The organism is Sulfitobacter sp. W074, assembly GCF_025142275.1.
GTDB lineage: Bacteria > Pseudomonadota > Alphaproteobacteria > Rhodobacterales > Rhodobacteraceae > Sulfitobacter > Sulfitobacter profundi.
The window spans coordinates 1,626,276-1,681,885 of the sequence record NZ_CP081130.1 but is presented as its reverse complement, the minus strand read 5'-3'; the positions used below and the strand labels follow the sequence as shown (position 1 = coordinate 1,681,885).

58 protein-coding genes (2 of these 58 cut by a window edge) are annotated in these 55,610 nt (G+C 62.1%); 20 read left to right on the top strand and 38 right to left on the bottom strand.

Going from position 1 to position 55,610, the window contains the following annotated elements; all coding sequences use genetic code 11:
* The 3 genes from K3762_RS08310 to K3762_RS08300 form a co-directional block, all read right to left on the bottom strand.
* Positions 1-1,168, bottom strand: the 5' portion of a protein-coding gene (locus K3762_RS08310) for an MFS transporter (protein WP_067938394.1). Its footprint begins 167 nt before the window's first position; the window shows 1,168 of its 1,335 coding nt (coding positions 1-1,168); the start codon lies at positions 1,166-1,168; its stop codon lies off the left edge, out of view.
* A gap of 72 nt (positions 1,169-1,240) precedes the next feature.
* Positions 1,241-2,305 carry a tRNA preQ1(34) S-adenosylmethionine ribosyltransferase-isomerase QueA gene (queA, locus tag K3762_RS08305; RefSeq protein WP_132443541.1) on the bottom strand — a complete coding sequence of 355 codons (1,065 nt, stop codon included), beginning with the start codon at positions 2,303-2,305 and terminating at the stop codon, positions 1,241-1,243.
* Between the two features lie 44 nt (positions 2,306-2,349).
* Complete coding sequence (locus tag K3762_RS08300) at positions 2,350-5,691, bottom strand: DUF3971 domain-containing protein (protein ID WP_260012738.1); 3,342 nt, start codon at positions 5,689-5,691, stop codon at positions 2,350-2,352.
* Positions 5,692-5,799: 108 nt separating this feature from the next.
* On the opposite strand from K3762_RS08300, the gene K3762_RS08295 reads away from it, so the two are divergent.
* From K3762_RS08295 to K3762_RS08280, 4 genes are all read left to right on the top strand, one after another.
* Positions 5,800-6,273 carry a peroxiredoxin gene (locus tag K3762_RS08295; RefSeq protein ID WP_132443543.1) on the top strand — a complete coding sequence of 158 codons (474 nt, stop codon included), beginning with the start codon at positions 5,800-5,802 and terminating at the stop codon, positions 6,271-6,273.
* Positions 6,270-7,088 (top strand): ferritin-like domain-containing protein, encoded by an 819-nt coding sequence (locus tag K3762_RS08290; RefSeq protein WP_120350891.1) that lies wholly within the window; start codon positions 6,270-6,272, stop codon positions 7,086-7,088. The genes K3762_RS08295 and K3762_RS08290 overlap by 4 nt, the downstream gene beginning before the upstream one ends.
* Positions 7,089-7,293: 205 nt before the next feature.
* Positions 7,294-8,622, top strand: a complete 1,329-nt coding sequence (locus K3762_RS08285) for a M23 family metallopeptidase (RefSeq protein WP_067623553.1) — start codon at positions 7,294-7,296, stop codon at positions 8,620-8,622.
* Entirely contained in the window at positions 8,612-9,112 is a 501-nt protein-coding gene (locus K3762_RS08280; protein ID WP_067623551.1) for a polymer-forming cytoskeletal protein, read from the top strand. Before K3762_RS08285 ends, K3762_RS08280 begins: the two co-directional genes overlap by 11 nt.
* A gap of 77 nt (positions 9,113-9,189) precedes the next feature.
* Here the strand turns inward: K3762_RS08280 and K3762_RS08275 are convergent, their stop codons facing one another.
* The 3 genes from K3762_RS08275 to K3762_RS08265 form a co-directional block, all read right to left on the bottom strand.
* The gene (locus K3762_RS08275) at positions 9,190-10,158 is read right to left on the bottom strand and encodes a DUF3179 domain-containing protein (protein ID WP_260012735.1); all 969 of its coding nucleotides are present in this window, start codon (positions 10,156-10,158) and stop codon (positions 9,190-9,192) included.
* A gap of 64 nt (positions 10,159-10,222) precedes the next feature.
* Complete coding sequence (locus K3762_RS08270; protein WP_067623546.1) at positions 10,223-10,777, bottom strand: peptidylprolyl isomerase; 555 nt, start codon at positions 10,775-10,777, stop codon at positions 10,223-10,225.
* Positions 10,770-11,276 carry a peptidylprolyl isomerase gene (locus tag K3762_RS08265; RefSeq protein WP_067623544.1) on the bottom strand — a complete coding sequence of 169 codons (507 nt, stop codon included), beginning with the start codon at positions 11,274-11,276 and terminating at the stop codon, positions 10,770-10,772. Before K3762_RS08265 ends, K3762_RS08270 begins: the two co-directional genes overlap by 8 nt.
* A 127-nt stretch (positions 11,277-11,403) precedes the next feature.
* Between K3762_RS08265 and K3762_RS08260 the strand changes: the two genes are divergently transcribed.
* The 5 genes from K3762_RS08260 to K3762_RS08240 all read left to right on the top strand — a co-directional run bounded on the left by K3762_RS08260 (position 11,404) and on the right by K3762_RS08240 (position 16,972).
* Positions 11,404-12,582 carry a phosphoglycerate kinase gene (locus K3762_RS08260; protein WP_260012732.1) on the top strand — a complete coding sequence of 393 codons (1,179 nt, stop codon included), beginning with the start codon at positions 11,404-11,406 and terminating at the stop codon, positions 12,580-12,582.
* A gap of 121 nt (positions 12,583-12,703) precedes the next feature.
* Positions 12,704-13,003: a septum formation initiator family protein gene (locus K3762_RS08255; protein WP_067265383.1), complete on the top strand. Its 300-nt coding sequence runs from the start codon at positions 12,704-12,706 to the stop codon at positions 13,001-13,003.
* Between the two features lie 196 nt (positions 13,004-13,199).
* Complete coding sequence (pdhA, locus tag K3762_RS08250) at positions 13,200-14,207, top strand: pyruvate dehydrogenase (acetyl-transferring) E1 component subunit alpha (protein WP_260012730.1); 1,008 nt, start codon at positions 13,200-13,202, stop codon at positions 14,205-14,207.
* A gap of 4 nt (positions 14,208-14,211) precedes the next feature.
* Positions 14,212-15,603, top strand: coding sequence for a pyruvate dehydrogenase complex E1 component subunit beta (locus K3762_RS08245; RefSeq protein WP_260012728.1), 1,392 nt, complete (start codon positions 14,212-14,214; stop codon positions 15,601-15,603).
* Between the two features lie 10 nt (positions 15,604-15,613).
* A complete protein-coding gene (locus tag K3762_RS08240; protein ID WP_260012726.1) occupies positions 15,614-16,972 on the top strand; it encodes a pyruvate dehydrogenase complex dihydrolipoamide acetyltransferase in 1,359 nt (452 codons plus the stop codon).
* A gap of 71 nt (positions 16,973-17,043) precedes the next feature.
* Here K3762_RS08240 and cysE read toward each other — a convergent pair whose 3' ends face one another.
* From cysE to fabD, 25 genes are all read right to left on the bottom strand, one after another.
* A complete protein-coding gene (gene cysE, locus K3762_RS08235; RefSeq protein ID WP_120350884.1) occupies positions 17,044-17,856 on the bottom strand; it encodes a serine O-acetyltransferase in 813 nt (270 codons plus the stop codon).
* Positions 17,857-17,954: 98 nt separating this feature from the next.
* Positions 17,955-21,884 (bottom strand): glycoside hydrolase/phage tail family protein, encoded by a 3,930-nt coding sequence (locus K3762_RS08230; protein WP_260012723.1) that lies wholly within the window; start codon positions 21,882-21,884, stop codon positions 17,955-17,957.
* Positions 21,884-22,330: an NlpC/P60 family protein gene (locus tag K3762_RS08225; RefSeq protein WP_120350882.1), complete on the bottom strand. Its 447-nt coding sequence runs from the start codon at positions 22,328-22,330 to the stop codon at positions 21,884-21,886. The genes K3762_RS08230 and K3762_RS08225 overlap by 1 nt, the downstream gene beginning before the upstream one ends.
* Positions 22,327-23,214 (bottom strand): DUF2163 domain-containing protein, encoded by an 888-nt coding sequence (locus K3762_RS08220; RefSeq protein WP_260012719.1) that lies wholly within the window; start codon positions 23,212-23,214, stop codon positions 22,327-22,329. Before K3762_RS08220 ends, K3762_RS08225 begins: the two co-directional genes overlap by 4 nt.
* Positions 23,214-23,846, bottom strand: a complete 633-nt coding sequence (locus K3762_RS08215; RefSeq protein WP_132443551.1) for a DUF2460 domain-containing protein — start codon at positions 23,844-23,846, stop codon at positions 23,214-23,216. Before K3762_RS08215 ends, K3762_RS08220 begins: the two co-directional genes overlap by 1 nt.
* A 27-nt stretch (positions 23,847-23,873) precedes the next feature.
* Positions 23,874-24,533, bottom strand: coding sequence for a phage tail tape measure protein (locus K3762_RS08210; protein WP_260012717.1), 660 nt, complete (start codon positions 24,531-24,533; stop codon positions 23,874-23,876).
* Positions 24,526-24,738 carry a rcc01693 family protein gene (locus K3762_RS08205; protein ID WP_132443553.1) on the bottom strand — a complete coding sequence of 71 codons (213 nt, stop codon included), beginning with the start codon at positions 24,736-24,738 and terminating at the stop codon, positions 24,526-24,528. Before K3762_RS08205 ends, K3762_RS08210 begins: the two co-directional genes overlap by 8 nt.
* Complete coding sequence (locus tag K3762_RS08200; protein ID WP_067938697.1) at positions 24,735-25,049, bottom strand: gene transfer agent family protein; 315 nt, start codon at positions 25,047-25,049, stop codon at positions 24,735-24,737. Before K3762_RS08200 ends, K3762_RS08205 begins: the two co-directional genes overlap by 4 nt.
* A gap of 2 nt (positions 25,050-25,051) precedes the next feature.
* Complete coding sequence (locus K3762_RS08195) at positions 25,052-25,474, bottom strand: phage major tail protein, TP901-1 family (RefSeq protein ID WP_067624345.1); 423 nt, start codon at positions 25,472-25,474, stop codon at positions 25,052-25,054.
* 35 nt (positions 25,475-25,509) lie between these two features.
* Positions 25,510-25,920: a DUF3168 domain-containing protein gene (locus K3762_RS08190; protein ID WP_132443554.1), complete on the bottom strand. Its 411-nt coding sequence runs from the start codon at positions 25,918-25,920 to the stop codon at positions 25,510-25,512.
* Entirely contained in the window at positions 25,917-26,255 is a 339-nt protein-coding gene (locus tag K3762_RS08185; RefSeq protein ID WP_132443555.1) for a phage head closure protein, read from the bottom strand. Before K3762_RS08185 ends, K3762_RS08190 begins: the two co-directional genes overlap by 4 nt.
* The gene (locus K3762_RS08180) at positions 26,252-26,851 is read right to left on the bottom strand and encodes a head-tail connector protein (protein WP_132443556.1); all 600 of its coding nucleotides are present in this window, start codon (positions 26,849-26,851) and stop codon (positions 26,252-26,254) included. Before K3762_RS08180 ends, K3762_RS08185 begins: the two co-directional genes overlap by 4 nt.
* Before the next feature lie 166 nt (positions 26,852-27,017).
* On the bottom strand, positions 27,018-28,196 hold the full coding sequence (locus K3762_RS08175) for a phage major capsid protein (RefSeq protein WP_260012710.1): 1,179 nt from the start codon (positions 28,194-28,196) through the stop codon (positions 27,018-27,020).
* 36 nt (positions 28,197-28,232) lie between these two features.
* Complete coding sequence (locus K3762_RS08170) at positions 28,233-28,826, bottom strand: HK97 family phage prohead protease (RefSeq protein WP_132443732.1); 594 nt, start codon at positions 28,824-28,826, stop codon at positions 28,233-28,235.
* 39 nt (positions 28,827-28,865) lie between these two features.
* Complete coding sequence (locus K3762_RS08165; RefSeq protein ID WP_386283658.1) at positions 28,866-29,093, bottom strand: hypothetical protein; 228 nt, start codon at positions 29,091-29,093, stop codon at positions 28,866-28,868.
* Positions 29,083-30,258: a phage portal protein gene (locus K3762_RS08160; RefSeq protein ID WP_260012707.1), complete on the bottom strand. Its 1,176-nt coding sequence runs from the start codon at positions 30,256-30,258 to the stop codon at positions 29,083-29,085. The genes K3762_RS08165 and K3762_RS08160 overlap by 11 nt, the downstream gene beginning before the upstream one ends.
* A 129-nt stretch (positions 30,259-30,387) precedes the next feature.
* Positions 30,388-31,614, bottom strand: coding sequence for a DNA-packaging protein (locus K3762_RS08155; protein WP_132443558.1), 1,227 nt, complete (start codon positions 31,612-31,614; stop codon positions 30,388-30,390).
* A 619-nt stretch (positions 31,615-32,233) separates the two neighbouring features.
* Positions 32,234-33,418, bottom strand: a complete 1,185-nt coding sequence (gene mltG, locus K3762_RS08150; RefSeq protein ID WP_132443559.1) for an endolytic transglycosylase MltG — start codon at positions 33,416-33,418, stop codon at positions 32,234-32,236.
* On the bottom strand, positions 33,419-34,678 hold the full coding sequence (gene fabF / locus K3762_RS08145) for a beta-ketoacyl-ACP synthase II (protein WP_132443560.1): 1,260 nt from the start codon (positions 34,676-34,678) through the stop codon (positions 33,419-33,421). It abuts the gene before it with no gap.
* A 155-nt stretch (positions 34,679-34,833) separates the two neighbouring features.
* Positions 34,834-35,367: a GNAT family N-acetyltransferase gene (locus K3762_RS08140; RefSeq protein ID WP_132443561.1), complete on the bottom strand. Its 534-nt coding sequence runs from the start codon at positions 35,365-35,367 to the stop codon at positions 34,834-34,836.
* Between the two features lie 159 nt (positions 35,368-35,526).
* Entirely contained in the window at positions 35,527-35,760 is a 234-nt protein-coding gene (locus K3762_RS08135) for an acyl carrier protein (RefSeq protein WP_067261852.1), read from the bottom strand.
* A gap of 202 nt (positions 35,761-35,962) precedes the next feature.
* Positions 35,963-36,700, bottom strand: a complete 738-nt coding sequence (gene fabG / locus K3762_RS08130) for a 3-oxoacyl-[acyl-carrier-protein] reductase (RefSeq protein ID WP_067626654.1) — start codon at positions 36,698-36,700, stop codon at positions 35,963-35,965.
* 22 nt (positions 36,701-36,722) lie between these two features.
* Complete coding sequence (locus K3762_RS08125) at positions 36,723-37,289, bottom strand: hypothetical protein (protein ID WP_132443562.1); 567 nt, start codon at positions 37,287-37,289, stop codon at positions 36,723-36,725.
* A complete protein-coding gene (locus K3762_RS08120) occupies positions 37,289-37,693 on the bottom strand; it encodes a hypothetical protein (RefSeq protein ID WP_132443563.1) in 405 nt (134 codons plus the stop codon). Before K3762_RS08120 ends, K3762_RS08125 begins: the two co-directional genes overlap by 1 nt.
* Before the next feature lie 17 nt (positions 37,694-37,710).
* Positions 37,711-38,643 (bottom strand): ACP S-malonyltransferase, encoded by a 933-nt coding sequence (gene fabD, locus K3762_RS08115; RefSeq protein ID WP_132443564.1) that lies wholly within the window; start codon positions 38,641-38,643, stop codon positions 37,711-37,713.
* Positions 38,644-38,857: 214 nt separating this feature from the next.
* On the opposite strand from fabD, the gene rpsF reads away from it, so the two are divergent.
* The 6 genes from rpsF to K3762_RS08085 all read left to right on the top strand — a co-directional run bounded on the left by rpsF (position 38,858) and on the right by K3762_RS08085 (position 43,197).
* On the top strand, positions 38,858-39,211 hold the full coding sequence (gene rpsF, locus K3762_RS08110) for a 30S ribosomal protein S6 (protein WP_007119975.1): 354 nt from the start codon (positions 38,858-38,860) through the stop codon (positions 39,209-39,211).
* A gap of 28 nt (positions 39,212-39,239) precedes the next feature.
* Positions 39,240-39,467 carry a 30S ribosomal protein S18 gene (gene rpsR, locus K3762_RS08105; protein WP_005852865.1) on the top strand — a complete coding sequence of 76 codons (228 nt, stop codon included), beginning with the start codon at positions 39,240-39,242 and terminating at the stop codon, positions 39,465-39,467.
* A gap of 11 nt (positions 39,468-39,478) precedes the next feature.
* A complete protein-coding gene (rplI, locus tag K3762_RS08100; RefSeq protein ID WP_120350864.1) occupies positions 39,479-40,105 on the top strand; it encodes a 50S ribosomal protein L9 in 627 nt (208 codons plus the stop codon).
* A 157-nt stretch (positions 40,106-40,262) separates the two neighbouring features.
* The gene (locus tag K3762_RS08095; RefSeq protein WP_067626666.1) at positions 40,263-40,553 is read left to right on the top strand and encodes a hypothetical protein; all 291 of its coding nucleotides are present in this window, start codon (positions 40,263-40,265) and stop codon (positions 40,551-40,553) included.
* 127 nt (positions 40,554-40,680) lie between these two features.
* Positions 40,681-41,166: a lytic transglycosylase domain-containing protein gene (locus K3762_RS08090; RefSeq protein ID WP_240791532.1), complete on the top strand. Its 486-nt coding sequence runs from the start codon at positions 40,681-40,683 to the stop codon at positions 41,164-41,166.
* Between the two features lie 72 nt (positions 41,167-41,238).
* A complete protein-coding gene (locus K3762_RS08085; RefSeq protein WP_260012699.1) occupies positions 41,239-43,197 on the top strand; it encodes a bifunctional 2',3'-cyclic-nucleotide 2'-phosphodiesterase/3'-nucleotidase in 1,959 nt (652 codons plus the stop codon).
* A gap of 464 nt (positions 43,198-43,661) precedes the next feature.
* Here the strand turns inward: K3762_RS08085 and tig are convergent, their stop codons facing one another.
* The 3 genes from tig to K3762_RS08070 form a co-directional block, all read right to left on the bottom strand.
* Positions 43,662-44,993: a trigger factor gene (tig, locus tag K3762_RS08080; protein ID WP_260012697.1), complete on the bottom strand. Its 1,332-nt coding sequence runs from the start codon at positions 44,991-44,993 to the stop codon at positions 43,662-43,664.
* 154 nt (positions 44,994-45,147) lie between these two features.
* Positions 45,148-46,068 (bottom strand): calcium/sodium antiporter, encoded by a 921-nt coding sequence (locus K3762_RS08075; RefSeq protein ID WP_132443566.1) that lies wholly within the window; start codon positions 46,066-46,068, stop codon positions 45,148-45,150.
* Positions 46,069-46,194: 126 nt separating this feature from the next.
* Positions 46,195-46,479, bottom strand: coding sequence for a DUF2312 domain-containing protein (locus tag K3762_RS08070; RefSeq protein WP_067938722.1), 285 nt, complete (start codon positions 46,477-46,479; stop codon positions 46,195-46,197).
* 108 nt (positions 46,480-46,587) lie between these two features.
* On the opposite strand from K3762_RS08070, the gene K3762_RS08065 reads away from it, so the two are divergent.
* Together K3762_RS08065 and K3762_RS08060 are read left to right on the top strand one after the other, a co-directional pair.
* Positions 46,588-46,827, top strand: a complete 240-nt coding sequence (locus K3762_RS08065) for a hypothetical protein (RefSeq protein ID WP_205570913.1) — start codon at positions 46,588-46,590, stop codon at positions 46,825-46,827.
* An 81-nt stretch (positions 46,828-46,908) separates the two neighbouring features.
* The gene (locus K3762_RS08060; RefSeq protein ID WP_132443567.1) at positions 46,909-47,331 is read left to right on the top strand and encodes a TIGR01244 family sulfur transferase; all 423 of its coding nucleotides are present in this window, start codon (positions 46,909-46,911) and stop codon (positions 47,329-47,331) included.
* Here the strand turns inward: K3762_RS08060 and K3762_RS08055 are convergent.
* The 4 genes from K3762_RS08055 to K3762_RS08040 form a co-directional block, all read right to left on the bottom strand.
* Positions 47,328-50,078 carry an ATP-binding protein gene (locus K3762_RS08055; RefSeq protein ID WP_260012695.1) on the bottom strand — a complete coding sequence of 917 codons (2,751 nt, stop codon included), beginning with the start codon at positions 50,076-50,078 and terminating at the stop codon, positions 47,328-47,330. The two genes, K3762_RS08060 and K3762_RS08055, sit on opposite strands and share 4 nt — an antisense overlap.
* Positions 50,078-50,380: a hypothetical protein gene (locus tag K3762_RS08050; RefSeq protein ID WP_260012692.1), complete on the bottom strand. Its 303-nt coding sequence runs from the start codon at positions 50,378-50,380 to the stop codon at positions 50,078-50,080. The genes K3762_RS08055 and K3762_RS08050 overlap by 1 nt, the downstream gene beginning before the upstream one ends.
* Before the next feature lie 6 nt (positions 50,381-50,386).
* Positions 50,387-50,755 carry a response regulator transcription factor gene (locus K3762_RS08045; RefSeq protein ID WP_067628389.1) on the bottom strand — a complete coding sequence of 123 codons (369 nt, stop codon included), beginning with the start codon at positions 50,753-50,755 and terminating at the stop codon, positions 50,387-50,389.
* 114 nt (positions 50,756-50,869) lie between these two features.
* On the bottom strand, positions 50,870-52,162 hold the full coding sequence (locus K3762_RS08040) for a helix-turn-helix domain-containing protein (protein WP_260012689.1): 1,293 nt from the start codon (positions 52,160-52,162) through the stop codon (positions 50,870-50,872).
* Between the two features lie 234 nt (positions 52,163-52,396).
* On the opposite strand from K3762_RS08040, the gene K3762_RS08035 reads away from it, so the two are divergent.
* The 3 genes from K3762_RS08035 to K3762_RS08025 form a co-directional block, all read left to right on the top strand.
* Positions 52,397-53,743 carry a substrate-binding protein gene (locus K3762_RS08035; protein WP_067628327.1) on the top strand — a complete coding sequence of 449 codons (1,347 nt, stop codon included), beginning with the start codon at positions 52,397-52,399 and terminating at the stop codon, positions 53,741-53,743.
* 103 nt (positions 53,744-53,846) lie between these two features.
* On the top strand, positions 53,847-54,875 hold the full coding sequence (locus K3762_RS08030; RefSeq protein ID WP_132443570.1) for a branched-chain amino acid ABC transporter permease: 1,029 nt from the start codon (positions 53,847-53,849) through the stop codon (positions 54,873-54,875).
* A gap of 3 nt (positions 54,876-54,878) precedes the next feature.
* Positions 54,879-55,610 carry the 5' portion of a branched-chain amino acid ABC transporter permease gene (locus K3762_RS08025; protein ID WP_120350855.1) on the top strand. 474 nt of this gene lie beyond the right edge of the window, so the window shows 732 of its 1,206 coding nt (coding positions 1-732); its start codon is at positions 54,879-54,881; the stop codon falls past the right edge of the window.

Here is a 55,610-nt window from a genome sequence, read left to right as displayed (position 1 = left end):
CGTAGTTGCCCGTTTCGTCCACCGGAACCGCAGCACGCTGCGTCTTACGGTAGGAAGCATAGCCGGCCAGCGCGGCAAAGAGCACGGCGGTAAAGAGGTAAAAGCCCCCCGGCCCCAGAGCCGTGCCCATCATCCAACCGGTAATCACCGGGCCAAGGACGGCACCTAAGCCGTTGATAAACAACATCCCACCCGAGGCCGCGGCCATATCCTCTTGTTCGAGGAAATCGTTGGTATGGGCCATAATCAGCGAGTAAAGCGGATTCGACATGCCGCCCACAACAAAGGCCGTAGCGAGCAGGATCGGAAAGATATGCCCCAGCATCATGCCGACCATGGAGCCCGCGCCACCGATCAGCGCGGTGATGACGATCAGGCTGCGTCGGTCCATCCGGTCAGAAATCCAGCCGATGGGATATTGCAGGATCACCGAACCGACAAAGAAGGCCGCCACGAAAAGTGAGATCTGCGCGACGCTCAGCCCTGCCTCGGCACCGTAAACCGCCGCCATGCCGAACTGCGCCGAGAAAACACCGCCCAAAAGGAACATGCCGACACAGCCGAGCGGAGAAGTCTCCATCAGGGTGCTCAAGCTCATCGGTTTGGTGGTGCCGAAGGGCGGTGTGGGGCTGATCGACAGCAGGATCGGCGTGACCGCGATGCTCACCAAAACCGAAGGAATAACAAAGAGCACAAAGCCCGACGGGTCAGCCGTCAGCAACAGCGCTTGGGCGATGACGATGCCGAGTGTTTGCACGATCATATAGGCCGAAAGCGCCTGCCCCCGGTTCTCGTTGGTGGCGGCATTGTTGAGCCAGCTTTCAGCGGTCACGTAAACAGCCGAGAAACAAAAGCCGATCAGCACCCGGCCCAGCGACCAAACGATGGTATTGGGGAATGTCGGGTAGAGGATCATCACCGCCGAGATCAGCGAGGCCAGCGCCGCAAAGACCCGCACGTGGCCCACACGCCGGATCATCCCCGGCGCCATCCGCGACCCGCCTAAAAAACCGACGAAGTAAGCCGACATGACGATCGACATTTGCAGGGTCGAAAACCCTTCGATGCCGCCGCGAATACCCAGCAAAGTGCCCTGCATGCCGTTGCCGACCATCAACAGGCACATGCCCAGCAATAGCGCCCATGCGCTTGAAACCACTTGAATCATCGGTCAATTCCTTGTTCGCCCAAGCCCTCCCATGGACGGCAATCGCAGGCTAGTCACCCCCTAGAACGACATTCAAGCGGGTTTTTGCGCCTCAGGCAGCAGAAGAGAGGAATCGCCGTATGAAAAGAAACGGTATTTTTCGGCGATGGCATGGGCATAAATGTCTTTTACCTGCTGCACGCCCATCAGGGCCGAGACCAGCATCATCAGCGTGGATTTGGGCAGGTGAAAATTCGTCATCAGCCCATCGGTCACATTGAAGTCGAACCCCGGCGTGATGAAAATATCGGTATCCCCTTCCCACGCCGCGATCTGCCCGCCGCGCGCCGCTGTTTCGATCAGGCGCAGCGCGGTGGTGCCCACGGGGATCACGCGCCCTCCGGCGGCACGGGTGGCGGTGATCTCTTTGGCGGCCTCGGCGCTCACTCGGCCCCATTCGGCGTGCATTTTGTGCTCGGAAATGTCATCGACCTTGACCGGCAGGAAGGTGCCCGCCCCGACATGCAGGGTGACATGGCTAAAGGTGACCCCCTTGGCCGCCAGCGCCCCGAGCAGCGCCTCGTCGAAATGCAGCGACGCCGTGGGGGCCGCGACCGCGCCTGCGTGGCGGGCAAAGACGGTTTGGTAATCCGTCATATCCTGCGCGTCAGCCGCGCGCTTTGCGGCGATATAGGGCGGCAGCGGCATGGCCCCGGCCGCGTTCAGCGCAGCATCGAAATCATCACCTGTGCAGTTGAACCGCAGATGCCCTTGCCCGTCTTCCACCGCCTCAAGCGTGGCGCGCAGATCGTCGGAAAAGACGACTTCTTCGCCGATTTTCAGCTTGCGCAGGGGTTTGATCAACGCCGACCACGTGCCATCGCCGCGCGGCTCTAAAAGCGTGACTTCGATTTTGGCCTGCACCGCCCCTTGGGCCGAGGCACGGTGGCGCAGCCCAGAAAGCCGCGCCGGGATCACACGAGTGTCGTTCAGCACCAAACGGTCGCCGGGGCGCAGCCAGTCTGTCAGGTCGGTCACGCGGCGGTCATGCAACTGATCCCCCGCGGCCACCAGCAACCGGGCGGAGCTGCGCGGATTGGCGGGGCGCGTGGCAATCAATTCCTCGGGCAGGTCGAAATCGAAATCGGAGAGCTTCATCGGTCGGCGTTCCTATTGGTCTGGCAGCATAGGTCGCCCGGCGCTTAGCGGTCCTCTGGCACCCGGGCAACCGGATTCGCTTGGCCCTGCACCGCCGGGGGTGTTGGGGGCGGGCGGCGGAACAACTCGCGGAACATGCCGGGCGTGAGCGCCGAGAGCGGATTAACCGAGACGCTCGGCTCTTTCGCGGCGCCGGTCAGACGGTAGTTGAACCCGATCAGCCCCTCGCCCTTGCGGGTGAACAGCGACCCGATCCCGTTGAACATATAGACCGGAGAGATCACGCCCTGCATGTCGATCAACCCACTGTCGAGCGCATAGACCCCATCCATCGACAGCCCCAAGGACGCGCCCACGGCGCTGGCCTCGGTCAGGGTCAGGCGGTTCGGGGTCAAGCGAAACTTCGCCTCAACATCGTCAAAGTAAATGCCATCGCCGTTGAGTTCGTTGATCAACCCCACGACCGAAATGGCATTCACCAGCGCCGCGATCCCGGGCGCGTCTTGAATGGCGACATTGCTGACCTCAAGCTGCCCATCAAAGGCCCCGCCTGACCCGACAGGCAGCAGGGTAAGCGACAGATTGCCCCCGACGACCTGTTTCACCAGCCCGGCCGAGCGCAGTATCCCGCCCGCATCATCCGAGACCACGCGCACCGCGCTGCGCCCGCCTTGGGGCAGGACACGCCCTTGCACAGGCGTGCCGCCGTTGAGCCGCGCAGTAAAGGACCCGTCCATCCCCTTGGCCGTGTCAAAGGTGCCCGCAAGGTTCGTGAGGTAAATCGTATCGGTGATTTGCAGCCGGTCCAGCGCCACGCGCATCGGCGGTCCGGCTTGCCCCCCGGCCCCGCCGAATTCGGCCCGGCGCATGTCCAGCGTGCCGCCGCCCAGCACCACCTGCACCGGATTGCCCTTGCCACGCCCGATCAGTTGCACGGGGATATCAAGCCAGTCGCCGCGCCGCAGACGGTCTATCCGCACTCGGTCCAACGCGCCGCCGGGTTCAAGGTCAATGGAGCCTGCCACCCGCAGCCCCGGCGCGTTCAGTTGAAAGGCGTCGATGTTCGGCGTCTCGCCCAACCGTCCGGCCAGCCGCAATTCGCCTTTGGTCGCCGGTGCTTTGGACCACGATAGCTGCGGCACGGAAACGCCCAAGCCCGCCAAATCGCTTTGCAGTGAAAACCGCGGTGCCGCGCCTTTCTTGAGGTCCACCGCAATCTGTCCGCTGCTCTCCCCGCGAAGGCTGCCGGGGGGCAGTGCGACGCCAAAAGCTTCGAGCCCGGCAGAAGTCAGCGCCACTTGGGCAGTCAGCCTGCTTTCGTCAGAGCCGGGCGCAATCGCCTGCGACCATTCCCCGTCGAAACCCACGCCATCGATACGTCCTTCGCCGCCGATGGTGATCCGATCATTGCTGGCGGTGATGGCCAGTTTGCTGGCCTGAAGGCTGCGGTTCTTGACCAGTGTATCGGTCGAGAGCGACAGCAAATCCCCCGCGAAGTGATAGCGCACATCTTCGGGCTTGCCGCCCTTTTTCAACGGCAGCGCCAGCGTGCCTTTCAGCACCGCCTCCCCATCCGCAAGCGTCACCGGCAGCCCGGCCTTGTCCATCACCCGCATCGGCGGCTGGTTCAGCAGCGACAGCGCGGCGGTCAGGGTTGACCGGGTATTGAGCCGGATCACCGAAGGGCTGCCGTCTTTCACGCGCACATCCGGGATGATGAAAGACGACCCATCCAGCGTCACCGCCCCGCCCTGCGGCGCGATCACCTCGCCTGCGTCCACCGTGACGACAAGACGATTATCGAGCAGGCTCATATGGCCGCTGCCGTCGGTGATATGCGGCAGGGTTTTCAAAAACCGCACCTCGGCCCCGGCGTAGTCGAAGGCCACATAGGTCTGCGGCACCTGCCCCGGTGCCATGCGCAGCGCCAGATCAAGATTGCGCATCCGGCCTGAATGAAGGTTCTCGTCGAGCCATTTGCGGGTCTTGGGTTTCACCCCCTCGGGCCAGAGCGCCAGCAGACGCTCCGGGCTCAGCCTGTCCATGCGCCCGTCGAGCGACAGGTTCCAGCCCTCAGGCTCGGCCACAAGCGCCCCATTAAGGCGCAGGCTACGGCCCTGATCGCTGATCTCCAAACGGCCCAGTTTCAGGCGAAACGGGTTGAGGCTGAGTTCAAAGTCGATATCCGCCTGATCCAAGGCCACCGTCTCGGGGTAGACTTCCGCCGGATTGGCGCGCAGATCGCGTAAGGAAAACTGCCCTACCATCCGCCCCGGAATGCCCCCCGTGACATCGCCCAGTTGCGAAGTGCCGGTGATGTTGCCCGACACCCAAGGGCTGTCGAGTGACATCTCGTCAAAGCGCAAAAGCTGGCGCGCGGGGTGATAGCTGAAGTAGCTCTGCGCCCCATCAAAGGGGATCGGCTTGGTCTGTGAGTTGGGCTGCAACACGCCTTTGCCGATTTGCAGCGATGCGTTGATCGGCGCAAAGCGGCCCGCGCTGTCGATCCCGCTGCGCACCGCGCCCGAAATATTGGCGCGCAGCACCTCTAGCCATGAAAACGCAGGCCCCTGTGCTGCGATGTCGCGCGCATCGATCCCGTCGAATGTCACACCAAAGGTCGCGGCATTCTGGCCGATGCGGCTGCTGTAATTCGCGGTGAGCGTGGCCACATCGGCCCCACCGCTCAGCACCGCAAGATCGGCCGACAGGTCAAGTTGATCGCCGCTGCGCGACAGGCGCAGCCGCCCGCCATCGCCGGTCCAAGCCCGGCCCGCGCGGGCATCCTCGAACCGCAGGGTCAGGGCGCGCAGCTCAACCGAGCGTAGGGCCGAGAGCGCGGGGGCGGCCAGCACCTCGTCGATCTGACCGATGAGTTGCGGCAGGGTCGCGGCCTCACGCTCAGGCGGGGCGATCCCGGCCCCGGCAGAGAGGCTCACCCGGCCATCCGCCCCCCGGCGCAGGTTTGCCACCACGCCTGAAAGGGAAATCGCCCGCGGCTGTGCCACACCGCGCAGCAGTGACCGCATCGACAGGCTGGCCTTGAACTCATTGAAACTGACGATCTCGTCGCCTTCGGGGGTGGTGACAAAGATATCTTGCAGCCGCACGCGCGGCCGCCAGCCTTCGTCGACGACGAATTCCATCGCGCCGAAATCCACCCGCGCCTGCGGCAGCGCAGTCGCGATCCGCGCCTCGATCCGCTCTTGCACCCAAAGCGGCGCGGGGATCGGACGCCCGGTGAAATAGACCGCCGCCCCCGTCGCCAGCGCCGCCAATAGCACCAACACCACAACCAATGCGATCCCCGCGCGGCGGCGCGGCCTGCGGCGGGACGACCCTTCGCCGTCTGGCGCAGGGGGGCTGGAAGGGGATGGGTCGCGCATCGGGCTCCGGTTCGGATAGGGCGGCTTTCGGGGGCGGCTTTGACGTTGTCAAATCAGATGCAGTATGACAGCCCTGAACGACCCTTCACAAGCCAAAGGAACCGCCCCATGTCGCAGATCGGACCCCAGCCCGGCCAACCGGCCCCGGATTTCACCCTTCCCGTGACTGGCGGTGGCGAGATTACGCTGTCTGCGCAGCAAGGCGACCCCGTGGTGCTGTTCTTTTACCCGCGCGATGACACGCCCGGCTGCACCAAGGAATCGATCGGCTTTTCCGAGCGGCTGTCGGAGTTTGCCGAGGCTGGTGTGCAAGTCTTTGGCATTTCACGCGACAGCATGGACAAACACGATAAGTTCGCCGCCAAACACGCGCTGACCGTGCCGCTGTTGTCAGACACCGATGGCGCGGTGACGGAAGCCTATGAGGTCTGGGTCGAGAAGAACATGTACGGCAAGAAATCCATGGGCATCGAACGCGCGACCTATCTGATCGACGCGACAGGCCAGATCGCGCAGGTCTGGCGCAAGGTGAAAGTGCCCGGCCATGTCGATGCGGTGCTGGACGCGGTGCGCGGCGCATGATGCCGCTGGCGGAAATGGCCGAGGCGGTGCTGCGCACAGCGGATGGGCGCGAAAAGACCGCACTGTCGCGGAAATTCGCAGCGGAATGGCTCTCAGCCCGGGCCGAGGGAGCGCGCCCCGAGGTGGGCCGTGCCGATCCGCCGCTGCACCCTGCCCGCCCCGCCCAGCCCGAATTGCTCAGCCCGCGCGAAGTGCCTCGCCGCCGCCCCGGCACGCCTGAGGGGCGCGCGGCGCTGTTGCATGCCGTGGCGCATATCGAATTGAACGCCGTGGACCTACATTGGGACGTGATCGCGCGGTTTTCGCATGTGCCGCTGCCCTTGGGGTTCTTTGACGACTGGGTCAAAGCCGCGGATGACGAATCCAAACATTTCAACCTAATGTGCGACTGTCTTGAGGAAATGGGCAGTCATTACGGCGCCATGCCCGCCCATGCTGGCATGTGGCGCGCAGCCGAAGACACGGTGGACGATCTGATGGGCCGCCTTGCCGTGGTGCCCATGGTGCTGGAGGCGCGCGGACTGGACGTGACGCCGGGCATGATCAAGATTTTCCGCAATGCGAAGGCCGACAGTGCCGTGGCAGCCCTTGAGACTATTTACGCCGAAGAAGTCGCCCATGTCGCCTATGGTAGCAAGTGGTTTCACTTCCTTTGTGGCCGCCATGACGAAGACCCGAAAGACCGGTTTCACGCCCTCGTGCGCAAGTATTTTCACGGCGATCTGAAGCCGCCTTTCAACGAAGAAAAACGCGCCGAGGCGGGAATCCCGCCCGATTTCTACTGGCCTCTCACGGCGGACGGGGGCCCAAGCTGATCCGGCCATAAAACACCAAGTGCTTGGTATCGGCGGTTTTTTGCCAATGGCAAAGCGCTTTTTCCGGGGCGAATGGGGGATTGCCGCGCAGGCGCGGGCCGCTGCGGGTCAATAGGGTTGCCCCATTCGCGGGCACTGGCTATTGACGTTGGGCGCGGGCTGGGCGAGCCCTCCGCGCCGACGGGACGGGACAAAGGACGACAACGTGCGCACACGGATTGCCATCAAGACGCATGCTCTGCTTGAGCATTATTTTCCCGAACGCCGCGTCTTTTTGAAATCCGACAGCGATACACGTTTCATCCGCCTGCGCCCCGGCACCCAGATTATCGGGCTGGCGGGGTCGGCCTTCCTCGTGTCTTGGGCCATCATCGCCACGGCGATCATTTTGATGGACAGCATCGGCTCGGGCAACTTTCGCGAGCAGGCCAAACGCGATCAGCGCACCTATCAGGCCCGTCTGAACGAGCTTTCCGCGCAGCGTGACCTGCGGGCCGAAGAGGCACTGGCCGCACAAGACCGCTTTAACGCCGCGCTCACACAAATTTCCGTCATGCAATCCGAACTGCTGGCGTCAGAGACCCGCCGCCGTGAGTTGGAGACCGGGATCGACGTGATCCAATCCACTCTGCGCGACACGATGAAAGACCGCCAAAAGGCCCGGCTGAAGCTGGCCGAATTGGAAGGCAGCCTTGAGAACGGTGAAGCGGGCAGCCTGCGCGCCGATGCCGATCAAGCGCCGGTCGATTTCCTTGCCCAGGCTCTGGCACGCACCGCGGCAGAGCGCGACAAAGTTGTGGTCGACGCGCAGGATGCGCTGCTGCAGGCCGATGAAATGGCGCAAGAGATCGCGTTGATGCGCGATCAGAACGACGCGATCTTCCGCCAGCTTGAAGAAGCGATGAGCGTCTCTGTCGCCCCGCTCGATAAGATGTTCCGCAGCGCGGGCATGCCGACCGACCGTATCCTCGCCACCGTGCGCCGCGGCTATTCCGGCCAAGGTGGCCCGATGACGCCGCTGTCGTTCACCACCCGCGGCGAAGAGCTTAGCCCCGATACGCTGCGCGCAAACCGTCTGCTGAACCAGATGGACCGGTTAAACCTTTACCGCATCGCCGCCGAAAAAGCGCCTTTTGCGAACCCGGTCAAAAACGCTTTCCGCTTCACCAGCCAGTTCGGCTATCGCCGCGACCCCAAGACAGGTGGCCGCCGGATGCACAAGGGCGTCGACTTTGCCGCTGGCATGGGCACGCCGCTTTATGCGACCGCCGATGGTGTGGTGATTCACGCCGGCTGGTCCTCGGGCTATGGCCGTTTGGTCAAGATCCAGCACGAGTTCGGGATTGAGACCCGTTACGCCCACATGTCCAAGCTGCGCGTGAAAGTTGGTCAAAGAGTCTCGCGCGGGCAGCATATTGGTGATATGGGAGCATCAGGACGGGTCACCGGTGTCCATCTCCACTATGAAGTCCGCGTAGGTGGCAAGGCTGTTAACCCCATGATCTATATCAAGGCTGCAAACGATGTTTTCTAAAAGCAAAATCAACGATCCCGCGCCCCAGGATGCAGATGCGTCCAAACCGGCACCTTCCAGCGCTTCGGCGGCCCCTGCGCCCTCCAAGCAGAGCGAGTTCAAGGCCAGTGCCCCCAAGGCGAAGCCGCCCGCATCCGTTCTGTCTTCGGACCTGCATGTGACCGGAAACATGAAGACGACGGGCGATGTTCAGGTTGAAGGCACTGTTGAGGGCGACATCCGCGCGCATCTGTTGACCATCGGTGAAACAGCGACGATCAAAGGCGAAGTGGTTGCCGATGACGTGGTGATCAATGGCCGTATCGTGGGCCGCGTGCGTGGCCTCAAGGTACGTCTGACATCGACCGCACGGGTTGAGGGTGACATCATCCACAAGACCATCGCGATCGAATCCGGCGCGCATTTCGAAGGTTCGGTGCAGCGTCAGGACGATCCGCTGAACCCCGGCGCAAAATCCGCTCCGGCGCAGAAGCCGAACCCCGCCTCCTAAGGCCCTGGTCGGTCCAAAGAATTCACGGGCGTCGCAGGAAACTGCGGCGCCCGTTTTCGTTTTACTATGGCTTGGGGTTAGCGCCCCAGCATCCATGTGCCGTTTGGCCAGAACGCATCGAAGGCAAAGGCAAACATCACATCATGCGGGACATCGCGCCCGGCACTGTCACGCACGCGGATGCTGCCCACGTCACGCCCCTTGCCGATCTGCCCAGCATCTAGGGCCGAAGCCTGCCCTGCCCGCCATGTGATCGTCACACCAGCTTCGCGGACCTCACCTTCCTCGGCCAGCCGATTAAGCCTCCACGCCCGGTCTCCCACGCGCACAACACGCTCTAGCGGTGCAATCCCGTGAGGTGGCTGCGCGCCGTCGTAGAGGAAGGGTTTGGCCGAAGAATCATAGTTCCGGTAAGGGTTGCGGCCATAGTCGCGGTTATAGGAAGGTTCCTCCATCACCAGCCCGTCGGGGTATCGCGCCGTGAAATCGGCCCAGCTTTCCAGCCAGCTTGGGAGGTGCTTTAGCTCGGTGCCCGTCAGCGCCCCCACGATGGCGCGGCCTTCGGCCTGTTGCCACCAGCTTTGGGTCTCGCGGTCATACATTACCATGTCGGAATGGCGCAGCTTCCCTGATACGCCAAAGCGCAGCACCTGCCCCGCGACGCGGCGGTCAAAGACCAGCGCAGAGTTGCACAGCGGGCAAAAGGTCACGGCGATGGGCTGGCCATTGACCCTATCGTTAACAATCTCATGCCATGTCAGATAGCGGATCGGATAGGCGCGCGGTTTGGCACCCTCTATCGCGACCGTGATGACTGGCTCGCGCGGGGCGATGCGGGTTTCGGCGCGCGCGGCTTTGAAACCCGGTGCATCGAGTGCCGGGATGCCATCCTTGGGCGGCCCGCCCGAGATGATCTCGGACCAATCTGTGATGCTTGTTTTGGAAAAATCGGTCTCAGGCCATTCCCCCTGCCAGCGGGCGGGATCGGCGAGAAGACTGTTGGCCGCAAGGCCAAGGCTCAGAACGATGGCGCTTAATTTTATCATGGCCCGAGCGTGCCGCATGCGGGGGTGAGCAAGCAAGCCCACCCCACGCAATCGGGAACAGATGTTACTCGGTCACAGTGACCTTTTGCATCACGTCCGGCGTGCCGACAACGGCACCGTTAGGGCCGGTCCCGCGTTTGATGGCATCAACCACGTCCTGACCTTCGGTGACCTTGCCCACGACGGTGTACTGACCGTCAAGGAAGGGGGCTTCGTCGAACATGATGAAGAACTGGCTGTTGGCGCTGTTCGGGCTCTGGCTGCGGGCCATGCCCACGACGCCCTTCTCATAGGCGATGTCCGAGAACTCCGCCTCAAGGTCGGGCTTGTCGGAGCCGCCCATGCCAGCACGCGCGGTGTCGCCATCGGCGCGGCCAAACTGCACGTCGCCAGTCTGCGCCATGAAGCCGTCGATCACGCGGTGGAAGACCACCCCGTCATAGGCGCCTTCTTCGGCCAGTTCGGTGATCTGCGCGACATGGGCGGGTGCCACATCTTCCAGCAGGTCGATCTTGACGGTGCCATTGGCCTCGCCCGCAACTTCGATCTCAAGCCCGGTGGCCATGGCCGCCGAACCGAGGAGCGCCAAAACGGCGCTGGTGCCTACGAGCTTACGCATCTGCAGCCACCTTGACCGAGATCATACGGTCGGGATTCGCAGGCGGCTCGCCCCGTGTGAGGGCGTCGACATGTTCCATGCCGGAGATGACTTGCCCGTAAACGGTGTACTGACCGTTGAGGAAATCATTGTCCTTGAAGTTGATGAAGAACTGGCTGTTGGCGCTGTCGGGGTTGGCCGAACGAGCGGCGCCGATGGTGCCACGCGCGTGGGGAACCTTGGAGAATTCCGCGGGCAGGTTCGGCAGGTCGGAGCCGCCGGTGCCAGCCGCACGCAGGTTGAAGTTGTCTTCCATGTTGCCGTTGGCCACATCGCCCGTCTGGGCCATGAAACCTTCGATCACGCGGTGGAAAGCCACGTTGTCGTATTTCCCGGCGCGGGCCAGTTCTTTCATGCGCTCGACGTGCTTGGGCGCAAGGTCAGGCATCAACTCAATAGTGACGGTGCCGCCTTTGAGCTCCATCAGGATGGTGTTTTCGGGGTCTTTGATCTCGGCCATTGGGCAATCCTTTGGTTTGTCTTTGCCAGATACCTAAGGAGCTTGGCCGCGATTGCCAAGCCGCGCATTGACCTGAGCCAAGATAACAGCAAAACACAGCGCAACGGATTGGATTGGGAGAAGACCGATGGGCTGGAAGTCACTGGACGATATGGAACTAGACGGCAAGCGGGTGCTTTTGCGCGTCGACATCAACGTACCGGTCGAAGATGGCGGCGTTACCGATGCCACACGGATCGAGCGGATCGTGCCCACGGTGACCGACATCCTGTCGCGCGGCGGCAAGGTGACGCTGCTGGCGCATTTCGGACGGCCCAAGGGCAAGGCCGTGGACGAGATGAGCCTGAAACAAGTCCTACCCGCGCTGGAAAAGGCATTGGGCCGCGAGGTGGCTTTCGTCTCCTCGCTGGATGCCGCTGCCGAAGCGCAGGGTGATCTGCAACTTTTGGAAAACATCCGCTTTTATCCCGGCGAAGAAGCCAATGACGAAGGTTTCGCCCGCCAACTGGCCGCGCTTGGCGATATCTATTGTAACGATGCCTTCTCTGCCGCCCACCGCGCCCATGCCTCGACCGAGGCGCTGGCGCGGCTGTTGCCTGCCTGCGCGGGCCGTTTGATGCAGGCGGAACTCTCGGCGCTTGAGGCAGCCCTCGCTAAGCCTGAGCGTCCTGTTGGCGCTGTCGTTGGGGGGGCCAAGGTCTCGACCAAAATCGCGCTTTTAGAAAACCTCGTGAACCGGCTGGATGTTCTGGTGATCGGCGGCGGCATGGCGAACACTTTCCTCGCCGCGCTCGGTGCTGATCTGGGCAAGTCGTTGGAAGAGCCTGATTATTACGACACGGCCAAAGACATCATGGCGCAGGCCGAAAAGGCGGGCTGCCGGGTGATCTTGCCGGTTGACGGTCTGGTCGCGCGTGAGTTCGCCAAAGGGGCCGCGCATGAGGTGGCCCAGCTCGGCCCCGATGCCAGCCTCGCCAAAGACCAGATGGTGCTGGATGCGGGCCCCGATACGGTCGCCTTGGTCGAAACGGCTTTTGCCGGGCTGCGGACCTTGATCTGGAATGGGCCGATGGGGGCCTTTGAAATTCCGCCTTTCGATACCGCCACCGTCGCCGCGGCCCGCGCAGCAGCGGCCAAGACGCGCGAAGGCACGCTGACCTCGGTCGCCGGGGGCGGTGACACGGTTGCCGCGCTAAACCAAGCGGGCGTGGCGGATGATTTCACCTATATCTCAACCGCCGGGGGCGCTTTCCTTGAGTGGATGGAAGGCAAAACTCTGCCCGGCGTTGCTGCTCTGGGCGGCTAAGCCGCGCAAAATCGTGATTTCGCGCTAAAAACAACGGGTTTCCCGCAATTGTGGGATTCCCATGTCGAATCGCCTGTGTCATACTGATGTCACGTCCGCCAAGAGACGCAGAGGCAGAACCATGACACGCAACACCCGCCCAGCTTTCGGCACATTGCTGTTTTTCGCAATCGCTTTTGCGCTGAGCCTGTATTTCACCTTTGCCGCCGTGCAAGGGGATTTCGGCCTGTTCCGCCGGACCGAGATCGTGGCCGAGAACCAAAAGCTGAGCGACCGTCTGGCCGAGGTCCGCGCCGAGGTTGCGCGGATGGAGAACCTGACCCGTCGCCTGTCGGACGATTACCTTGATCTTGATCTCTTGGACGAACGCGCGCGCAAGGTGCTGGGCATGGTCCGCACCGATGAGATCGTCATTCGCTGACCTTTCGCCCCTGATCGCCCTGCCCCGCGCCTGCGGCCTTGCAATCACTTAAAATCTCTGGCCTCCTTCGCCTTGTCAGCCGTGGCGCGCGCGCCACGTCACAAAGTCTCTCGCAATCCATTCCGGAATGCGCTAGGGAATAGTTTAACGCTAAACTACTTTTGGCACCTGACCAAAGCCGACGGAGGAGACGTCCATGGCCGCGAGGAAATCGAGCAAGAAACCCAATGTCTCTGCGGAGGAGCTGACCAGCTACTACCGCGACATGCTGCTGATCCGGCGGTTTGAAGAGAAAGCCGGACAACTATACGGCATGGGGCTGATCGGGGGGTTCTGCCACCTCTATATTGGGCAAGAAGCTGTTGTTGTCGGCCTTGAGGCCGCCGCCGAAGAAGGCGACAAGCGCGTCACTTCCTACCGCGATCACGGCCATATGCTGGCCTGTGGCATGGACCCGAACGGCGTCATGGCCGAGCTGACGGGCCGCGAGGGCGGTTATTCCAAAGGGAAAGGCGGGAGCATGCATATGTTCTCGAAAGAAAAGCATTTCTACGGCGGTCACGGTATTGTTGCGGCACAGGTGCCCTTGGGGGCCGGTCTGGCTTTCGCGGATCAATATAAAGACAACGGGCGCGTTACCTTCACCTATTTCGGCGACGGTGCGGCGAACCAAGGTCAGGTCTATGAGACCTTTAACATGGCCGCCCTTTGGAAGCTGCCGGTGATCTTTGTGATCGAGAACAACCAATACGCCATGGGCACCTCGCAGCAGCGTTCGACGTCATCAGCTGAGATTTGGGAGCGCGGCAAAGCCTTTGGCATCCCCGGTGAGGCGGTCGATGGGATGGATGTGCTGGCGGTGAAAGAGGCCGGTCAAAAGGCCGTGGCGCATGCGCGCAAAGACGGCCCCTATATTCTTGAAATCAAAACCTATCGATACCGCGGCCACTCGATGTCGGACCCGGCAAAATACCGCACCCGCGAAGAGGTCCAGAAGATGCGCGACGAGCGTGATCCGATTGAATCGGTGCGCACATTGTTGCTGGAAGGCAATCACGCCACCGAAGACGATCTCAAGGCAATCGACAAAGAGATTAAGAAGATCGTGAACGAAAGCGCTGAATTCGCCAAGGAAAGCCCGGAACCCGCGCTCGATGAGCTTTGGACCGACATCTACGCAACCGAAGTTCCGCAGGAGGCCTGAAGCAATGGCAACCGAAATTCTCATGCCCGCCCTCAGCCCCACCATGGAAGAAGGCACGCTGGCCAAATGGCTGGTCAAGGAGGGCGACGAAGTCTCCTCTGGAGACATTCTGGCTGAAATCGAGACCGACAAGGCCACGATGGAATTTGAAGCCGTCGATGAAGGCACCATCGGCAAGATCCTGATCAGCGAGGGCACCGAAGGCGTCAAGGTGAACACCGCCATCGCCGTGCTGCTGGAAGAAGGCGAAGATGCCTCCGACATCGACACGGCAAAATCCGCCCCCGCCGAGGCCAAAAGCGACGACGCCGAAGCCAAGTCGGGCGACAACGACGACAGCGACCGCGCCACCCCCGCCGAGGGCAAGAAACAGCCCGAGCCCGACACCAGCCCCGACTGGCCCGAAGGCACGGCGATGAAGCAGCAGACCGTGCGCGAAGCGCTGCGTGATGCCATGGCCGAAGAGATGCGCCGCGACGAAGATGTCTTCCTCATGGGCGAAGAAGTCGCGGAGTACCAAGGCGCCTATAAAATCACCCAAGGGATGTTGGACGAATTCGGCCCCAAACGGGTGATCGACACGCCGATCACCGAACATGGCTTTGCCGGGATCGGTGTTGGTGCGGCCTTCGGCGGTCTGCGCCCGATTGTTGAGTTCATGACCTTCAACTTCGCCATGCAAGCGATGGATCAGATCATCAACTCCGCGGCCAAGACGCTCTACATGTCCGGCGGCCAGATGGGCGCGCCCATGGTCTTCCGTGGCCCCAACGGTGCCGCCGCCCGCGTTGGCGCGCAGCACTCTCAGGACTATGCCGCGTGGTTCATGCAGATCCCCGGCCTGAAGGTCGCGATGCCCTATTCGGCGAGCGATTATAAAGGCTTGATGAAAACCGCCATCCGTGACCCGAACCCGGTGATCTTCCTTGAAAACGAAATCCTCTATGGCCGCAGCTTCGACGTGCCGGATATTGAGGATTACACCGTGCCCTTCGGCAAGGCTCGCATCTGGCGCGAAGGGTCGGACGTGACCATCGTCAGCTTCGGCATTGGCATGACCTATGCGCTGGAAGCGGCTGAGAAACTGGCCGCAGAGGGCATCGAGGCCGAGGTCATCGACCTGCGCACCCTGCGCCCGATGGACACCGACACGATCCTGAAATCCGTGATGAAGACCAACCGCTGCGTGACGGTCGAAGAAGGCTGGCCGCAAGGCTCGGTCGGCGGCTACATCAGCGGCGTGATCATGCAAGAGGCATTCGATTATCTCGACGCGCCGGTCATCACCTGCACCGGCAAGGACGTGCCCATGCCCTATGCCGCCAACCTTGAAAAACACGCGCTGGTCACCACCGACGAGGTGATCGAAGCCGTGAAATCAGTCACCTACCGGTAAGGAGCGGATCATGCCCATAGAAATTCTCATGCCCGCCCTCAGCCCTACAATGGAAGAAGGCACGCTGGCCAAATGGATAGTCAAGGAAGGCGATACCGTCGCCTCCGGTGACATTCTGGCCGAAATCGAGACCGACAAAGCGACGATGGAGTTTGAAGCGGTAGACGAAGGCACCATTGGCAAAATTTTAATCGAGGAAGGCAGCGAGGGTGTGAAGGTCAACACCCCAATCGCCGTGTTGCTCGAAGAAGGCGAAAGCGCCGACGATATCGAAAGCTCCGGAGGCTCTGCGAAGGAAGAGAAACAGCAGGCTGAAGAAGCGCCCAAAGCCGCAGAGGCCGAGACGCCCGAAGCAGGCTATGGCCGTGGGGCAACGGAAGCGAATGAGGCGAAGGGCAATAGCGACAGCAAAGCCCCCGCCGCCCCGAAAAGCGATAAGGGCGAGCGTATCTTTGCCTCCCCCCTCGCCCGCCGGATCGCAGCCGACAAAGGCTTGGACCTGTCGCAGATCGACGGCAGCGGCCCGCGTGGCCGGATCGTCAAAGCAGATGTCGAAAACGCCCAGCCGACAGCGGCAAAAACCGAGAGCTCCGCTCCTGCCAAAGATGCCGCACCGGTCGCCCAAGCGGCTGCCACCGGCCCTTCTGCCGATGTGGTCGCCAAAATGTATGAAGGCCGGGAGTACGAGGAAGTCATCCTCAACGGCATGCGCAAAACCATCGCCGCGCGCCTTACCGAGGCCAAACAAACCGTGCCGCATTTCTACCTGCGCCGCGACATTCAGATCGACGCGCTGCTTTCGTTCCGCAGCGATCTGAACAAGCAGTTGGAATCGCGGAGTGTAAAGCTCTCGGTCAACGACTTCATCATCAAAGCCTGCGCGCTGGCCCTGCAATCGGTGCCGGATGCCAATGCCGTCTGGGCCGGTGATCGCATCCTCAAGCTGAAACCCTCGGATGTGGCCGTGGCCGTGGCGATCGAAGGCGGTCTCTTCACCCCCGTGTTGCAGGACGCCGACACCAAGTCGCTCTCGACCCTCTCGGCGCAGATGAAAGACCTTGCCACCCGCGCCCGCGACCGCAAACTGGCGCCGCATGAGTATCAGGGCGGCAGCTTTGCGATTTCGAATTTGGGAATGTTCGGCATCGACAATTTCGATGCGGTCATCAACCCGCCGCATGGCGCGATCCTTGCCGTGGGCGCTGGTGTCAAAAAGCCGATCATCGGCAAGGATGGTGAGATCACTGCAGCGACGGTCATGTCCGTGACCCTGTCGGTCGACCACCGCGTGATCGACGGTGCCCTCGGTGCGCAGCTGTTGAATGCGATTGTCGAGAACCTCGAAAATCCGATGATCATGCTGGCCTAAAGCCCGCACCCTCGAAACGAAAAAGCCGGGGCATGCCCCGGCTTTTTTTATTGCAACGCTGGCTTCTGCGCCTACTCGGCGTCTGGCCCAAAAAGATGGTTCATCGACATCGACGGCTGATCGCAGCCCGCCTCTCCCACGATCCGCGCCGGAATCCCGGCGACAGTTTTGCAGGCAGGCACAGGCTCCAGCACGACCGAGCCCGCGGCGATCCGGCTGCAATGGCCGATGGTGATGTTGCCCAACACCTTTGCGCCTGCGCCAATCAACACGCCGTTCCCGATTTTGGGGTGGCGGTCTTCTTCTTCCTTGCCGGTGCCGCCAAGGGTCACCGAATGCAGCATCGAGACGTTGTCGCCCACCACCGCCGTCTCACCGATGACGATGGAATGCGCGTGGTCGATCATAATGCCCTTGCCCATTTTGGCCGCCGGGTGGATATCCACGCCGAAAATCTCGCTCACCCGCATTTGGATGAAATAGGCCAAATCGCGTTTGCCCTTGGCATAGAGGTAATGACCAACCCGGTAGGCCTGCACGGCCTGATAGCCTTTGAAGTACAGGATCGGCTGCAACAGCCGATGGCAGGCCGGGTCACGGTCATAGATCGCCACCAGATCGGCGCGCGCCGCGGCGACGAGGTCCGGGTCTTCGGCATAGGCTTCCTCGACCATTTCGCGCACGACCATCATCGACATCTCATTCGACGACAGCTTCGCAGCGATGCGATAGGAAAGCGCGTTCTCGATGGATTTATGGTGCAGGATACAGGCGTGAACAAAGCCGCCGATCAGCGGCTCATCACGCACCGCATCCTCAGCTTCTTGCTGAATCTGATCCCAGACCGGGTCCACTTTCGAGATATTTCTGTGTGTCTGCGCCATGGCACGGGCTCCTTCACTCTGCCGCTAGGGTAGCTCATGCAATAGCGTAGGACCATTTGTAAATCCGCACATGCTCAAAATCGTGATAACGCGCGGGCCTATCCGGGCACCACCAAACCTGCGGCAAGCCCCGCGCCGTAGCTGGCAGAGACCTGCGCCACAGTTACCTCAAACGCCCCGGTCAGCGCATCGGCCGCCCGTGCCGCAGTGCTGTAGGTCCACCCGGGCGTATCGAGCAGTACGTCCCGCAGGTGCTGACCGCCTGCAAAAACGCGCAAAAGATACCGCTCACTTTCTTCGCCAAGCGGCACTTCTGGCCCGTCCCAAGCTTCCCCGTCGATCCGCGTGCGTCGGATCCAGCTAAAGGTAATATCACCACCGGGCAGCGCCTCGGCCCGCAGATGGCACGGGTTGTAGGGCCGCAGGCCATTCCCGTCAAACGCATGTACCTGATGCAGATAGGACGGATCATCCACGGGGCGCCGGGCTGGACCTATGCGGTAGTGCTGGGCCACGCGGCGCAGATGCGGGCTGAACTCGACCTGTTGCGGTGTCCCATTCATCAGCACAAAGCGCGACCCCACGGGCCAAACCTCCGGCATCAGCCCATCACTTCCCGCCTGCCCGCGCAGACGTCCCGTCAGCCAATAGGTCGCAGGGGCGACAAGCTGCGCCTCCTGAAATTGAAATAACTCCCATCGGTCCGCGCTTCCATCGCCGATCGCGGCAAGGTTCGCCCCATTCAAAAGCGCCTCTTTGCTGACCGATTCAAGGCTGCCGCTGCTGAGTTTGACTTCCAGCACCGGTCCTGCGTCGATCACCCCCGGCCGCGCCGCGCGCAGGGCCGTTTGGGTGACCCCCATGATGGACCGACTGGAAACGACGCCGTTGAGCGCATAATCAGCATCAACCGTAGAGCGATAAGCGGCGACTGACCCCGGCCAAGGGGTTGCCGTCACCGCCAGATGCGGCGCATGGGGCACCTCATCCCCGCGCAAAAGCGGCAAGTCCATGAACTGGGGCAAGACCGGCAGCGGCGGCGCGAAAGGCCGCAGAGACGCCAGTTCTTCTTCAAGCGGCGCGGGGTCATAGACTTCGGGTTCAATCCGTACGGCATCGATCAGCTGGGAACCGGCCTGTTCGACGCGGTCAATGCGGTAGCGCCCAGGCCCCTCCGCGCCATCGCCCGGCAGTTCGATCACATCCCCCGCCCCGATAGCCATCTGCGATGGCGGCAGCGCCAGCCGCAGCGTCTCACGGGCGACACGCGCCTCGGTCAACCAGCGCTCGGCTACTTGCCGCCCCTCGCCCCGGGTCAGGGCCATGTTCAGTTCGGTCCCGGTGACCGCATGGGTCGCCTCATCCGGTAGAACCGCCTCTTCCGCGATTGCGTCGAAATCCGCATCAGCCTGAATGAACCGCAGCCGTACACGGCCCGAGACTTCGGCCTCAGCCTCGCGCTGCTGCTCTGTCAGCCCGCCGAGGTCGGGGTGAATGGCCAGCTTGCCGGGGTCAAGTGGTACCGCATCCGTCCCATCACGCATCCGAAACTGCAAAACCCCATCGCGTTCAATCGCGTCGAACCCATAGCGCAGCATCAAAGGTTGCAAGGCGGCGCGCGCCTCTCCGACCACGTCCACGGTGTAGCCGCGGACATAGCCGAAAAGCTGAGAGGTATCGAAATGCATCACACCCGCACGGCGGCAAATCTCCCCGACCACCGAGGCCAGCGAACGCGCCGAGACCCGTCCGTTCAGCCAATGACCCCGGCTGTAATTCTCCCCATCGCTCCATAGATCGACATTGTTGGGAAAGAAGGGAAAGGGCCGCGTGTCCCAAGCCCAAACGAAGGCGCGCGACATATCCAGCATTGGAGCGCTATATTCGTCCGAGATCGGGTTGCGCGCTGGATCACGCCAATATTCCGACAGCGCGCACAGATATTGCATCTGCATCAAATCGTCCCGTGCGCCGGAGGAATGATGCGGCAAGGCGCTTTCCGAGCTTTTCAGATCGAGGAACTTGTTGGGTTGGTTCGCGCCTTTGTCGATGGCGGCACAGCCGTATTCCGTGAACCAGATCGGCTTGGACATGGGCTGCCATTCCGTGGGTGCTGCCTGCCGCTCTCCACCGATGCGCGGATGGTGATGGTTCTGCCACCAACGGCGCAGGTCTTTGTAACGATAGACCCAAGGTTCATCATGGGCGCCATCAGTGATCGGCGTTCGGATCTGTGCCGCACGGGCTTCGGGCGAATGGTAGTACCAGTCATACCCCTCACCGCCTTCGATGTTGGATTTTAGATAGCCGACATCGTAAATCGCGGGCCAGTCTTCCCCATCGACATGCCCCTCCTCATCGCGCCAATCGGCCAGCGGCATGTAGTTGTCGATCCCGATGAAATCGATCTGCGGATCGGCCCACAGCGGATCGAGGTGAAAGTAAACATCACCACTGCCATCCTGCGGCTGATAGCCAAAATACTCTGACCAATCAGCGGCATAGCTGATCTTCGCATCCGGCCCGAGCAAGCCACGCACCTCTCCGGCCAAGGCCCGCAGCGCGGTGACCGCAGGGAAGCTATTCCCCGCCGCGCGTATCTGGGTCAGGCCTCGCATTTCAGAAGAGATGCAAAAGGCTTCGACCCCGCCCGCCGCGGCGCAGAGTGCGGCGTAGTGCAGGATGAACCGCGACAGGGTCCATTCCGCTGGGCCATCGTAGCTCACCGCGCCCTCGGTCACCGTGAAATCCGCCGCAGTGGCTGTGCCGAAAAACGCGGCAACTTCTGCCGCCGCCGCCGCTGACCCATCCGGGCTGCCCGGCTGCCCCGGTGCGACCGAAAGGGTGATTCGCCCGCGCCACGGCAAGCGGGGTTGATCCTCGGCATCGCTATAGGGGTCCGGCAAGCCGTTGCCTTCGGTCTGATCCATCAAGATGAACGGGTAGAACATCACCGCCTTGCCCGCCGCCTTCAGCGCGTGAATGGCCTCAACCACCGCGGCATCGGCTGGCGTGCCGCCATAGATCGGGCGCGCGCCGTGCTGGGTGATGACCTCGGCCGTGCCGCGCGTCACCCCAGACACCCGCCACGGCATGTTCTCCCCGTCAATGTCCGGATCTTCCACCTTGGGGCGCAGGCGGCAATCGCCACAGCGCAGATCGCTGCCGAACCATGACACAACGAGAGAGGCCGCTTCTAGCCGGGGCAGTTCCTCTGTCAGTGTCTCCAGCGACACCGAGAAATCAGTCTTGGCCGCCGGTGAATTCACATTCGCGCTCCAGCGGCTGCCGGGGCCATCGGTATAATGGACCGGCGTGGTCGCCAGCGCATATTCTCCCGTGCCGGGGATCAAGGCGACCCCCTGCACACCAAAGGCAGGCGCATGTTCCCACCCCGGGGCCTGCGGCTGTTCGGGGCGCATAACCTCGAAAGAGAACTGCGGCACGCGGTTGCCGAACTGCGCCAAGGCGAGGTCTTCCATCACCACATAAGCCGTGCCGCGATAGGCTGGCACCCGGTCCGCGCCCTCAATCGCGGCGATGGTCGGGTCGGGCTGCTGATCCGCCTCGCCCCTGTAGACGCGCATGTTCAGATCGTCCGGGGCAATCTCTTCCCCATCCGCCCAGATGCGCCCGACGCTGGTGATCTCCCCTTCGCAAAGCGCGATGGCAAGGCTGACGGTATAGCTGTACTCGGTCGTCTTTGGCGTCGGGGGACCGCCCTTGCCGCCCCCGCTGACATGGGTGACCTCTTGGAACTGCGACGCCCAGATGACATGCCCAGCCAGTCGCATCCGGCCATAAAGCTGCGAGATCGCCGCCCCCTCGCCCGAGCCCGTCAGCCGAAAGCGATCGACCTTGCCGGTCTCGACCGCCTGCCCACCTTGGCCCAGCAAGCGTTGATCGACCAGTCGCCCAAGGCTCGCCCCCACCGCCCGGCCCACTGCGACAGAAGACAGCCCCGCCAGCGTGCCCCCGATGGAGCCACCAACCGCGGCACCCGCTGCCGAAAGAACAATCGTCGCCATCAGGAGACCTCCTCAGGAAATATAAATCGCGCCACGATGCGCCGCTGCCATGGCAGGCTAAGGGGGCTTTCAACGACCCCGTGCCGTGCATAGGCGTGAATAAAACTGGGACTGGCGCCGATGCGCGCCTGCAACCCAAGGTGTTTTGCCACAGCGCCGTGGCGCATTCGGAATAGCAGCACATCACCGGGCGCGGGCGCACCGCTGTTCTTCACCGCCATATGCCGCAGCGCCGCCGCCCAAAGCTGTTCCTCCCCCTGCGGCTCGGACCAGTCCATCGAATAGGGCGGCACCGCCTCGGGTTCAGCCCCCATCCGTTCACGCCAAAGCCCCCGGATGAGGCCGAGGCAGTCGCAGCCCGCCCCCTTCGCCGCAGCCTGATGCACATAAGGCGTGCCGATCCACCCGCGCGCCGCATGCAGCAACGGTTCCCCCCCGGCGCTCATCTGCGCGACCCGCCCGCGTTCGCACCGTCTGAGCGCGGGACGGCCATCATCCAATCCTCACCCGGCAGATCCGGAAAACCTTGATAGTTCAGCAGGTTGTTGAATTTTAGCCGGCAGGTCTCCATCCGCTTGTCGCAGCCTGCCGTAAGCCGCACGCGGGTGCCCTCCGCCACCGCCCCACGGATCGGCTCCCAAAGCTCGATCACCCGCTGCCCGTCCTCATGGTAGTTACGTTTGACTATGCCCCAGAGCCCCGCCGCCGGGCCATCCAACACGTCAAGCCGCCCACGGGCGAACCAGCCCTCATCATATCCCGGGAATGCGGCCCAGCGGAAACACTGCGCCTCTGCCACAGTCTCAACCGCGCGTTCCTCGGCATAGCCCGGCGTGGTGAGATCGAAGCGGCAATCGCCATCCCCCAGAACCGCCGAACAGGGCTTTTGAAAGACCCGTCCCAAGGGGCGGTTCAGCGGCTCCGTCAGCCCGCGCAGTTCAGCACGAAAGCTGCCGCCCGTGCGGTGCAACTCGCCGATCGATCCACGAAACTGCAGCACCCGCTGCGCAGGCTCCGCCCAGTTCACCAACCACGCCTGAACCTCGGCCCCATCGAAACGTCCCTGCTCGATCTCATCCTCGCGGATCGCATCATCGCTTAGCGCGCCAAGCGCCTCGGTGTTGTCGACCGACAGCCCGCTGGTTTGGGCCAGCGCCCGCGCACTCAGCCCCGTATCAGCGCGAAACGCGACCCCCGCGAATGCCAGCGGCATATCGTGATCGGTAAAGGCAAACACCGCCCCATCCGCCCGCGTCACCTGCCAGCAATGGCAAAGCGTTGTCACACCGGGCGCAATATGGTTTGCAAACCCTGTATTGAGCCCCGCCATCAGACCCGCACCTCGATTACCGGCACGTCGGGCACCTGCCCGGCCTGAAAACTCTCGACCGAGATAAGAATGCGGTCCGTGTCAAAGCGCACGGGCACGTCGAACTCGAAGCCCGCGAAGATCTCCATCTCAGGGTCCGGCGGATGGGCAAATGTTACAATCCCCGTGCTTGCGTCGATCTCGTATTCGACACCCTCGCGCAGCTCGTCTTGCTCCACCCCCACACGCACCGTTCCGGCCACGGGTTTGGTGATCGGACGCCGGTAGGAATGCGCGCCGGAGCGGTAAGTCTTGGTCAGCTGAAACGCCGCCCGAACCCCGTCTCCATAACCGATGCTCTGGTCGTCAAAGGCCACCTGAAGCGCCGTCTTGCCCGTTTTATAGTCGGCCCAGTCCTTCCAGCGAAACCCGTACATCTGCCCCAGTCGCGCTTCGAAAAAAGCAATCAGCAACTGAAGGTCATCGATAGAGCGCATCCCCAGCCCCGCATCATAGACCCGCCGAGAATGGGCCCAAGGCGTGTTGCGTTCCTCATAACCGTTGGCCAGCGTGACCACATCCGTCTGCCGCTGCGGCCCCCCGACTGATCCAAAGCTCAGCGAAGGCGGAAATCTGACATCGTGAAATTGCATGATCTGCTCCTTTAACCGCCGCGCGGCTTATCGGTTGCGGTTGCCCGTGCTGAGAGCGCGGCTTAGTTGAGCGGCAATCTGGCTTTGGCTGCGCTGAAACCCCTGCACATCGGGCGTGGTGATGTTCATCACGATGGTGGTCGCACCCCCGCCATTGCCGCGCACCCACAGCTTGCCATCCGCCCCCCGGGCCAGCGGCATGATCGCCTCTGGCCCGGCCTCTCCCATCAGCCCCGTGCCGCCGCGCATCGGAAACGCGGTGGCCGAAGTCACCACCCCGCCCTGCGCAAACGGCATGACCTTGCCTTGGGAAAAGGGTGCGCCATTGGCGAAGGGCAAAATGCCTTCCACAACACTGCCCACCCCCTCGCTGATCAGCCCGCCGAAGTGATCCGTCACCGGGCGCATCGCGGCGTTGTAGGTCGTACGGATCATCGATTGCGCCAAGTCGCTCAGCGCGTCCGACAGTTTGGCGCCGTCAAAAACTACCCCGTCGAACGCCCGGCGCAGCCCTCGGCTCAGCCCTTTTTCGAGGGTCGCCACATCTTTGCCCGTCGCGGAAAGCGCACTGCGCATGCGCCGCAACTCACCGTCGAACCCGGCAACCAAACCGCTGGTTTGAGCCAGCGTCTCATTCAGCCCGTCAGCGCGGCTCTCAAGGTTCTCGAAATCATCAAAGTCAGCCATCATCGGCCCCTTTCATCTCGTCTGGATAGGCGGCCATCAGCGCGGCGAGGCCCTCACTCAGCAGCGGCGCTGCCGCGGACGGTGGGCCCAGCATCAACTGCAACTCCGCCGGCGTCAGCGCCCAGAATTGATCCGGCGGCAGGCGCAATCGTGACAGGCCCATCCGCAGCAGGGCGGGCCAGTCAAAGCCCTGCGCCGTGCTCACGCCTGCACCGTAAAGGCCCGCGCCAGCAATTCCGCCGCCGCTCGTGCCGCCGCCATTGGCCCGCCCTCAATCTGCGCATGTTCAAGCGTTGCGGCGTCCATCACCGCTCCGCCCCCGCGCAGCCCGGCAAGCAGCAGGGCCAGCACATCGCGACTGGAAAAGCGATTGCTTTCAAACCGCTCCACCAAGGCCACAAGGCTGTCGGCCTCCAACGTCGCCTCCAACTCGGCCAAGGCGCCAAGGGTCAGCCGCGCCTGATGCCGCTTGCCATCGATCACCAGGCTCACCTCGCCGCGCCATGGGTTTGCCATGGTCACACCACCACGTCGGGGGTAAAGACCAGCTCTCCCGCAGATTGCAGGCTCAACTCAAACGTGGCCTCCCCATTCAGGGACCCCGCGTATTCAAGGGCAGAGACCTGAAACGGCCCCTGCACCACACCGAAATCCGGGATGATGACCTGAAAATCCGGCGTCAGCCCGTTAAAGAACAACTGCCGCGCCCGTTCATCCGTGCCCGCATCGCGAAACACCCCCGAGCCACTGATCGCGGCCGAGCGTACCCCCGCGCCCGCCAGCAACTCCCGCCAACCCCCGCTTGAATCGAGCGAGGTCACATCCACCGTTTCGGCGTTGAAACTCACCCGCTTGGCCCTCAGCCCGGCGATCGTCTCGAACTGACCATCGCTGGTCATATCCACTTTGACCAAAAGGTCTTTGCCCGCTTGCACTGCCATCTCTATCTCCTCGCACCAATCTAGAATCTGAAGTCTTACGCATCCGCGACCCGGGCGCGGAATTGCAGGTCGATCTGCCGCCCCGCGGCCCCGTCGATCCGCCGTGCCGTCGCTTTGAGAAAGGCCATATCCACCACATGCCCGCGGCTAAGCGCTGGCTGCGCCCCATGCAGCAAATCGCAGATCACAGCCGCGCAGCCCTTCGCCGTGCTGAACCCAGGCGCGCTGGTGATCACCGACAGGGTGAGGCGGTGGTCCGCGCCCGCGCCCTCGGGGTCAGACGCATCCTTCGCCATCTCCTGCCCAAGCAGAACGTAGGTCTCGGGCAAGCTCCCCCCCGGCACCGCGTCATAGACCGCATCGCCGATCATGGCCGTGAGCCCCGGATCACTCTGCAACAGGTCATAGACCGCCGCCTGCAAAGCCCCTGAAAGCGCGTAGGTCATACCGCCACCTCCTCATCGGCAAAGCAGGTCAGATACCGCCCGCCTGCATCGCTCTCGGCCACCGCCCGGATCACGAAAACCCGCGTGCCTTCCCGAAACCGCTGATCCGGCGTCGGCCTGTCGGGCGCGCCCTGCGGTGCCGCGCGGACCGTGATCTTGAGCCCCATCCGGCTGACGGCCACCCCGCCTGCGGTGGTTTCCCGCCCCGTCCGCGCGCGAACCTCTGCCCAAAGGGTGCCCAAAGTCTGCCAGACTTCGGTATGCCCCCCCGCGCCATCGCTCACCCGTTCTGGGGCTTCCAAGACCAACGGGCGGTTCAAATTCGGGCGGCTCATGCCGCACCACCAAAGCCGACACGTACGCGGCGGTAGCGCTCAATCAGGCTGCTGACACCAAAGGGCATGCACCCTTCGCCAAGCGCCGTATCGTCGCGGTATTCATAATAATGTGCCGCCAGCAGCATCACCGCTTGGGCCAGATCATCCGGCAGTCCGGCCCAATCGGCGGCCATGCCTGCGTCGAAACTGATCAGCGCGGCCCCGGCACTCGGGATGCGGGGCAAGGCGGCTGTGCTGGCGCGCAACCGCGGCGCTTGCGCATCGCGCTCCAGCCAATAGCGGTCGGGGTCAACCAGCGTCTCTGCCCCATCACGCGCGACCAATGCCACCCGCGCGACCTCCTGCACGGGCGCCACCGGCAAAACCTGCGCCGCCGCATCGCGCCAAAAGGTCAGCGACAGGGCAAAACGCCGGGTGATCAACACCTTCCCCGTCCGCGCCTCCACCGCCGCGATTGCCGCGCGCAGGAAACTGCGCAACATCGGATCCTGAAGGCCGTCCTGCCCAAAACCGCTGCCAAGGCGCAGATGCATTCTGAAGGCCTCAACCGGCAAGACCGCATCCGGCACATTTGTCTCTTCGATCAACATCATCGAAAGTCTCCAAAATTCGCTCCCTCGCCCCATGGGGCCATGCGCTTATTCCCGGACGCGCACCGGTTGCATTGCTCGGTCGGAGGGGAGCAGCTAGACAACACAACCTTGCAGGCGCACGTCCGGACCGGGGCCAAGTTGCCCCGGCCCCGGCTTCGGCACCGGCTTACGCCAGGCCGAATTTCATCAGCTTGATCGCCGCGAAATCGCTCACGTCACCGCCGACACGTTTGGTCGCATAGAACAGCACATGCGGCTTGGCGCTGAAGGGATCGCGCAGGATCCGCAGATCGGGGCGCTCAGCCACCGTGTACCCGGCCGAGAAGTCACCAAATGCAATAGCCATCGCATCCGTCGCCGGGTCGGGCATATCCTCGGCCACCAGCACCGGATATCCCATCAACCGCGCAGGCTCTCCCGCGGCCAGCCCATCCGACCACAGAAAGCGCCCGTCGGTGTCTTTCAACTTGCGCACCTTGGCCGTGGTCTTGGAGTTCATCACGAAGACCGCGTTCTTGCGGTAAGCCGCGCCAAGGGCGTAGACCAATTCAATGATCGCATCCGCCTCGGGATTGGCGTTGGTGCCGCTGGGGACATAGCCCAGATTGCCCCAGCTCCAGACGTCGTTATCGACCGCCGGATGGCTCAAAAAACCGGTCGGTTTGTCGATCCCATCACCGCTGACAAAGGCCGCCGCCTCGGCCCGTGCGAATTTGTCGGCGATGCGGCCCGCCAGCCAGCCTTCGATATCAAAGGCGCTGTCGTCCAGCAGCCGTTGGCTTGCCTTGGGCAGGGCGCTCAACTCATGCAGCGGCACGGTGATCCGGTCGATCTGCGGCGTGTCCGTCTCGGCCTGCGCACCACTTTCGGTGGCCCAGCCCGCCCCCACATCGGCATGATCGACCAGCACGTCATAAGACGTGGCCTCGACCTGCACCACCGCCGCAATCGCGCGGATCGATGCGCCGGAATTCAGCACCGATTGCACCCGCTCCGATGTCTGCGGATCCACCAGATAGCCGCCATCCGAGTTCACCGCCGTCGACATCGATTTGCCGTCCAGTTCCAGCCCCCGCAGCCCATCGTCATCGCCATTGCGCAGATAGGCGTCAAAGGCTTTCATATGCGGTGCATCTTGCTCAATCGCGCCGCCCAAAGGGCTGCGGGCAGGCAGGGTCATCTTGCGGTCCATCATGGCAATTCGCTCTTCTGATTGTTGAAGTTTCGTATTGATCTCGGCCCGAAAGCCGTTGAAGTCACTGACAAAACCGCTCACGTCCTGCCGCACTTCCTCCGCCGGGGACAGGTCTTCGCCCGCCTTTGTGCTCATCTCGCTCTTGGTCATTGCTTTTCCTCTGATCTTGCTCAGTCAAACTCAGGCTCAGCCGCGCGCCATATCGCGCCGCGCCGCGTCAAAGGCCGCCGCCATGTCCCGCAGAACATCAACCACAGCCTTGAAATCCCCCTTGGACCCCACCCGCGCCGAGGGCAGCATCGGAAAGGTCACCAAAGACACCTCCCAAAGCTCCAACTCCGTCAGCAGCCGTTGCCCCTTGGTATTCTTGCCCGCCTTCACGGTGCGGTAGCCGATGCTGAGCCCGTCGATGGCTCCCGCCTCAATCAACGCGGCCGCTTCCCGCCCCTTGGCAACACTGCTCAGGATGCGCCCCTTGACCCACAGGCCCCGGCCATCTTCATGCACCTCGTCCCAGACCCCGATGGGCTGGCCGGGATCATGCTGCCACAGCATTTTGACGCTGCGCCCGGCTTTCGTGACTTGGGCAAGGCTCGCCGCATAGGCGCCGGCTTCCACCACGTCGCCCCCCTGATCCACCGCACCAAAAAGGCTGGCGTATCCGCTGATCTCCAGCCCGCCTTCCACCTCAGCCACCGTGCCGAAACGGGCGAACTTATGTTCCAAAGCGGCCCCAGCACACAGACCTTCCCCGTTCTCCGGCAAAGCGCCGAAGTTCATCATCTGATAACCCATTGTTATTTCCTCTTTTTCAGCCCGCTACGGCGCCACCACCAGAAAAGATTGCACCGCCTGCGCCAAGATCACCGCGACCACGCCGTAAACCGTCAACCACAAGCGCCGTTCCAGCCGTTCCATCATCTGCTCGATCCGGTCGAGACGCTTTTGCATGTTCTCGCGGTGTACCGCGCTCAGCGTCTCATGCGCCTGAAGCCGCAATCCCGGCGCGCATTCGAACCGCTCGATCTCGCGCAATTCAGGCATCATTCGCCACCGCAGGCAGCCCCAACAGGGCGCGCTTTTCCGCATCGCTCAAGAACGCCGCTGCCGAGACCCGCGACCATTGCGCATCCCTCTCGGCCGCCAAGGCCGGCACTTGGTCCAAGTCCGGCTTCAAACTCACCGTCTCGCCCAGATACCCGCTTAACCACTCCGCCAGCGCAGCCGTCACCCGTGTCGCCAGCGGCAGAACGGTCAGACGATAGAATGCCCGGTGCGCCTCCTGATAATTGGCATAGGTCGCATCCCCCTGCACCCCGATCAGCATCGGCGGCACCCCAAAGGCGAGCGCAATTTCACGCGCCGCACTCTCCTTGGTTTTCTGAAACTCCATGTCCGAGGGCGAAAACCCCATCGGCTTCCAATCAAGCCCACCTTCCAGCAACATCGGTCGCCCCGCATTGCGCGCGCCCTGATGATGGCTTTCCATCTCGCTCACCAGCCGATCATACTGATCCTCACTCAGCTTGCCCTGCCCCTCGGCCCCGCGATAGACAATCGCCCCCGATGGCCGCGCCGCGTTATCGAGCAGCGCCTTCGACCAACGGCTCGCGGCGTTATGCACATCCATCGCCATCGCCGCCGCCTGCATCGGGCTAAAGCCATAGTGATCGTCCTGCGGGTGAAAATTCCGAATATGACAAACTGGCGTCACCGTCCCGCTGGCGTCAAAGCGATGCTTGCGCCCGCCCACCGCATATTCATAAGCCACCGGCCAACCATCCGCCCCCGGCACCACGCTCATCCGATCTGAGCGCAGCACATGCAGCTCGACCGCCCCCCCCCCCTCGCCGCCCACCGCTTCGACATAGCCATCGCCGCTCAACAGCATCTGACCATACAGCGCCTCAAGCAACTCTGCCCGGCCTTGCCCCGCATTCGGGCGGCGCATCAATTCCATCAGCGGGTGTTCATCATAGCGCCGCGCCGCGTCCTGCACGACCAGCGGCAGCGCCGCCGCCGCCTCGGCAATCAACTTGACCGAGCGAAACCCCACCGGATTGCCGCAAAAGCCCGAGCGCGTCAGGCTCACACTGTCCCGCGGGCTCCAGGCGACACGACCAGAGGTTTGATAGGCCACGACCGGCCCGGTCGCCGAAGCTTTCTGCTCAACGGTCTCAGCCGCGCCGCGCCGTAGAAAATCGAATACCATCTGTCGCTCCTCATTCTGCTCGGCCTTGGCTGCGGCCTGTGCCCCATGCTGCTCGGCGTTGTCAGACTTTCTCAATTAAGTCTTAACGGCCGGGTAACCGACCGCACGCTCCCCTGCGCAACGCCCGCCTTACAGGCTCCGCACCCCCGGGCTGCGCCACTGCGATGCAGGCTCGATCATCAGCTCATGCAGTGCCCAGACCAGCGCATCGACCCGGTCCGGGCTGCCCTTGCCCTCATAGCCCCGCGCGGTCATCAGACACATCTGATCCTCCAATGCATCCAGACCCGGCAAATGGCTCACCCGCCCCTGCTCATAAAGCGCCGCCACCGGCTCTGCCCGCGCGACCTTGCCCCGCGCCGCATGCACCGTCTTAAGCGATACCAGCGGATCAACTTGCCGCAGCACCTCGGAAACCAACTGCCCCCCTTGGTTTACCTCGGCCACCAAACGGTCCGCCCCATAGCGCGTCATCGCCGCAATCGCCGCCTGCGCCCAGCCATTGGGCGTGGCCCCCTGCACCGTGCAATCAGCCAAGACCACTGCCCGCCAATCCTGCGGCGGCCCCTTGGTCTGCGCGCCCACCGCAACGATCCCGCACTCATCCGAGCCCGCCCCACTCGTCGTCGCCGGGTCCAAACCCACCACGATCCGGTCCAGATCCGGCACCTCTCGCACCCGCCCCGCCTCCAGCAAAGAAGAGGTCCACAGCGCCCCCTCTGCATCCGCCAGCAAAACCCCATCCAACTCCTGCCGCCCCAGCCGCGTCCCGCGATAGCGCGCCCGCACTTCTTCAAGGAAAGACCCTGCCAAGTTCGCCGCATTCGCTTCGGTCGGCGCATGGGTCGTCACCGTCGAAGGCGCGGCCAAGAGCGCCTTCAACACATCCACATTGCGCGGCGTCGTCGTCACACAGACCTGAGGCCGATCGCCCAAACGCAGCGCAAACTGCAACTGGTCCCAAGCCTCCTGCCCGCGCTTCCATTTCGCCAGTTCATCCACCCAAGCCGCATCAAACTGCGGCCCGCGCAGCCCTTCGGGGTCATGCGCCGTATGCACCGTGGCAATCGCCCCGTTGGGCCAAATCAAGCGCTTGCGCGTCGCCTCCCAATCGGGCCGCCGATCCGGTGGGCTACAGGCCAGTATCCCGCTGTCGCCAAAAATCATCACCTCGCGCACCTGCTCAATGGTCTCCCCCACCAGCGCCACGCGGCTACACGCGCCCGCATCCAACGGACGGCTCCCCTCAACCTTGCTACGCACCCATTCCGCCCCGGCACGGGTCTTGCCCGCACCGCGCCCGCCCATGATCACCCATGTCCGCCAATCCCCCTCAGGCGGCATCTGATGGTCCAAGGCCCAGAACTCGAACAAAAAAGGGAGAGCCAGAAGCTCTCCCTCATCTAGGTCATTCAGAAACTGCGCCTGGGTCAGAGCATCGGCGCAGGCGATCCAGCTTGCACCCGATGTCAGCCCGCGCTTTATCCATGTCGAGGGCATAGCCCCCGCGCGCGATTCCAGCTTGTCGGTTTCGACAGTCATTCAGCGTGTTCTCCGCTTTCAGGCAATGCGCCAGCAATCCCGCCACTTTGGACGTGTTGCCAGACACCGCAGTTTCCTTGAGTTCCCCCCCGGACCGGGTCTGTTCCGTCAGACCTTCGATTTCCCGACGCAGTGCGCCGATTGCTTCTTGGAGACCGCGCAGAATTTCCGCGCTGTCTTCCGTTTCTTGCTCCGGGGTAATTATCGTCATCGCTTTACCTCTCGTTGGTTTTCCCCAACCGAGCAGGCACAAAAAAACGACCACCGGGTCACCCCGGGGCCGTTCGCCCATGTCTTCTAGCGTGTCATAAGTTCTACGTCAGGCCGTGCGCAAAGTCAAGAAAAACTGTGTTAACAAGACCTTACGCCGCCGCGCGGAGACCCCCATCGGCAAGCAAAAACCCCGCTGTCTCCAGCGGGGTCTCTAGTCGTTTCAGTTACCACCTGTTGAGGCATTCCCCGCCGCTTCCGCGCCGCGCTCCGCCTCGATCTGACGCCAACGCGCCACGTTGCGGTTATGCTCATCCAAGGTCTCGGCAAAAGCGTGCCCCCCGGTGCCATCCGCCACGAAGAAGACGAAATCCGTCTCCGCCGGTTGCGCCGCAGCCATCAAGCTTGCACGGCCTGGGTTGGCAATAGGGGTCGGCGGCAGACCGTTGATTACATAGGTGTTCCACGGCGTCTCTGCCCGCAGCTCAGAGCGGCGCAAACCGCGGCCCAACACGCCCTTACCCTCGGTCACACCATAGATTACCGTCGGGTCCGTTTGCAGACGCATGCCTTGGTTCAGACGGTTCACGAAAACGCTCGCCACCTGCTCACGCTCCGCCGCCACACCGGTTTCCTTTTCGATGATCGAGGCAAGGATCAACAGTTCCTCCGGCGTCTCAATGGGCAGATCAGGGTCGCGCGCTTCAAAGGCCTGCGCCAACAGCACCCGCTGCGCTGCCGTCATCCGCGCGATCACCTCGGCGCGGTCATCACCGGGACGCACTTCATAACTGTCTGGCGCAAGGCTGCCCTCAGCGGGGAGGTCTTCAACCTCACCGGTCAATTGCTCGACCTGTTTCAGCGCTTCGACAACCTGCCAGCTTGTCACGCCCTCGGCCAATGCCACCCGAAACCGCGTGTCGTTCTTGCTAGAGATTTCGGAGTATGCCTCAGGGGTCTCTTCCTCACCCGGCGTGAACTCCGCGCGCTCAACAAACCGGCTTGTGACCGGGTCCAACTCGCGGACCTGCACGCTTACGCGGTTCACGCCCACGCGGTACACAACCTCGGTGCCGCAGGTGCTGGCCCCGCCTTGGGTCACGATATCCACGATCCCCTGCATCGACGTGCCGGGCTGCACAAGAAAGCTGCCCGCTTTCAGGCTGCTCGACTTCTCCTCGTAATCCGCGCCCATGCGAAAGAGCGCGGGCGAAGAGACCGCGCCCTGTTCCTCAAGGCTCTGGCTGACCTGCCGCATGTTCGAGCCGCGCTCGACCTGCACACAGATCGCCTGCTCCAATGGCCCTTCGGAGACATAGGTCGTCTTGCCCCAGAGGATGATCCCCCCAAGCAGAAACAGGCCGACCAACAGAAACGTCACGGCGTTAGAAGCGATATGACGCCACATTTAGCGGACTTTCCCAAACAGTACCGATGCGTTTGTGCCGCCAAAGCCGAACGAATTGCTCAGCGCCACGTCGATCTTGCGCTCGACCTTTTTGTTCGGCGCCAGATCAATCGGTGTCTCAACCGCTGGGTTATCAAGGTTGATGGTCGGCGGTGCCACCTGATCGCGGATCGCGAGCATGCAGAAAATCGCCTCAATCGCGCCAGCAGCCCCCAAAAGGTGTCCTGTCGCGGATTTGGTAGAGGACATGGTGACCTTGTCCGCCGCATCGCCCATCAAACGCTCAACCGCTCCCAACTCGATGGTGTCGGCCATGGTCGAGGTGCCATGCGCGTTGATGTAATCCACATCCGCTGGCTCAAGACCCGCGTTCTTCAGCGCCGCACGCATGGAACGTTCGCCACCTTCGCCGTCTTCCGATGGAGCCGTGATGTGATGCGCGTCGCCCGACAGGCCATAGCCCAGCACTTCGGCATAGATTTTTGCACCGCGCGCCTTGGCGTGCTCATACTCTTCCAGCACCACGATGCCCGCGCCCTCGCCCATAACGAAACCGTCACGGTCTATGTCATAGGGGCGGCTGGCTTTCTTGGGGTCGTCGCCGCGTTTGGTCGACAGCGCCTTACAAGCGTTGAAACCCGCCATCCCAATCTCACAAATCGCCGCCTCTGCGCCGCCTGCAATCATCACATCCGCATCGCCGTATTTAATCAGACGCGCCGCATCACCGATGGCATGCGCCCCGGTGGAGCAGGCGGTCACGACCGAATGGTTCGGCCCCTTGAAACCGTAGCGGATCGAGACCTGACCCGAGATCAGGTTGATCAACGCGCCGGGCACGAAGAACGGGCTCACGCGGCGCGGACCCTTTTCGGCCATCATCACGGCGGTATTGGCAATGGAGTTCAACCCGCCGATGCCCGAGCCGATCAACACGCCGGTGCGCTCTTGATCTTCCTTCTCGGTTGGCAACCAACCCGAATCCTCAACCGCCTGCTGGGCGGCGGCCATGCCGAACAGAATGAAGGTATCTACCTTCCGCTGCTCTTTCGGCTCCATGTATTTGTTTGCGTCAAAGGTGCCATCGCTGCCATCGCCCAAAGGCACTTCGCAGGCGTATTGGGTCACCAATTTGCTGGGATCAAAGCCGGTGATCGGTCCGGCCCCGGATTGCCCATCAAGGATCCGTTTCCAGCTTTCTTCCACGCCGTCCGCGAGGGGGGTAACCAAACCCAAACCCGTTACTACAACTCTGCGCATCTTAGTGCCCCTTGCCGATAATCTCTCGGCGAACCTCTTACCCTGCAAAAGCCTGTAGGCACAAGCATATCGGCGGTGGTCCGCAGGCATAGCACAAAAATGCCGATCCTCTGATTCACGCGGCTATTGCCCCGAATGACGGGATTGCGGCAGGCTCACCCCGGCGGGCCGCGCCGGGTTAACAAATGTACAGGGCCGCCCTCAGTGCTTGCCTCACGTAGCGGCTGATATCCAAGCGCGCCCGCGATCCGCAATGCCGCTTCGTTCTTGGCAGAGATCACACAAACCGTCCGCCCCGTGATGACCCGATCAAACCACTCATGCGCCGCCCGCGCTGCTTCAACCCCTAAACGCTGATCCTGTGCCTGTGGGGCCAAGACCAGTCGCGCTTCGGGGTAAGTATCGAAATCCTCACCAAAATTGCGCGAGCCAAAGACGAAACCGGTTTGGCCCAACATCTCTCTCTGCCGATGAAGTTGCACCGCCCACTGCCCAAATCCCGTGATCTGCCAATGGCCTGCATTGCGCAGGAAGGCGTCCCAAGATTGCGCCTTCGCCCGAGGCCGATCAAGTATCCGGTCCGCCACACCTGGCATCGCCCAGATCTCGGCGTAACGCTCAAAATCCTCGGCCCGCATGGCACGCAGGGTCAGTCTGGCTGTGTTGATGGTCGGGATCGTTCGGGACATGGGGTGAATTGCCTTCACACTTGAAACTTCTTGGCGAAGACATGCGGCCTCAGCACCAGAGGGACAAGCCCAGCCCGTTGCGGCAAATAAAAACGGCGTCATTCCGCTAGGAACAACGCCGCTTTCAAATCTCAATTCTGCCGGTTGCCCGGCAAAGCCTTAGGAGGCTTCTTTGATGAACTTGACCGCATCGCCAACGGTCTGGATGTTCTCAGCGGCGTCATCGGGGATCTCGATGCCGAACTCTTCTTCGAACGCCATCACCAGTTCCACTGTGTCAAGGCTGTCAGCGCCGAGATCGTCGATGAACGACGCATTCTCAGTCACTTTGTCCTCTTCCACGCTCAGGTGTTCTACAACGATCTTTTTCACGCGGTCTGCGACGTCGCTCATAATAAGTCCTCATGTCTTCGGGCCATTCAGGCCCCTTTTGGTTTCCGCCCGCCGATGATCAGCGTTTGGAGGATGCCCCAAAAGGGGCGGCTATTTTCCTTGTTCGCACAAGGCGGAGGGGGCAATCAAGCACCCTTCGTTTCGATTCTGCGCCCCCTTTAGCACATGCCGAAGGCTTGGCAAACGCTATTGCAGCGCAGGGTCACAACATGGCCATACCGCCGTTCACATGCAAGGTGGTCCCTGTCACATAAGCGGCCTCGGCACTGGAAAGATAGACCACGGCGGCGGCGATCTCATCCGGATCGCCCATGCGACCGGCGGGAATTTGCCCCATGATTCCAGACTTTTGCTCGTCCGTCAGCTTGTCTGTCATGGCGGTGGTGATAAAGCCCGGTGCCACGGCATTCACCGTGATCCCACGGCTTGCCACCTCATAGGCCAGCGACTTGGACATGCCCACAACACCCGCTTTGGAGGCCGCATAGTTTGCTTGACCGGGGTTGCCCGTGGCCCCCACCACGCTTGAGATATTCACGATCCGGCCCCAACGCGCCTTCATCATCCCGCGCATCACGCCTTTGCACAGCTTAAACGTCGCGGTCAGGTTCACATTCAGCACCGAATTCCATTCATCATCCGACATGCGCATGAACAAGTTATCGCGCGTGATCCCGGCGTTGTTCACCAGAATGTCGACCGAGCCCATCGCCTCAGCCGCTTGTTTCGGCAGGGCATCGACGGCTTCCATGTCGCTCAGGTTACAAGGCAGCACATGCGCCCGCTCGCCCAATTCGGCCTTCAGCGCCTCCAACGGTTCGGTCCGCGTGCCCGACAGCCCGACGGTCGCGCCTTGGGCATGCAATTTGCGGGCGATATCCGCGCCAATGCCGCCCGAAGCGCCAGTGATCAGGGCATTCTTTCCTGTAAGATCGAACATGTCTCTTCCTTTATTCTATCAGTCAGGGCCGCGTCAGCAGCCCGTAGCGGCGAATTTCATCCGCTGTCATCCTGTGTATCCCGTCAGATGGCGCGGCCTGCAAGGTAAACCAGTAAAAGCCGTCATTGCCTAGCATCTCGGCCATATAGCGCCGTGTCATCTGGTGTTTGGGCGATTGCCGTGGGTAGCTGCTGCCTTCGCGGTAACCATTGCGCCAGCTGTGCACGCGCAATGCCGCCGCCGGTGCCATACGCCGTTCAGCCCCGGCGATGAACAACTCAACACCCCCGGAATCAACCACACTATTCGCCCGCAGCTCAGTCGCCAGCCCCGCTGCGCGAATCTGACGCCCCATCCGGTGCGTCGCCTTGGCATCAATCGAGCCGTCGATCTGCCCCAGTACCACCGTATCAATTCGCCGGTTCTCGGCCAGATGGCGCGCGAAAGTCGCAGGCGTACGGCTAGTAATGGTGCCAGAAATTAGCAGATACGGCCCCTGAACCTGCATCCGCGTGCCATCACTGGCGTTTTCAATCGTGCCACAGGCCACGACCGAAAGCAGCAGCGCAAAGGCAGCGATCAGCCGCATCACGCCTCCGCTCCCAAAGGTGTCCGCTCTCCGGCGAGATAGCCCAGCACATCGACCACATCAAAGGCCAGCGAGATCAGCAAAGTCACCAAAATCACGCGAATGATCCAACGCGCGGCAATCGGCATGGCGTCTTTTGCCTGTTTGCGGAACAGATAGACCGCCAGCGGCCCCCAGATCAGCAAATGCGGCAGGCCAAGCAGTTTGACGTATCCCATCTGCCGAAACATCCCGTAAACCGCAGCGCCGGTCAGGATGCTCGCCAAAACGGCAATCACCCCGACCCTGCGGCTTTGCGGCCAGATCAGCAGCGCCAGCGGCAAGACGGCCACAGCAAAGACCAACCAGTTGAACCACCAGATCAGCCATTCCGGCAGCAGCGTCAGGGTTTCTTGCATCGTCATCTCGGCCCTCCGGGGCGTTACGCCTCTTTCGCGGCTGTGACCTCATCCGGCGTGCCGATGCTGCGGGTGGCGACGGATTTGTCGATCCGGCGGATCATGCCCGACAGCGCCTTGCCCGCGCCGATCTCCCATGCTTCGGTCACGCCCTGCGCGGCCATCCACTCAACCGAAGACCGCCAGCGCACCCGGCCTGTGACCTGCTCGACCAGCAACTCGCGAATCTTCGCGGCATCGGTGACGGCCTGCGCAGTGACATTGGCGACCAGCGGCACGACGGGATCATTAAACGTAACCTCACCCAAAGCGCGCGCCATCTCATCCGCCGCAGGCCCCATCAACGGGCAATGGAAAGGCGCAGAGACCGGCAGCAGCAACGCGCGTTTGGCGCCAGCATCCTTGGCCATGGCCACGGCACGTTCCACTGCGGCTTTGTGGCCCGACAATACGTTCTGGCTGGGGTCGTTCTCATTGGCGACCTGACAGACCTCGCCTTCGGCGGCGGCTTCGGCCAGTTTCTCGGTCTCTTCGATGCCAAGGCCAAGGATCGCCGCCATGGCCCCCTCACCCACTGGGACAGCGGCCTGCATCGCCTTGCCGCGAATGCGGAGCAGCCGTGCGGTGTCGGCTAGCGACAGCGACCCTGCGGCGCAAAGCGCGGAATATTCGCCAAGACTATGGCCCGCCACAAAGGCCGCTTTGCCAACCTCGATCCCTTCGGCCTTCAGCGCGGCCATCGCCGCCATCGACGTGGCCATCAACGCAGGCTGGGCGTTCTGTGTGAGGGTCAGCGTCTCGATGTCCCCCTCCCAGATCAGGTCAGACAGTTTTTCGCCAAGGGCGTCATCGACTTCTTGGAAAACGGCGCGGGCTTCAGGATAGGCTTCGGCCAGATCGCGGCCCATGCCGATGGTCTGGGCACCCTGGCCCGGGAAAACGAATGCAATGCTCATGGTTGCGGCCTCTCTTATGCGTTTTGCCTGATGTATCCTCTGCGCCCCAGCCGAACAAGCCTTGCCGCAGGCGCTTGGGGCTTGCCGTGCGGCGCAAACCGTGTATACGGGCGCTTCCTTGCAAAGCATATGAACCGCGCAGACTCTCGTGGTGGGGTCGCAAGGATTTTGCCCCGCCTATGAAATGCGCCTTGATATAAATATAGGAGTGCACATGCCGCTATATGAGCATGTTATGATTGCGCGTCAGGACCTGTCCAACACGCAAGCAGAAGGCCTCATCGAACACTTTGGCACCGTCCTCGCGGACAACGACGGCAAGCTCGTCGACAGCGAGTACTGGGGCGTCAAAACGATGGCCTACAAGATCAACAAAAACCGCAAGGGCCACTATGCCTTCCTGCGTTCGGACGCCCCTGCGACCGCCGTGCAGGAAATGGAACGCCTGATGCGCCTGCATGATGACGTGATGCGCGTTCTGACCATCAAAGTTGATGAGCACAAAGAACTGCCGTCCGTACAGATGCAAAAGCGTGACGAGCGGCCCGACCGCCGCGAACGCCGTTGATCAACGCTTGAAGAAAAGGACTTAAATCATGGCTGCAAAACCATTTTTCCGTCGTCGTAAAGTGTGCCCTTTCTCGGGCGACAACGCACCTGCGATTGACTACAAGGACACACGTCTGCTGCAACGCTACATCTCTGAGCGTGGCAAGATCGTTCCTTCCCGTATCACCGCCGTATCGGCCAAGAAGCAACGCGAACTGGCCCGTGCCATCAAACGCGCTCGTTTCCTCGCCCTGCTGCCCTACGCCGTTAAGTAAGGAGAGAGCACATGCAAGTTATCCTTCTGGAACGTGTGGCCAAACTGGGCCAGATGGGCGAAGTCGTCGACGTGAAGTCGGGCTACGCTCGCAACTACCTTCTGCCCCAAGGCAAGGCGCTGTCGGCCTCCAAGGCCAACGTCGAAGCCTTCGAAGGTCAGAAAGCCCAACTTGAGGCGCAAAACCTCGAGACCAAAAAAGAAGCCGAAGCCATGTCGGAAAAGCTGAACGGTCAGCAATTCGTCGTGATTCGCTCTGCTTCCGACGCTGGCGCGCTTTATGGCTCTGTCACCACACGTGACGCCGCCGAAGCTGCAACAGCCGAAGGTTTCTCGGTCGATCGCAAGCAGGTTGTTCTGGGGCAGCCCATCAAAGATCTGGGTGTCCACGAAGTTCAGGTTGTTCTGCACCCCGAAGTGACCGCCACAATCGAGCTGAACGTTGCACGTTCGCCCGAAGAGGCCGAGCTTCAGGCGTCGGGCAAATCGATTCAGGAACTGGCCGCCGAAGAGGAAGCCGCAGCTGAATTCGAGATCTCCGAACTCTTCGACGACATCGGCTCTGCCGCTGACGAAGACGGCGACTCGGACGTGGTGCGCACCCCTGAGGGCGACGCGCAGGACGACAGCAACAGCTGATCCGACCCGATTTGACATGAAACGCCGCGCGGCTTTCCGCGCGGCGTTTTTTTATGCGCTAGCCTGTCGCAAGGCCCGTCTGCACCTCTCGCGCGAAATCCTGTAAAAACAGTCCATTCTGTGCTATGCTACCTCCATTCAGCATGGAGGATGACACATGCGTTACATCACCATCACCACCTGGGAGATCGCCGACGGGGCGGATTACGACGTGGCCCTACGCGCCATCGAAGAAAAGCGCCTGCCCGCCCTCAAAAGCTTTGGCGCTAGCCGCGTTACCGTGGTCCGCACCTCTGAGCGCACCAGTGCCGCAATCACCGAATGGCCCGACAAGGCCACGCGCGACGCTGCCGAACTCAAGATCGACGAGGTTCGCCGCTCGGTGAAGCGCGAAGATCAGACCCGCATGACCGGTGAAATGAAAGGCGAAATCGTCGCCGACGTCTAAGCGTGGCGGAAAGCCGCGCTTTGCGCCCCAACCGCTGGGCAAGGGGCCGCGTATGTTTTGCCGACCCGCTTGCCCGAAAGGCCCGCAGCGGTGATCTTCGCGCCGATATAACAAGCCTCGGTGCATCATGCCTCAGACAACACGCCGCATGTTTCTCTCTTTCATCGCTGCCAGTACGATCACCGCGTGCAGCGCTGCGCCCGAAGTCTCCCCCACGCCCCCGCAGCGCCCGGCCCTGCCCCTGCACCCGAATGAGACACCCGACCTGCGGCGCAAGATCAACCACTGGGCCGACTTCTACGATCTGCCGCGCCCTCTGGTTCATCGTCTGGCCATCCGCGAAAGCACCCATAACCCGCGCGCCCGCAACGGCCCATATTACGGCCTGCTGCAAATCCTGCCCGCCACCGCCCGCTCCATGGGGTTCCAAGGCAGCGCGTCTGACCTTTTGGACGCCGACACCAATCTGAAATACGCCCTGAAATACCTGCGCGGCGCTTGGCTTTTGTCCGACGGAGACCACGGCACCGCCATCAAGTGGTACGCCCGCGGCTATTATTACGAAGCCAAGAAACGCGGTATGCTGGTGGAAACCGGCCTGAGGGGCGGGTGATTAATTTTTAGGCTTGCGCGGCCTCTCGCTTCGCCGCAGGTAGGTGTTAATCACGTTAAGAAGGAACGCCGCATGACCCTCCGCCTCAACCGCCGTCACTTTCTCGCCGGCTCTGCCGGACTGCTGGCCCTTCACCCCTTCTCTCTCCGCGCTGCCGCCAATCAAGCGCACCTGCGACTGATGGAGACGACGGATCTGCATGTGCATGTCTTTCCCTATGACTATTACGCCGACAAAGAGGTCGACACCGTCGGGCTTTCCCGCACCGCCAGCATCGTCAAGTCGATCCGCGCCGAGGCGACCAATACGCTGATGCTCGACAACGGCGACTTCCTGCAGGGCAACCCGATGGGCGACTACATCGCCTATGAGCGCGGCATGAAAGAAGGCGACATGCATCCGGTGATCCAAGCGATGAATACGCTTGGCTTTGACGCCTCGACCTTGGGCAATCATGAATTCAACTACGGACTTGATTTCTTGATGAAATCCCTCGCCGGGGCCGACTTCCCGGTGGTCAGCGCCAATGTCGTCAAAAAGGTCGGGGCCAAGCCCAGTGACGATGACACGCTGGTCAAACCCTATGTCTTACTGGACCGAATGTTGACCGATGGCGCGGGCGAGGCCCATCCAATCAAGATCGGCATCATCGGCTTTGTCCCGCCGCAGATCATGGCATGGGACCGCCGCCATCTCGAAGGCAAAGTGCAGGCGCGCGACATCCTCGAGACCGCCCGCGCTTGGGTGCCGCAGATGAAAGAGGCTGGCGCCGATATCATCATCGCGCTGTCGCATTCGGGCATTGGGGCCGCCAAAGAAGAAGACATGATGGAGAACGCTTCCGTCCCCCTCGCCGCCGTTGAGGGGATCGACGCCATCATGACCGGGCACAGCCACCTCGTCTTCCCCTCGGGCAGCTATGCGGACTATCCCGGCGTGGATGTGAGCGCCGGCACGATCCACGGCAAGCCCGCCACCATGGGCGGCTTCTGGGGCAGCCATCTGGGCCTTATCGACCTGATGTTGGAACGCGACGCGGGCGGTTGGCGCATCGCCAGCCACAGCGCCGAGGCGCGGGCCATTTCGCAGCGCAACGAAGACCGCTCGGTCATGCCGCTGGTGGAAAGCGACGCAGAGGTTCTGGCCTCGGTTCAGCAAGACCATGACGAAACGCTCGCCTATGTCCGCCGCGCCGTTGGCAAGACCGACGCCAATCTACACAGCTATTTCGCGCTGGTGGCCGATGATCCGTCGGTGCAGGTCGTCTCAAACGCGCAGCGCTGGTACATCGCACAGATGCTGAAAGGGACCGAGCATGAGGGGCTGCCGATCCTGTCTGCCGCCGCCCCCTTCAAGGCCGGTGGCCGGGGCGGGCCAGAGTATTACACCGATGTCCCCAAGGGTGATGTGGCGATCAAGAATGTGGCTGACCTCTACCTCTATCCCAACACCGCCCGCGCCGTGCGCGTCACCGGTGCGCAGGTGAAGGATTGGCTTGAGCGGTCAGCGGGCATGTTCAACCAGATCACCCCCGGCGAAGCCAACCAGCCGCTGCTGAACCCAGAGTTCCCCAGCTACAACTTCGATGTGATCGACGGCGTAAGCTATCAGATCGACCTCAGCCAGCCGTCCAAATTCGGCCCCAAGGGAACCGTGGCGAACTCTGAGGCGAACCGGATCGTGAACCTTGAGTTCGAAGGGCAACCGCTTGATCCCAATGCCGAATTCATCATCGCCACTAACAACTACCGCGCCAGCGGTGGCGGCGCATTCCCCGGCGCGAAAGGCGATACCATCGTCTTTGAAGGGCCCGACACCAACCGCGACGTGATCGTACGCTATATCGTCGAAAAAGGCACCATCAGCCCCCGCGCCGATGGCAACTGGCGCTTTGCCCCGATGGAGGGCACCAGCGTGATGTTCGAAACCGGACCGAAGGCCGCGGATTACATGGATGAGGTGACCGGCGTGGTGATGGAGCAGGTCAGCGATACGGAAAACGGCTTCGCCCAGTTCCGGATCACGTTGTAAGCTGTACGAGTTGGGGGCGGTCTAGAGCGGGCCGCCTCTCTCCGCCGCCACTCAAGTTTCGACGTTGCCACAGAGGGCATCACCCTCCCCGGGGGGCGTTGCTACGCTTGGGTTCCCCGGTAATATGCCGAAACCGCTAACGCGCCAACCATCTGACGTTGCAAAATCGCCCTCCGGAGGGAAAGCGATGCCTGGTGTACCACCGGGGTGGGACATCTGTGATCCGTGGCTGATGTTCCTGCCAAGGTTCGGTAAACCTTCTGGCTCAGTCATTGGAGGCGGCAAGAAGGCCAGCAAACCGACTCTCACCACTACCAAGTTTCAACATAGCGAAACCGCCCTCTGCAACTGAGGGTGATGCCCGCCATCCCGCCGGACGGCCCATTTCAACAACAACACCCCCCAAACGAAACAAGGGCGACGGTTGCCCGTCGCCCCTGCCCCGTAATCCGATCCGGTAAGACTTATTCGTCTTCCAGTTCCTCAACAGCCTTCTGCAGCTCTTCTTTCGAGATTTCTTTCTCGGTCACTTTGGCCTGTTCGACCACGTGATCGACAACCTTGTCCTCAAAGATCGGCGCGCGCATCTGCTGCTGCATCTGTTGGTTTTGCTGAACGAATTCAAAGAACTGGCGCTCTTGACCCGGGTACTGACGCGCCTGGTTCATGATCGCTTGGGTCATCTCGGCGTCGGTCACCTGAACGTCGGCCTTCTGGCCCAGTTCGGCCAGCAGCAGGCCAAGACGCACACGGCGCTCGGCCAGTGTCTTGTGCTCGTCTGAGGGCTCGATCTCGGGGTGATCGTGGCCTTCTACGTCAGGGTTTTCCTCGTGCCACAGCTGATGTGCGATCTGCTTGGCTTCGGCGTCAACCAGCGAGGGCGGCAGGTCAAAGCTTACTTCTTTGTCCAGCGCGTCCAGCAGGTTACGCTTCATCACGGCGCGCGAGGCACCGGCGTATTCCGCTTCCAGACGCTCGGCGATCTGACCTTTCAGCGCGCCGAGATCCTCGGCACCGAATTTCTTTGCCATCTCGTCGTTCACTTCAGCAGCGACGGGCTCTTTCACTTCTTTGACGGTGCAAGCGAAGGTCGCTTCCTTACCGGCCAGATGCTCGGCCTGATACTCTTCGGGGAAGTTCACGACGACGGACTTTTCTTCGCCCGCCTTAACGCCGACCAGCTGCTCTTCGAAGCCGGGGATGAAGGAGTTAGAACCCAGAACCAGCGGGTAATCTTCGGCAGCGCCACCTTCGAATTCTTCACCGTCGACGGAGCCTTTGAAGTCGATCACAACCTGATCGCCATCTTCCGCCTTGGCGCCCTCTTTGCGGGCTTTGAAGTCTTGTGCGGTTTCGGCAAGGCTTGCCAGCGCTTCTTCGACGGCGGCGTCATCGGCCTTAACGACCATCTTTTCCAGCTCGATCTTGCTCAGATCGACTTCGGGGATTTCCGGCAGCTTTTCGTAAGCCATGGAGACCTCGACGTCGTCGCCTTCTTTCCAGTCCTCATTGGTCATTTTGACCTCGGGCTGCATCGCGGGGCGGTCGCCGGACGTCTCAAAATGCTCTGCCATGGCGCCATCGATGCTTTCCTGCATCGCTTCGCCCATGATCCGCTGGCCGAACTGCTTTTTCAACAGCGCCATGGGAACCTTGCCCTTGCGGAAGCCCTTCATCTCGACTTCGGGCTGCGCTTCGGCCAGCTTTTCGTTGACCTTGGCTTCGAGTTCGGCGGCGGTCACGGTGATGTTGTAACCGCGTTTCAGACCTTCGTTCAGCGTCTCGTTGACCTGCATGTGTGCTCCATAGGGTAAGGCCGCGCGGCGGGGGCGCGGGCGAAAATTTGTGCCCTTCTATGGGGGTTGAACCGCCTGCGCAAGGGGGTCCGCGGCCCATCGCACCACATCCGCAGAAAACGCCCCCGCCCCCACGGCGGAACCCGCCCAGACCTCAGACCAAGAGCACCGCAATATAGCCCGCATAGGCCAATGCAAAGGTCGCCCCCTGACCGCGCGTGACGCGCCCGCCAAAGGCCGCGCAGGCGATCAGCGCCACGCTGGCCCCCAGCATCACCCAGATGTCGAGTGTGGCGATCTGAGCGGCCACATTGACCGGCTGGATCACCGCCGTGACCCCCAGCACACCAAGGATGTTAAAGATATTGGAGCCGACCACGTTGCCCAAAGCCACATCGCTCTGCCCGCGCCGGGCGGCGATGACCGATGTGACCAATTCCGGCATCGAAGTCCCCACTGCCACGATGGTCAACCCGATCACCGCCTCAGAGAGCCCCACGGCCTGCGCCAAGGCGACCGATCCCGTGACCAAAAAGCGAGCCGAGACGATGGTTAGAACCAGCCCACCCAACAACCACAATAACGCCAGCCCGATCCGTGCTTGATCCGGCAAAGGCTCCGCCGCCTGCTGGCTGTTTCGATCACTGCGAAAGGTATAAATCAGATAGGTCGCCAACCCCACGAGGGCCAAAATCCCCGCCAGCCGGTCGATGCGGCCCAGCATCACGAGGCCCAGACAAAGCAAGCTTGCCGCCAGCATCACTGTCCCGTCGCGCGCAAAGCTGCGCCGCGCGATGCCAATCGGCGCGATCAGTGCGGCAAGGCCGAGAATCAGCAGAATATTCGCGATGTTCGACCCGACGACATTGCCAAGCGCGATGTCCGGTGCCCCCAGCAAAGCCGCCTGAACAGAAGTCACCAATTCAGGCGCCGAAGTGCCAAACCCCACGACCGTCAGACCGATCACCAGTGGCGATAGCCCAACCCGCTGCGCCAGCGCCACCGCACCGCGCACCAGATACTCACCACCGAGCACGAGCCCCAGCAAACCGCCAAGGACAAACAAAATGTTCACGAGAAAAACTCACCGGTCTCAGACCATCGGGCGTCGCGGAGACCGCGCAGACGCCCGATGCAAATGGGCACGGGTGACCGGCATTCAAGGCCGCGCGGAAAATTCAGTTCCGCTGCGGCCGGGCGCTCACATGCCCAAGGCTTCTTTATACATCTCCATCACCGCTTCTTCTTCGGCGATGTCGTCCTTGTCACGCTTGCGCAGGGCGATCACCTTGCGCAGCACTTTGGTGTCGTAGCCACGCGATTTCGCTTCGGACATCACCTCTTTTTGCTGCTCGGCGAGGTCTTTCTTTTCGGCGTCCAAACGCTCGATCCGCTCGACGAACTGGCGCAGCTCATTGGCGGTGACCCGGTAGGTCGCATCGCCTTGGGATTCGACGACATCGGGGTTGGTGCTGGTATCGCTCATGGAAAGTCCTCACGGATTGGCTGGCTCTGGCGGGTGTGACTACAGGCTGGATGCCCAGCCCGCAAGCGGGACTTGCCCCCCTTGGCGGTTTGGCGTAGCTCTGCCGCCATGGAAAGCGCAAACACATCTATTTTCGATCTCATGGTCTGGGGCGGCGCGGGTCTGTCCCTTCTGGGATTGCTCGGTCTTGGCTGGTGCATCGTCAAAGTGAGCCGTGCCAAACGCGCGCAGCTGGACGATGAGGCGATGCGCGTTGTATTGCGCAAAGTGGTGCCGTTGAACATGGGCGCGCTGTTTCTATCCGTCATCGGCCTGATGATGGTGATTTTGGGCATCTCTCTGGGCTGATCGAGGCGGCTGATCGGCGGGCGGTCGCGGCGGGTCTTAGCCGTCTCTGGACAGGGCCGCTGCATCTGCTTAAATCGACGCATGGATATTCGCCAAATCACCCCCCGCTATTTCGTCGCCCCGCAGATCGAGCCCGATGACATGGAAAACCTGCGCGCCCAAGGCATCACCCGCATTCTGTGCAACCGCCCCGATGCGGAAGTGCCGCCCAGCCACCAAGCCGCCGCCATGCGCGAGGCGGCCGAGGCCGCAGGCATCGCCTTTGCCGAACAGCCGCTGACCCATCAAACCATGACCCCCGATGTCATTGCCAACAACCGCGCGCTTGGGGTTGAAACGGATGACACCGTGCTGGCCTATTGCGCCTCTGGCACCCGTTCGACCATCGCTTGGGCGTTGGGTCAGGCCGGGGAGATGGACAGCGACGCGATCATCGAAGCGGCGCGTCAGGGGGGCTATGACCTTGAGAACATGCGCCCGATGCTGGGCCAGAGCTACAGCTAAGACCGCGTATCGGCCCCGACCACGGGGCCGACTACTGGGTCGGTGTCCTTTGCAGGCGGTGTCAGGACGCTCTGCGGCAATTGCACCCGGAACGCCGTGCCGGGCACATTCCCTAAAAAGCTGATCTCGCCACCCAATCGGCACATGATCTCGCGACAGATGGCAAGGCCGAGCCCTGCGCCATCGCCCTCTCCGGTGATGCGCGAAAATTTCTCGAAAATCAGCGCCTCTGAGCCCGCGTCGATCCCGTGGCCGTTGTCGACGAAATCGATCACCAGCCCCTGCGCCGTGACCTGTGCCGAGATCACCAGTTGCGGCTGATCTGCAGCGCAGTATTTGCGCGCATTGGTAACAAGGTTGATGAACACCTGCACCAGCCGGTCGAGGTCGCTGGTCAGGGTGATATCCTCAGCCTGCGGATCGCGCAGCACTTTAAGCGGTCGCGTGGCCCCGGCCTGCGCAGTGGTCACCGCCAGATCAAGCAGATCGCGCAGCTTGCCCTCCCGCTGGTTCAGCGTCACCTGCCCGTTCTCCAGCACAGACAGGTCCAGCAGATCGTCCAAGAGCCGGGTCAGGCGGATCGTCTCGCTGTGGATGATCGTGGCGTAGCGATTCTTATCCGCGTCCGTGAGACCCGGCGCGTCGCGTAGGATTTCCGAAAACGATCGGATCGACGTCATCGGCGTGCGCAATTCATGGCTGATCTGGCTCAGAAAACTGTCCTTTTGCAGCGACAATTGAGTGAGCTTTTCATTCGCCGCGCGCAGCTGCGCCGCCGTTTCGGTCAACTCGCGCGATTTGGTTTCAAGCTGGCTGGAATACTCCAACATCTGCGCGGATTCGTCGGCCACGGCGAGCAGGTCTTGCACCGAAACAGACGCCCCGCCGACGATCTGCGCCACCATCGCATGGGCCGTCGCCGCCCCGACAGAGGCCGCCAACTCCCGCTCCAACGCCTGCACGAATCGCGGTGTGGGTTCCGGCAAGCGTTGCCCCTGCCCCTGCCGCTCGGCCTCACGGGTGAAAAACGCCTGCGCCTCTCGCGCGCCCAAGATCCGCTGCGCCATGATCATCAGGTCTTCGCTGCCCGCGACCGATGCCGTCCACCCCCGCGCCGGGCCGGAGTGGTCAAAGACATTGACGAATTGCGCGCCCTGAAGCCGCTCCAGCGGCGCGGGGAAACTGAAAAGTGAGACGACCACAAAAACCAGCGTGTTCAGCGCAAGGCTCCAGACCACCGCATGCACGGTCGGATCGATCCCGGCGATGCCGAACAGCGCCTCGGGGCGCAGCCATGCCAGCCCCCAAAGCCCGCTCTCCAAGGTCGCGCTCGACAATGCCACATCCGCGCCGAAACTGGGCAGCAGCATGGTGAAAACCCAGAGCACAAAACCCGTGCCCAGCCCACAAAGCGCGCCTGCCCGCGTGGCACCGCGCCAGAGCACGCCGCCCAGCATCGCTGGCAAAAACTGCGCCACCCCGCCGAAAGAGATCGTGCCAATTGCCGCCAGCGCCCCGCTGCCGCCCGAGGCGCGGTAGTAAAGATAGCCCAAGCCTACCACGCAAAAGATCGACAGCCGCCGCGCGAGGATCACGATATTGCGTACATCTCCCGACTGCGTGGCCCCATCGCGCCGCAGCGCCAGCCAGATCGGCATGACGATGTGGTTGCTGACCATCGTTGATAGCGCCAGCGTGGCGACGATCACCATCGACGTGGCCGAGGAAAAACCGCCCAAGAAGGACAGCATCGCCAGCCCGTTCTGCCCTTGGCTAAGCGGCAGACTGAGGACAAACAGATCGGGGTTCGCGCCTTCAGGCATCAAGTCCAGCCCCACAACCGCGATTGGCACGACGAAAAGGCTCATCAGCATCAGATAAAGCGGGAAGGCCCAACTGGCGATCTGCAACTGGCGCTCGTCGTCATTCTCAACGACCATCACCTGAAACATGCGCGGCAGGCACAAAAGCGCGGCCCCCGAAAGGACCGTCAGCGCGGCCCAACGGCTGCCCTGCACCTCCCACTGGCCAATGTCCGAGGCATCGATCCGCGCCAAGGTCTCACCCAAGCCTCCGGCAAGACCCCAGATCACGTAGATACCGACCGCCACCAGCGCCAGCAGCTTGACCACAGCCTCCACCGCGATGGCGATGACAACGCCGTGGTGCCGCTCGTTCACGTTCAGGTTCCGTGTGCCGAAAAGCACCGTAAACAGCGTCAGCCCCGCCGCCACCCACAGGGCGGCCTGCCCGCGGTTGATGACATCGCCCCCCGCCTCGGCCAGCGGCACATCGGGGGCGGCGAAAATCGACAGAGACAAGATAACTGATTGCAATTGCAGCGCAATATAGGGCGTCACGCCGATCACGGCCATGACCGTCACCACGATCGCCAGCGTGTTGGATTTGCCGTAGCGCGACGAAATCAGGTCAGCGATTGAGGTCACCCGGTGGCTCCGCCCGATGCGCACCAGCCGTCGCAAGCCCCACCACCAGCCGATCATCACCAGCGACGGGCCGAGGTAGATCGTCACATACTCCAACCCTGAGCGCGCGGCGTAGCCCACCGCGCCGTAAAAGGTCCAAGCGGTGCAGTAGATCGACAGCGACAGGGTATAGACCAACGGCGAGCGCAGCAGCCAGCCGCCCTGCCCGCGCAGGGCCGCGCGTTCGGCGGCAAAGGCCACGATGAACAGCCCCGCGACATACATCAGACAGACCGCGACCAACTGGTTGAGCGACACCATCAGCGCGGCCCGTCTTTGGTATCGGCACCCCCGTCCGACGCCACATCGCGCGTGCGCCGCCAGAGCGCCCATGTCGCCAAGATCAGCAACGCCCAAACCCCAAAGAGATAGCGCAGCGCCACGCTCATCGCGATTGTCGGCTTGCTGGGTTCGAGGGTGGCGTCAGGCAGGATCTCTGGCACGGGCCACAACAACGGCACCATCCACAGCATCAGCCCCAGAAACGGCAGCAACCGCACCGCATCCATCATGCGCCGCTGGCGGTAGCCGCGTTTTTCCAAAAAGATCGGAGGGCGTGGCATGGTGGGTTAACTGGCGATCAGGTCGCGCACCGCGTCCAGCATCTCTGAGTTCGAAAACGGCTTGGTCATAAAGCGGCTGACCCCGGCCTTCTCGGCCATGGCGCGGTCCCGGCTTTGGCCGCGCGCGGTCAGCATCAGAACCGGCAATTCCCCCATCGCCGGGTCGCCGCGCAGCTCATCGAGTATTTCAAACCCGCTTTTGCCCGGCAGCATGACATCCAGCATCACCAAATCGGGCGATGCCTTGCGGATCACCTCTACCGCACCCGATCCATTGGCCAGCGTCTCCACCCGCCAGCCCTCTTGGCCCAACAAAAAGCGGATGGCCTCGGCGATATTCACCTCGTCCTCCACCAGAACTACGAGTTTGCTCATCGGCAAAAAATCTCCCCCTCGGTGTACGTTCGCCCCGTCTTGTTGCGGGGTCACGCGCACCGGGGCGAGCATGCATCGGTTTGGCAGCGCTGTCAAAAACTGCCTGAACCCCTGCTAGATTCCGTCGCGCAGGATCGACGGTTCCCGCCGCGCGCGGCATCCTTCGACCGGACAGATACGGCAGGTTGCGCCCACGGGCTGCGCGGGGGCCGCACCCGAAGGCACCGGCAGAAGCAGCATTACCGATTGGCTCAAGGGCGGCGTGTTATAGGCGGCGGCAGCCTGAACCTCGCAGGTCGCAATGGCCTCAAACTGCGCCTGCCCCCGGCCCATCTGCATGACGCGGGATTTCACTACCAGCCCCGGCTGGCCCTGCACCGCGAACAGCGGCCAAAGCGGGCAGCAAGCGCCAAAACGCGGCACGGTGAAGCCATCAATCGACTTGGCGAATGTCACACTGCCCGACCGGTCACAAACCACCAGCCCCGCGCCCAGATCGGGCAGTGAGGCCAAGCGACGCAGCACCCGGCCCATCGGCTGGTCCAACCGGCGCGCCAATTCGGCTGGGTCATGGCCCGTCTCCTCAACGGTCCGCTCCAAACGCGCCAAGGGCAACGCCGCCGCGTCCCGCGCGATCTGCTGCAACACCCCCGTCGCGATATGCTGCGCGGCCTTGGTCTTGAGCGCATCGGCCTGCGCCACAAGCGCCGCGATTGCCTCTTGCGGGGCGCGGGCCTGCTCCAACGGGTCAAAGCGGTAGTCATGCGCGGCGAGGAAGGTTTCCACCTCCGCCTGCGGGGAATGGGCCACCTCACGGGTCTCGGCGGCATTGTCGAAATAGGTGACCAGCGCCTGCGCGCTGTCGGACAGGCGGCGGCTGTCTTGGTGGATATTCGTGTGAAACCTGTCGCGCCATTCGGGTTGCAGACTGTCCGTCTCTGCCAAGATAGAGGCGGTCGAGCGGATGGCGGCGGCCGTACTCAGCAATTCATGCATCGACGTGGCAAGCTGCGGGTCATGGGCCAAACGGTCAGACAGCGCCTCAACCGTCTGCTCTAGGGCCGCGATGCGACGCTGGCTGCTGGCAAGCACCTTGGCCCAGCCCGGAAACCGCCCGGCAAATTCATCCGCCCGGTCACTCTCGGGCCCGGTAAGCGCTGCATCCTCTGCCGCTTCGCGCAGTGTGGCGATCAGCGCGGCTTCGGCCCCTTCGGTCAACGCCTGCGGCTCGACACCAAGCGCATGGGCGATATTGAGCAACAGCTTCCCGCCGATTCTGCGCCGGTTGTGTTCGATGAGGTTCAGATAGCTGGCCGAGATCCCGCTTTGTTGTGCCAGTTCGGCCTGTTTCAGCCCCGCCATCACGCGCCGCTCACGGATGCGGCTGCCGGTCAGCCCCTCACGCATGGGACCGCGCCGCCCGATAATTCATGCGTTGTTTCAAGGTCTTTCTGCGGCGCAACATCATATTCTTTACAAACCTCCCTGGACGGTTGCGAATATATTTACAAAAAAATCGTTTCGATCAAGCGCCTTATTGATCGGTTTTCAGTTTCCGCGCCATAGTTTCTTTGCACTATTGCGTGTTGTGGCATCGGGGGGAGGTTCCGGTGCCGCGACTTACAAAAATGGGAGGACTTCATGTCGTTTACGAAACTGACACGCCGCGGGCTGATTCAGACCGGCGCGGTTGCCGGTGCAGGGTTGGCGCTGCCGACCTATCTGCGCGCCGAGGCGCACGCGGGCTTTACCAATGCCCCCACGGGCAGCACGGTCACGCTGGGCTTTAACGTGCCCCAGACCGGCCCCTATGCCGAAGAAGGGCTGGACGAGTTGCGCGCCCAAGAGCTTGCGGTCGAGCACCTTAATGGCGGGGGCGACGGCGGCATGATGAACACCTTCAGCTCCAAGGCGCTGAAAGGGAACGGCATTCTGGGCAAGAAGGTCGAATATGTCACTGGTGACACCCAGACCAAATCCGACGCCGCCCGCGCATCCGCCAAGGCGATGATCGAAAAAGACGGCGCTGTGATGATCAACGGCGGCTCGTCCTCAGGCGTGGCCGTGGCGGTTCAGGGCCTGTGTCAGGAAGCGGGCGTGATCTTCATGGCCGGTCTGACACACTCCAACGACACCACGGGCAAAGACAAAAAGGCCAATGGTTTCCGTCACTTCTTTAACGGTTACATGTCCGCCGCCGCCCTCGCGCCGGTGCTGAAAAACGCTTACGGCGAGGACCGCCGCGCGTACCATCTGACAGCCGACTACACATGGGGCTGGACCCAGCAGGAATCCATCGCCGCCGCGACCGAAGCGATGGGCTGGGAGACCGTGAACAACGTGCTGACGCCGCTGGCGAGCACGGATTTCAGCTCCTACATTGCGCCGGTTCTGAACTCCGGTGCCGATGTGCTGGTGCTGAACCACTACGGCGGAAACATGGTGAACTCGCTCACCAACGCGGTGCAGTTCGGCCTGCTGGACAAAGAAGTGAACGGCAAGAAATTCGAGATCGTCGTGCCGCTTTATTCCGAGCTTATGGCCGCGGGTGCCGGTGCCAACGTGCAAGGTGTTATCGGCTCGATGAACTGGAACTGGCAGTTACAGGATGAAGGCTCCAAAGCCTTTGTGAAATCCTTTGGTGAGAAATATGGCCGTCCGCCTTCCAACTCCGCACACACCTGCTACGTGCAGACGCTGCTCTATGCGGATGCGGTGGAACGTGCGGGCACCTTCAACCCCTGCGGTGTCGTTGAAGCGCTCGAAGATTTCGAGTTCGACGGTCTGGGCAACGGTCCGGTGCTGTATCGTGGCGACGACCACCAGTGTTTCAAAGACGTGCTGGTCATGAAAGGCAAGGAAAACCCGACCAACGAATATGACACGCTGGAGATCGTCGAGGTCACCCCGCGTGCACAGGTCGAATACGCCCCGGATCACCCCATGTTCGCCGGCGGCGAATTGGGCAAGTGCAACCCGGGCGCCTGATCCACTGAACCTTTGGGGGCGCATCGGCCTTGCGCCGCGCGCCCCCTTTTCTCACCACATGGGGCGCGCCCTCATGTGAACGCATCCCTTACAGGTGGGGTCCATGGACGCTGTTCTTCTGCAAATACTTAACGGGCTCGACAAGGGCTCGGCCTATGCGCTGATCGCGCTTGGGCTCACATTGATCTTCGGCACGCTTGGCGTGGTTAACTTCGCTCATGGGGCGCTGTTCATGATCGGGGCCTTCTGCTCGGTCACGCTGCAACGGCTACTGACGCTGAGTTTCGATACCATCGACGAGACCCAGAAAGATTTTCTGGGCAACCCGCTCAAGGTCAAAACCCCCTATGTCGAGAATTGGTTTGGTACGGAGACGGGACAGGCCATAATCGATTGGTCGGTGCCGCTGGCGATCCTCTTTGCGATCCCGGTGATGCTGCTGATCGGCTTCATCATGGAACGCGGGCTGATTAAGCATTTCTATAAACGTCCCCATGCAGATCAGATCCTTGTGACCTTTGGCCTCGCCATCGTGCTGCAGGAAGTGGTCAAGTATTTCTACGGTGCCAACCCAATTCCCACACCCGCGCCCGAAGTGTTCAAAGGCAGCTTTGACTTCGCGCCGCTCTTGGGCTTGGACACGTCGCTGGCCTACCCCTACTGGCGTCTGGTCTATTTCGGCTTTTCCACGGTTATCATCGCCGCCGTCTTTGCTTTCTTGCAATTCACCACCTTCGGCATGGTTGTCCGCGCCGGCATGGCAGACCGCGAAACCGTTGGGCTTTTGGGCATCGACATCGACCGCCGCTTTACCATCATGTTCGGCATCGCCGCCGCCGTGGCGGGGCTTGCGGGCGTGATGTATGCGCCGATCAACTCACCCAATTATCACATGGGCATGGACTTTCTGGTGCTGAGCTTCGTCGTCGTCGTGGTCGGCGGCATGGGCTCTCTGCCCGGCGCGGTGCTGGCGGGGTTCCTGCTGGGAATCCTCGAAAGTCTCGCCTCCATGAATGAAATCAAAAGCATCATCTACGGTATCGACCAGATCATCATCTACGTCGTTGCCATCGTGATCCTGCTGGTCCGCCCGCGCGGTCTGATGGGTCGCCGCGGCGTGATGGAGGAATAAGACATGTTCGGACTGGAAAAACGCGATACGCTTCTCTTGGGGGTCGTGGTCGTTCTCACGCTCTTTGCCCCCTTCATCCTCAACCCCTTTCCGGCGGATTCGGGCCTTGCGCAATTTAACGCAGGCTACCCCGACCTGATGCAACGCTTTGTGATCTTTGGCATCTTTGCGATCGGGTTTAACATCCTCTTTGGGCTGACCGGCTATCTCTCCTTTGGTCACGCGGCCTTTCTGGGTGTCGGTTCTTACTCTGCCGTCTGGATGTTCAAACTGCTCAGCTACAATGTCGTGCCCGCGCTGGTACTGGCCGTCATCATGGCGGGGCTGTTCTCGGCGCTCATCGGCTTTATCAGCCTGCGGCGGTCGGGCATCTACTTCTCCATCCTGACGCTGGCCTTTGCGCAGATGTCGTTCAACCTCGCCTATTCGGTGCTGACACCGATCACCAATGGCGAGACGGGATTGCAGATCTACAACTCTGATCCGCAGTATCTTCAGTCTGTCGATGCACCGTCATTCCCCAACCTTTTCGGCGCGGCGATGAACTCTTCGACGACGCTGTTCTTCGGCGGATGGACCTTTACCTTTTCCGTTGGCTACTACTTCTGCGCAATCTTCCTGATCCTCGCCTTCTATCTGGCGATCCGCATCTTCCGCTCGCCCTTTGGGATGATGCTGCGGGCGGTGAAGTCCAACCAGCAGCGGATGAACTACACGGGCCTGAACACCCGGCCC

What these genes read in the sequence shown, in the direction of transcription:
- K3762_RS08230 (WP_260012723.1), bottom strand. Translation starts at nt 21,884, where the DNA reads ATGGCGACGATTGTTCTTTCGGCAGCGGGTGCCGCGGTTGGTGGCTCC.
- K3762_RS08050 (WP_260012692.1), bottom strand. Translation starts at nt 50,380, where the DNA reads ATGCCACGCCCTCCGATCTTTTTGGAAAAACGCGGCTACCGCCAGCGG.
- K3762_RS08030 (WP_132443570.1), top strand. Translation starts at nt 53,847, where the DNA reads ATGGACGCTGTTCTTCTGCAAATACTTAACGGGCTCGACAAGGGCTCG.
- K3762_RS08165 (WP_386283658.1), bottom strand. Translation starts at nt 29,093, where the DNA reads ATGATGCCTGAATTGCGCGAGATCGAGCGGTTCGAATGCGCGCCGGGA.
- fabD (WP_132443564.1), bottom strand. Translation starts at nt 38,643, where the DNA reads ATGAGCATTGCATTCGTTTTCCCGGGCCAGGGTGCCCAGACCATCGGC.
- K3762_RS08270 (WP_067623546.1), bottom strand. Translation starts at nt 10,777, where the DNA reads ATGCGTAAGCTCGTAGGCACCAGCGCCGTTTTGGCGCTCCTCGGTTCG.
- K3762_RS08045 (WP_067628389.1), bottom strand. Translation starts at nt 50,755, where the DNA reads ATGAGCAAACTCGTAGTTCTGGTGGAGGACGAGGTGAATATCGCCGAG.
- K3762_RS08035 (WP_067628327.1), top strand. Translation starts at nt 52,397, where the DNA reads ATGTCGTTTACGAAACTGACACGCCGCGGGCTGATTCAGACCGGCGCG.
- K3762_RS08170 (WP_132443732.1), bottom strand. Translation starts at nt 28,826, where the DNA reads ATGAACTTCGGCGCTTTGCCGGAGAACGGGGAAGGTCTGTGTGCTGGG.
- K3762_RS08090 (WP_240791532.1), top strand. Translation starts at nt 40,681, where the DNA reads ATGCCTCAGACAACACGCCGCATGTTTCTCTCTTTCATCGCTGCCAGT.
- K3762_RS08185 (WP_132443555.1), bottom strand. Translation starts at nt 26,255, where the DNA reads ATGAGCCGCCCGAATTTGAACCGCCCGTTGGTCTTGGAAGCCCCAGAA.
- cysE (WP_120350884.1), bottom strand. Translation starts at nt 17,856, where the DNA reads ATGGCGCAGACACACAGAAATATCTCGAAAGTGGACCCGGTCTGGGAT.
- K3762_RS08055 (WP_260012695.1), bottom strand. Translation starts at nt 50,078, where the DNA reads ATGGTGTCGCTCAACCAGTTGGTCGCGGTCTGTCTGATGTATGTCGCG.
- K3762_RS08215 (WP_132443551.1), bottom strand. Translation starts at nt 23,846, where the DNA reads ATGCAATTTCACGATGTCAGATTTCCGCCTTCGCTGAGCTTTGGATCA.
- K3762_RS08135 (WP_067261852.1), bottom strand. Translation starts at nt 35,760, where the DNA reads ATGAGCGACGTCGCAGACCGCGTGAAAAAGATCGTTGTAGAACACCTG.
- rpsF (WP_007119975.1), top strand. Translation starts at nt 38,858, where the DNA reads ATGCCGCTATATGAGCATGTTATGATTGCGCGTCAGGACCTGTCCAAC.
- K3762_RS08180 (WP_132443556.1), bottom strand. Translation starts at nt 26,851, where the DNA reads ATGATGTTGATCGAAGAGACAAATGTGCCGGATGCGGTCTTGCCGGTT.
- K3762_RS08295 (WP_132443543.1), top strand. Translation starts at nt 5,800, where the DNA reads ATGTCGCAGATCGGACCCCAGCCCGGCCAACCGGCCCCGGATTTCACC.
- K3762_RS08040 (WP_260012689.1), bottom strand. Translation starts at nt 52,162, where the DNA reads ATGCGTGAGGGGCTGACCGGCAGCCGCATCCGTGAGCGGCGCGTGATG.
- K3762_RS08210 (WP_260012717.1), bottom strand. Translation starts at nt 24,533, where the DNA reads ATGGCTGACTTTGATGATTTCGAGAACCTTGAGAGCCGCGCTGACGGG.
- K3762_RS08160 (WP_260012707.1), bottom strand. Translation starts at nt 30,258, where the DNA reads ATGGTATTCGATTTTCTACGGCGCGGCGCGGCTGAGACCGTTGAGCAG.
- K3762_RS08280 (WP_067623551.1), top strand. Translation starts at nt 8,612, where the DNA reads ATGTTTTCTAAAAGCAAAATCAACGATCCCGCGCCCCAGGATGCAGAT.
- K3762_RS08195 (WP_067624345.1), bottom strand. Translation starts at nt 25,474, where the DNA reads ATGGCAGTGCAAGCGGGCAAAGACCTTTTGGTCAAAGTGGATATGACC.
- K3762_RS08300 (WP_260012738.1), bottom strand. Translation starts at nt 5,691, where the DNA reads ATGCGCGACCCATCCCCTTCCAGCCCCCCTGCGCCAGACGGCGAAGGG.
- K3762_RS08265 (WP_067623544.1), bottom strand. Translation starts at nt 11,276, where the DNA reads ATGGCCGAGATCAAAGACCCCGAAAACACCATCCTGATGGAGCTCAAA.
- fabG (WP_067626654.1), bottom strand. Translation starts at nt 36,700, where the DNA reads ATGTTCGATCTTACAGGAAAGAATGCCCTGATCACTGGCGCTTCGGGC.
- K3762_RS08120 (WP_132443563.1), bottom strand. Translation starts at nt 37,693, where the DNA reads ATGACGATGCAAGAAACCCTGACGCTGCTGCCGGAATGGCTGATCTGG.
- fabF (WP_132443560.1), bottom strand. Translation starts at nt 34,678, where the DNA reads ATGCGCAGAGTTGTAGTAACGGGTTTGGGTTTGGTTACCCCCCTCGCG.
- rplI (WP_120350864.1), top strand. Translation starts at nt 39,479, where the DNA reads ATGCAAGTTATCCTTCTGGAACGTGTGGCCAAACTGGGCCAGATGGGC.
- K3762_RS08255 (WP_067265383.1), top strand. Translation starts at nt 12,704, where the DNA reads ATGACACGCAACACCCGCCCAGCTTTCGGCACATTGCTGTTTTTCGCA.
- K3762_RS08275 (WP_260012735.1), bottom strand. Translation starts at nt 10,158, where the DNA reads ATGATAAAATTAAGCGCCATCGTTCTGAGCCTTGGCCTTGCGGCCAAC.
- K3762_RS08175 (WP_260012710.1), bottom strand. Translation starts at nt 28,196, where the DNA reads ATGACCAAGAGCGAGATGAGCACAAAGGCGGGCGAAGACCTGTCCCCG.
- K3762_RS08290 (WP_120350891.1), top strand. Translation starts at nt 6,270, where the DNA reads ATGATGCCGCTGGCGGAAATGGCCGAGGCGGTGCTGCGCACAGCGGAT.
- K3762_RS08065 (WP_205570913.1), top strand. Translation starts at nt 46,588, where the DNA reads ATGGAAAGCGCAAACACATCTATTTTCGATCTCATGGTCTGGGGCGGC.
- K3762_RS08220 (WP_260012719.1), bottom strand. Translation starts at nt 23,214, where the DNA reads ATGGCGGGGCTCAATACAGGGTTTGCAAACCATATTGCGCCCGGTGTG.
- K3762_RS08070 (WP_067938722.1), bottom strand. Translation starts at nt 46,479, where the DNA reads ATGAGCGATACCAGCACCAACCCCGATGTCGTCGAATCCCAAGGCGAT.
- rpsR (WP_005852865.1), top strand. Translation starts at nt 39,240, where the DNA reads ATGGCTGCAAAACCATTTTTCCGTCGTCGTAAAGTGTGCCCTTTCTCG.
- K3762_RS08190 (WP_132443554.1), bottom strand. Translation starts at nt 25,920, where the DNA reads ATGACCTACGCGCTTTCAGGGGCTTTGCAGGCGGCGGTCTATGACCTG.
- tig (WP_260012697.1), bottom strand. Translation starts at nt 44,993, where the DNA reads ATGCAGGTCAACGAGACGCTGAACGAAGGTCTGAAACGCGGTTACAAC.
- K3762_RS08095 (WP_067626666.1), top strand. Translation starts at nt 40,263, where the DNA reads ATGCGTTACATCACCATCACCACCTGGGAGATCGCCGACGGGGCGGAT.
- K3762_RS08245 (WP_260012728.1), top strand. Translation starts at nt 14,212, where the DNA reads ATGGCAACCGAAATTCTCATGCCCGCCCTCAGCCCCACCATGGAAGAA.
- K3762_RS08240 (WP_260012726.1), top strand. Translation starts at nt 15,614, where the DNA reads ATGCCCATAGAAATTCTCATGCCCGCCCTCAGCCCTACAATGGAAGAA.
- K3762_RS08060 (WP_132443567.1), top strand. Translation starts at nt 46,909, where the DNA reads ATGGATATTCGCCAAATCACCCCCCGCTATTTCGTCGCCCCGCAGATC.
- pdhA (WP_260012730.1), top strand. Translation starts at nt 13,200, where the DNA reads ATGGCCGCGAGGAAATCGAGCAAGAAACCCAATGTCTCTGCGGAGGAG.
- K3762_RS08140 (WP_132443561.1), bottom strand. Translation starts at nt 35,367, where the DNA reads ATGTCCCGAACGATCCCGACCATCAACACAGCCAGACTGACCCTGCGT.
- K3762_RS08225 (WP_120350882.1), bottom strand. Translation starts at nt 22,330, where the DNA reads ATGAGCGCCGGGGGGGAACCGTTGCTGCATGCGGCGCGCGGGTGGATC.
- K3762_RS08125 (WP_132443562.1), bottom strand. Translation starts at nt 37,289, where the DNA reads ATGCGGCTGATCGCTGCCTTTGCGCTGCTGCTTTCGGTCGTGGCCTGT.
- K3762_RS08085 (WP_260012699.1), top strand. Translation starts at nt 41,239, where the DNA reads ATGACCCTCCGCCTCAACCGCCGTCACTTTCTCGCCGGCTCTGCCGGA.
- queA (WP_132443541.1), bottom strand. Translation starts at nt 2,305, where the DNA reads ATGAAGCTCTCCGATTTCGATTTCGACCTGCCCGAGGAATTGATTGCC.
- K3762_RS08200 (WP_067938697.1), bottom strand. Translation starts at nt 25,049, where the DNA reads ATGGCAAACCCATGGCGCGGCGAGGTGAGCCTGGTGATCGATGGCAAG.
- K3762_RS08260 (WP_260012732.1), top strand. Translation starts at nt 11,404, where the DNA reads ATGGGCTGGAAGTCACTGGACGATATGGAACTAGACGGCAAGCGGGTG.
- mltG (WP_132443559.1), bottom strand. Translation starts at nt 33,418, where the DNA reads ATGTGGCGTCATATCGCTTCTAACGCCGTGACGTTTCTGTTGGTCGGC.